General features: G+C 72.2%; 46 protein-coding genes and 1 pseudogene (1 of these 47 running past the window's edge). 27 read left to right on the plus strand and 20 right to left on the minus strand.

Annotation, left to right across the window (positions count from 1 at the left end; genetic code table 11):
* Both AACH11_RS16975 and AACH11_RS16980 read right to left on the minus strand, forming a co-directional pair.
* On the minus strand, positions 1-846 hold an 846-nt coding region (locus AACH11_RS16975; RefSeq protein WP_341375444.1), incomplete at its 3' end, for a TRAP transporter substrate-binding protein.
* 243 nt (positions 847-1,089) lie between these two features.
* The gene (locus tag AACH11_RS16980) at positions 1,090-1,938 is read right to left on the minus strand and encodes an NAD-dependent epimerase/dehydratase family protein (protein WP_341375445.1); all 849 of its coding nucleotides are present in this window, start codon (positions 1,936-1,938) and stop codon (positions 1,090-1,092) included.
* 146 nt (positions 1,939-2,084) lie between these two features.
* On the opposite strand from AACH11_RS16980, the gene AACH11_RS16985 reads away from it, so the two are divergent.
* The gene (locus AACH11_RS16985) at positions 2,085-3,041 is read left to right on the plus strand and encodes a sugar kinase (protein WP_341375446.1); all 957 of its coding nucleotides are present in this window, start codon (positions 2,085-2,087) and stop codon (positions 3,039-3,041) included.
* A 58-nt stretch (positions 3,042-3,099) separates the two neighbouring features.
* Here the strand turns inward: AACH11_RS16985 and AACH11_RS16990 are convergent, their stop codons facing one another.
* Both AACH11_RS16990 and AACH11_RS16995 read right to left on the minus strand, forming a co-directional pair.
* Positions 3,100-4,131 carry a porin gene (locus AACH11_RS16990; protein ID WP_341375447.1) on the minus strand — a complete coding sequence of 344 codons (1,032 nt, stop codon included), beginning with the start codon at positions 4,129-4,131 and terminating at the stop codon, positions 3,100-3,102.
* Between the two features lie 344 nt (positions 4,132-4,475).
* Positions 4,476-4,838 carry a cupin domain-containing protein gene (locus tag AACH11_RS16995; RefSeq protein WP_341375448.1) on the minus strand — a complete coding sequence of 121 codons (363 nt, stop codon included), beginning with the start codon at positions 4,836-4,838 and terminating at the stop codon, positions 4,476-4,478.
* Between the two features lie 264 nt (positions 4,839-5,102).
* Here AACH11_RS16995 and kduI point away from each other — a divergent pair, with 264 nt between their 5' ends.
* The 11 genes from kduI (at position 5,103) to AACH11_RS17050 (ending at position 17,240) form a co-directional block, all read left to right on the plus strand.
* Positions 5,103-5,939 (plus strand): 5-dehydro-4-deoxy-D-glucuronate isomerase, encoded by an 837-nt coding sequence (gene kduI / locus AACH11_RS17000; protein ID WP_341375449.1) that lies wholly within the window; start codon positions 5,103-5,105, stop codon positions 5,937-5,939.
* A gap of 129 nt (positions 5,940-6,068) precedes the next feature.
* Entirely contained in the window at positions 6,069-6,848 is a 780-nt protein-coding gene (kduD, locus tag AACH11_RS17005; RefSeq protein WP_341375450.1) for a 2-dehydro-3-deoxy-D-gluconate 5-dehydrogenase KduD, read from the plus strand.
* A gap of 60 nt (positions 6,849-6,908) precedes the next feature.
* Complete coding sequence (locus AACH11_RS17010) at positions 6,909-7,796, plus strand: carbohydrate ABC transporter permease (RefSeq protein WP_341375451.1); 888 nt, start codon at positions 6,909-6,911, stop codon at positions 7,794-7,796.
* The gene (locus AACH11_RS17015) at positions 7,793-8,713 is read left to right on the plus strand and encodes a carbohydrate ABC transporter permease (protein ID WP_341375452.1); all 921 of its coding nucleotides are present in this window, start codon (positions 7,793-7,795) and stop codon (positions 8,711-8,713) included. The genes AACH11_RS17010 and AACH11_RS17015 overlap by 4 nt, the downstream gene beginning before the upstream one ends.
* An 82-nt stretch (positions 8,714-8,795) precedes the next feature.
* On the plus strand, positions 8,796-9,944 hold the full coding sequence (locus AACH11_RS17020) for an ABC transporter ATP-binding protein (RefSeq protein WP_341375453.1): 1,149 nt from the start codon (positions 8,796-8,798) through the stop codon (positions 9,942-9,944).
* A 62-nt stretch (positions 9,945-10,006) separates the two neighbouring features.
* Positions 10,007-11,317 carry an ABC transporter substrate-binding protein gene (locus tag AACH11_RS17025; RefSeq protein ID WP_341375454.1) on the plus strand — a complete coding sequence of 437 codons (1,311 nt, stop codon included), beginning with the start codon at positions 10,007-10,009 and terminating at the stop codon, positions 11,315-11,317.
* Between the two features lie 22 nt (positions 11,318-11,339).
* Positions 11,340-12,707 carry a pectate lyase family protein gene (locus AACH11_RS17030; protein ID WP_341375455.1) on the plus strand — a complete coding sequence of 456 codons (1,368 nt, stop codon included), beginning with the start codon at positions 11,340-11,342 and terminating at the stop codon, positions 12,705-12,707.
* Between the two features lie 58 nt (positions 12,708-12,765).
* Complete coding sequence (locus AACH11_RS17035; protein ID WP_341375456.1) at positions 12,766-13,911, plus strand: oligogalacturonate lyase family protein; 1,146 nt, start codon at positions 12,766-12,768, stop codon at positions 13,909-13,911.
* A complete protein-coding gene (locus AACH11_RS17040) occupies positions 13,908-15,410 on the plus strand; it encodes an MATE family efflux transporter (RefSeq protein ID WP_341375457.1) in 1,503 nt (500 codons plus the stop codon). The genes AACH11_RS17035 and AACH11_RS17040 overlap by 4 nt, the downstream gene beginning before the upstream one ends.
* Before the next feature lie 118 nt (positions 15,411-15,528).
* Positions 15,529-16,494, plus strand: a complete 966-nt coding sequence (gene kdgR / locus AACH11_RS17045) for a DNA-binding transcriptional regulator KdgR (RefSeq protein ID WP_341375458.1) — start codon at positions 15,529-15,531, stop codon at positions 16,492-16,494.
* Entirely contained in the window at positions 16,491-17,240 is a 750-nt protein-coding gene (locus tag AACH11_RS17050; RefSeq protein WP_341375459.1) for a FadR/GntR family transcriptional regulator, read from the plus strand. The genes kdgR and AACH11_RS17050 overlap by 4 nt, the downstream gene beginning before the upstream one ends.
* A 701-nt stretch (positions 17,241-17,941) precedes the next feature.
* Here the strand turns inward: AACH11_RS17050 and tnpC are convergent.
* Positions 17,942-19,399 (minus strand): IS66 family transposase, encoded by a 1,458-nt coding sequence (gene tnpC / locus AACH11_RS17055; protein ID WP_341375460.1) that lies wholly within the window; start codon positions 19,397-19,399, stop codon positions 17,942-17,944.
* Between the two features lie 175 nt (positions 19,400-19,574).
* Here tnpC and AACH11_RS17060 point away from each other — a divergent pair, with 175 nt between their 5' ends.
* Positions 19,575-20,018 (plus strand): helix-turn-helix domain-containing protein, encoded by a 444-nt coding sequence (locus AACH11_RS17060; RefSeq protein ID WP_341375461.1) that lies wholly within the window; start codon positions 19,575-19,577, stop codon positions 20,016-20,018.
* 132 nt (positions 20,019-20,150) lie between these two features.
* Here AACH11_RS17060 and AACH11_RS17065 read toward each other — a convergent pair whose 3' ends face one another.
* Positions 20,151-21,044: a FadR/GntR family transcriptional regulator gene (locus AACH11_RS17065; protein ID WP_341375462.1), complete on the minus strand. Its 894-nt coding sequence runs from the start codon at positions 21,042-21,044 to the stop codon at positions 20,151-20,153.
* Between the two features lie 244 nt (positions 21,045-21,288).
* Between AACH11_RS17065 and AACH11_RS17070 the strand changes: the two genes are divergently transcribed.
* The 6 genes from AACH11_RS17070 (at position 21,289) to AACH11_RS17095 (ending at position 28,022) form a co-directional block, all read left to right on the plus strand.
* On the plus strand, positions 21,289-22,443 hold the full coding sequence (locus tag AACH11_RS17070) for a mandelate racemase family protein (RefSeq protein WP_341375463.1): 1,155 nt from the start codon (positions 21,289-21,291) through the stop codon (positions 22,441-22,443).
* An 84-nt stretch (positions 22,444-22,527) separates the two neighbouring features.
* Complete coding sequence (locus AACH11_RS17075; RefSeq protein ID WP_341375464.1) at positions 22,528-24,153, plus strand: ABC transporter substrate-binding protein; 1,626 nt, start codon at positions 22,528-22,530, stop codon at positions 24,151-24,153.
* 13 nt (positions 24,154-24,166) lie between these two features.
* Positions 24,167-25,267: an ABC transporter permease gene (locus AACH11_RS17080; protein ID WP_341375465.1), complete on the plus strand. Its 1,101-nt coding sequence runs from the start codon at positions 24,167-24,169 to the stop codon at positions 25,265-25,267.
* Between the two features lie 36 nt (positions 25,268-25,303).
* Positions 25,304-26,257 carry an ABC transporter permease gene (locus AACH11_RS17085; protein WP_341375466.1) on the plus strand — a complete coding sequence of 318 codons (954 nt, stop codon included), beginning with the start codon at positions 25,304-25,306 and terminating at the stop codon, positions 26,255-26,257.
* Between the two features lie 32 nt (positions 26,258-26,289).
* Complete coding sequence (locus tag AACH11_RS17090; protein ID WP_341375467.1) at positions 26,290-27,234, plus strand: ABC transporter ATP-binding protein; 945 nt, start codon at positions 26,290-26,292, stop codon at positions 27,232-27,234.
* A 62-nt stretch (positions 27,235-27,296) separates the two neighbouring features.
* Positions 27,297-28,022 (plus strand): ABC transporter ATP-binding protein, encoded by a 726-nt coding sequence (locus AACH11_RS17095; RefSeq protein ID WP_423228771.1) that lies wholly within the window; start codon positions 27,297-27,299, stop codon positions 28,020-28,022.
* 22 nt (positions 28,023-28,044) lie between these two features.
* Here the strand turns inward: AACH11_RS17095 and AACH11_RS17100 are convergent, their stop codons facing one another.
* From AACH11_RS17100 to AACH11_RS17110, 3 genes are all read right to left on the minus strand, one after another.
* Positions 28,045-28,695, minus strand: coding sequence for a 2-dehydro-3-deoxy-6-phosphogalactonate aldolase (locus tag AACH11_RS17100; protein WP_341375469.1), 651 nt, complete (start codon positions 28,693-28,695; stop codon positions 28,045-28,047).
* 113 nt (positions 28,696-28,808) lie between these two features.
* Entirely contained in the window at positions 28,809-29,831 is a 1,023-nt protein-coding gene (locus AACH11_RS17105; RefSeq protein WP_341375470.1) for a 2-dehydro-3-deoxygalactonokinase, read from the minus strand.
* A complete protein-coding gene (locus AACH11_RS17110; protein WP_341375471.1) occupies positions 29,831-30,694 on the minus strand; it encodes an IclR family transcriptional regulator in 864 nt (287 codons plus the stop codon). Before AACH11_RS17110 ends, AACH11_RS17105 begins: the two co-directional genes overlap by 1 nt.
* A 311-nt stretch (positions 30,695-31,005) precedes the next feature.
* Between AACH11_RS17110 and AACH11_RS17115 the strand changes: the two genes are divergently transcribed.
* Positions 31,006-31,839 carry an SDR family NAD(P)-dependent oxidoreductase gene (locus AACH11_RS17115; RefSeq protein ID WP_341375472.1) on the plus strand — a complete coding sequence of 278 codons (834 nt, stop codon included), beginning with the start codon at positions 31,006-31,008 and terminating at the stop codon, positions 31,837-31,839.
* Positions 31,840-31,912: 73 nt separating this feature from the next.
* Here AACH11_RS17115 and AACH11_RS17120 read toward each other — a convergent pair whose 3' ends face one another.
* Both AACH11_RS17120 and AACH11_RS17125 read right to left on the minus strand, forming a co-directional pair.
* Positions 31,913-32,293, minus strand: coding sequence for a signal peptide prediction (locus AACH11_RS17120; protein WP_341375473.1), 381 nt, complete (start codon positions 32,291-32,293; stop codon positions 31,913-31,915).
* A 149-nt stretch (positions 32,294-32,442) separates the two neighbouring features.
* Positions 32,443-33,378 (minus strand): restriction endonuclease, encoded by a 936-nt coding sequence (locus AACH11_RS17125; protein ID WP_341375474.1) that lies wholly within the window; start codon positions 33,376-33,378, stop codon positions 32,443-32,445.
* Positions 33,379-33,548: 170 nt separating this feature from the next.
* Here AACH11_RS17125 and kdgD point away from each other — a divergent pair, with 170 nt between their 5' ends.
* The gene (gene kdgD, locus AACH11_RS17130; protein ID WP_341375475.1) at positions 33,549-34,460 is read left to right on the plus strand and encodes a 5-dehydro-4-deoxyglucarate dehydratase; all 912 of its coding nucleotides are present in this window, start codon (positions 33,549-33,551) and stop codon (positions 34,458-34,460) included.
* A gap of 8 nt (positions 34,461-34,468) precedes the next feature.
* Here kdgD and AACH11_RS17135 read toward each other — a convergent pair whose 3' ends face one another.
* Together AACH11_RS17135 and AACH11_RS17140 are read right to left on the minus strand one after the other, a co-directional pair.
* Entirely contained in the window at positions 34,469-36,454 is a 1,986-nt protein-coding gene (locus AACH11_RS17135; RefSeq protein WP_341375476.1) for a sensor histidine kinase, read from the minus strand.
* A 247-nt stretch (positions 36,455-36,701) separates the two neighbouring features.
* Positions 36,702-37,397 (minus strand): hemerythrin domain-containing protein, encoded by a 696-nt coding sequence (locus tag AACH11_RS17140; RefSeq protein WP_341375477.1) that lies wholly within the window; start codon positions 37,395-37,397, stop codon positions 36,702-36,704.
* Positions 37,398-37,523: 126 nt separating this feature from the next.
* Between AACH11_RS17140 and AACH11_RS17145 the strand changes: the two genes are divergently transcribed.
* Positions 37,524-38,330 carry a Crp/Fnr family transcriptional regulator gene (locus AACH11_RS17145; RefSeq protein WP_341375478.1) on the plus strand — a complete coding sequence of 269 codons (807 nt, stop codon included), beginning with the start codon at positions 37,524-37,526 and terminating at the stop codon, positions 38,328-38,330.
* 128 nt (positions 38,331-38,458) lie between these two features.
* Here the strand turns inward: AACH11_RS17145 and xdhC are convergent, their stop codons facing one another.
* The 4 genes and pseudogenes from xdhC to AACH11_RS17165 form a co-directional block, all read right to left on the minus strand.
* Entirely contained in the window at positions 38,459-39,487 is a 1,029-nt protein-coding gene (xdhC, locus tag AACH11_RS17150) for a xanthine dehydrogenase accessory protein XdhC (RefSeq protein WP_341375479.1), read from the minus strand.
* Between the two features lie 89 nt (positions 39,488-39,576).
* Entirely contained in the window at positions 39,577-40,992 is a 1,416-nt protein-coding gene (locus AACH11_RS17155) for an NAD(P)/FAD-dependent oxidoreductase (protein ID WP_341375480.1), read from the minus strand.
* A 156-nt stretch (positions 40,993-41,148) separates the two neighbouring features.
* Positions 41,149-43,563: a xanthine dehydrogenase molybdopterin binding subunit gene (xdhB, locus tag AACH11_RS17160; RefSeq protein WP_341375573.1), complete on the minus strand. Its 2,415-nt coding sequence runs from the start codon at positions 43,561-43,563 to the stop codon at positions 41,149-41,151.
* A 234-nt stretch (positions 43,564-43,797) separates the two neighbouring features.
* Positions 43,798-45,777: pseudogene (locus AACH11_RS17165) on the minus strand (xanthine dehydrogenase small subunit); the annotation flags it as partial.
* Between the two features lie 278 nt (positions 45,778-46,055).
* Here AACH11_RS17165 and guaD point away from each other — a divergent pair.
* The 5 genes from guaD to AACH11_RS17190 all read left to right on the plus strand — a co-directional run bounded on the left by guaD (position 46,056) and on the right by AACH11_RS17190 (position 52,762).
* Positions 46,056-47,399, plus strand: coding sequence for a guanine deaminase (gene guaD, locus AACH11_RS17170; RefSeq protein WP_341375481.1), 1,344 nt, complete (start codon positions 46,056-46,058; stop codon positions 47,397-47,399).
* Positions 47,396-49,021 (plus strand): ABC transporter ATP-binding protein, encoded by a 1,626-nt coding sequence (locus AACH11_RS17175; protein WP_341375482.1) that lies wholly within the window; start codon positions 47,396-47,398, stop codon positions 49,019-49,021. The genes guaD and AACH11_RS17175 overlap by 4 nt, the downstream gene beginning before the upstream one ends.
* Before the next feature lie 91 nt (positions 49,022-49,112).
* Positions 49,113-50,177, plus strand: a complete 1,065-nt coding sequence (locus tag AACH11_RS17180) for an ABC transporter permease (RefSeq protein ID WP_341375574.1) — start codon at positions 49,113-49,115, stop codon at positions 50,175-50,177.
* A 418-nt stretch (positions 50,178-50,595) separates the two neighbouring features.
* Positions 50,596-51,516, plus strand: coding sequence for an ABC transporter permease (locus AACH11_RS17185; protein WP_341375483.1), 921 nt, complete (start codon positions 50,596-50,598; stop codon positions 51,514-51,516).
* Between the two features lie 82 nt (positions 51,517-51,598).
* Positions 51,599-52,762 (plus strand): BMP family ABC transporter substrate-binding protein, encoded by a 1,164-nt coding sequence (locus AACH11_RS17190; RefSeq protein ID WP_341375484.1) that lies wholly within the window; start codon positions 51,599-51,601, stop codon positions 52,760-52,762.
* Positions 52,763-52,783: 21 nt separating this feature from the next.
* Here the strand turns inward: AACH11_RS17190 and AACH11_RS17195 are convergent, their stop codons facing one another.
* The 3 genes from AACH11_RS17195 to AACH11_RS17205 all read right to left on the minus strand — a co-directional run.
* A complete protein-coding gene (locus tag AACH11_RS17195) occupies positions 52,784-53,974 on the minus strand; it encodes a glycosyltransferase (protein ID WP_341375485.1) in 1,191 nt (396 codons plus the stop codon).
* Entirely contained in the window at positions 53,974-55,158 is a 1,185-nt protein-coding gene (locus tag AACH11_RS17200; RefSeq protein WP_341375486.1) for a DegT/DnrJ/EryC1/StrS family aminotransferase, read from the minus strand. Before AACH11_RS17200 ends, AACH11_RS17195 begins: the two co-directional genes overlap by 1 nt.
* Positions 55,159-55,294: 136 nt before the next feature.
* On the minus strand, positions 55,295-56,735 hold the 3' portion of the coding sequence (locus tag AACH11_RS17205) for a lipoprotein N-acyltransferase Lnb domain-containing protein (RefSeq protein ID WP_341375487.1). Its footprint extends 353 nt past the window's final position; 1,441 of the gene's 1,794 nt are visible here — the last part of the coding sequence; its start codon lies beyond the right edge, outside the window; its stop codon occupies positions 55,295-55,297.

A 56,735-nucleotide genomic window follows, 5' to 3' on the forward strand; every position in this document is an offset into this window, starting at 1 on the left:
CTTGGCCTCCTGCTCGTCCCACTTCTGGCGCTGCACGGCCACGCTGGCCTTGGCGGCGGTGCGCACCATGTCCTGCTCGGCCTTGGGCAGCTTGTCCCAGACGATCTTGGACATGATCAGCATCTCGGGCGCCATCGAGTGCTCGGTCTTGCTGTAGAACTTGACGGCCTCGGCATGCTTGGCGGTGTCGAAGCTGGGGATGTTGTTCTCGGCGGCGTCGAGCAGGCCGGTCTTCAGGCCGGTGTAGACCTCGCCGAAGGGCATGGGCGTGGGGTTGGCGCCCATGGCGCCGACCAGCGCCACCCACAGATCGCTCTGCTGCACGCGGATCTTCAGGCCCTTGGCATCGGCCACGGTCTTGATCGGCTTCTTGGCGTAGATGCTGCGCGCGCCCGAGTCGTAGAAGGCCAGACCGACGAAGCCGGCGGACTCGCAGCTCCTGAGGATCTCGTCTCCGACCGGGCCGTCGAGCACCTGGCGCATGTGCGCGACGGAGCGGAACAGGAAGGGCATGGTGGGCACCTGCGTCAGCGGGCAGATGTTGTTCATCGGGCTGATGTTGACCCGGCTGAGCTCCAGCGCGCCGATCTTGACCTGGTCGATGGTCTCCTTCTCGGAGCCGAGGGCGCCCTTGTTGAAGACCTTGATGCGGTGCTTGCCGCCGCTGGCCTTCTCGAGGGCTGTACCCATGGCCTTGACGGCGACCACGGTGGGGTAGTCGTCGGCGTTGTGGATGTCGGCCGAGCGCAGGTCGAGGGCCTGGGCGGCGGGGGCGGCCAGCAGGGCCAGGCAGGCGGTGGCGGTGGCCAGCAGGCGGGCGGGGAACAGATGACTAATTGTCGACATGAGGTGTCTCCAGCGGACCGTTGGAAAGCCGGCCTGACGGCCGGCGGGCTTGGCGGATGGCGGTGCGCGCGCGGCGGACACGTCGGGTCCGTCGCGGGCGCGTCAAGGCGTGGGCGATCCTGCGCGGCACGCCCGGCTCGGGGGAGTGACCGCGCGGCGGATGCTCGCGGGAGAGCCAGCAGGACGGACGTCAGGTCCGCGCCGGCGGCAGGAAACGGGGTGGCGCCCGGCAGGCGCCGCGGATCAGGCGTTGTCGGGTTCGCCCAGCGGGCCGATGACGACGAAGCGGCCGCCGATCAGGCGGTGGACCGGGTCGGTGGGGTCGATGACGGGCTGGCGGGCTTCCAGTTCGGCCCGCCAGGGCTCGGAGCTGTCCCGCGGCCGCCAGCCCAGGTGGGCGGCGCCGCGGTTGTCCCAGAAGGTGCCGTGGTTGTCCGAGCGGCCGTAGACGATGCTGTGGCCGACCACCGGCGCGCGCAGGCCGGCGATGATCAGGCGCTCCAGGTCGTCGAAGCTCAGCCAGGTGGCCAGCATGCGGCGGTCGATCGGCGCTGGCGTCACGCTGCCGATGCGGATGCTGACGGTCTCGACGCCGTGGCGGTCGAAGTAGAGCTGGGCGGTGTCCTCGCCGAAGGCCTTGCTGAGGCCGTAATAACCGTCAGGACGCGGTGCGGCGTCCACGTCCAGCACCTGACCCTGGCTGTACATGCCCACCACGTGGTTGGAGCTGGCGAAGACCACGCGCCGGGTGCGGTTCAGGCGCGCGGCTTCGTAGAGGTTCTTCACGCCGACGATGTTGGCCTGCAGGATCGGCTCCCAGGCCGCCTCGACCGAGACACCGCCGAAGTGCACCACGCCGTCCACGCCGTCGAGCAGCGCGCGCACGGCGGCGGCGTCGGCCAGATCGCAGCGCACCACCTCCTCGTGGTCGTCGACCGGGGGCGCCATCTCCGACAGGTCGCTGACGCGCAGGCGGTCGCAGTAGGGGCGCAGGCGTTGGCGCAGTTCGCGGCCGAGCTGTCCGGCCGCGCCGGTCAGCAGCAGACGGCCGAAGCGGGGCAGCGGGCTGGAGGAGGGACGGGACGGGCTCATGGATGCAGCGTTGTAGGACGACTGACGTCATTGTGAACCGCCGTTTCAATCTTGCGAAGCCTGGGGTTCACCCTGAGTCCGGCTCAGTCGACAGTCACTTGTTCGTAGAATATCAAAACATCGTTTCAACGTACCCTGGGGAAGTCATGGTCGAAGATCCGCGCGGTCCGCGCGTCGTGCTGCTGGGCGAATGCATGATCGAGCTGCAGGGTGAGCCCTTCGGCACGCTGCAGCAGAGCTTCGGTGGCGACACGCTGAACACGGCCGTCTATCTCGCGCGCTGTGGCCGTGCCGCCGGCCTGCGCGTGGACTACGCGACCGGCCTCGGCGAGGACCCGTTCAGCGCTGTGCTGCTGCAGCGCTGGGCCGAGGAGGGCCTGGGCCTGGACCTGGTGCGCCGCATCCCGGGCCGCCTGCCCGGCCTCTACCAGATCACCGTCGATGCCCGTGGCGAGCGCAGCTTCCACTACTGGCGCGAGCAGGCCGCGGCCCGGGCCTACTTCGACACCGCGCCGGACGCCGACGGCCGGCCGCAGCCCTCGCCGCTGGAGGCGGCGGCCGAGGCGATCGACGTGCTCTACGTCAGCGGCATCACGCTGGCCATCCTGGGCGAGGCCGGCCGCACCCGGCTGCTGGCCCTGGCCCAGCGCCTGCGCGCGCGCGGCGCCCAGGTGGTGTTCGACAACAACTACCGCCCGCGCCTGTGGCCGGACGCGGCCACCGCCCGCCTCTGGTACGCCCGTCTGTACGCGCTGTGCACGACGGCGCTGCTGACGCTGGACGACGAGCAGGCCTTGCACGGCGGCATCACGGCCGAGGCCGCGCTGGATGCGGCCTGGGCCCTGCCAGTGGCCGAGGTGGTGGTCAAGCGCGGGGCCGAGCCGACGGCCGTGCGCCTGGCCGGCCAGCCCTGGCAGACGGTGGCCACGGTGCCGGTGGCCCGTGTGGTCGACACCACGGCCGCCGGCGACTCCTTCGGCGCCGCCTATCTGGCCGCACGGCTGGCCGGGGCCGAGCCGGCCGCCGCCGCGGCCGCGGGCAACGCGCTGGCCGCGCGCGTCATCCAGCACCGCGGGGCGCTGATGCCGCGCGAGGCGGACTGACATGGCCTGACGTCGCCCGTTGGGTGGACGGCGCGGGAGCCGTCCACCGCGCGTGGCGTCAGAAGTTGTAGCGCACCGCGGCCTCGTACTGCAGCGCGCTGTTGTCGACGGCGGCCTTCTTGTAGTTCTGGTCGGCCAGCGACAGGTTCAGCGTCGTGTTCTTGTCCAGCGGCAGCTGGTAGCCGACGCTGTACTTCTGCTTGCGGGCATCGCCCAGCGCCGCGTTGTCCTTGTACTGCTGCAGGGAGATGCGGATCTGGCCCGGGCCGGCCGGGATCTGGCTGCCCAGCGTGAACACCTGGGTCTGACCGTCATCATTGGCGCCCTGGTCTTCCGAGCGGGCATAGACGGCCATCAGCTTGGCCACACCCAGATCGTAGCTGGCGCCCAGCGAGGTGGTGGTCCAGTCGTCGGTGGTGCTGGCATCCGTCTGCCAGGTCAGCGACACGGCCACCGGGCCCTGCACATACTCGCCCTGCACGCCGGCGACGTTGCTGCGGATGGCGGTGGCCTTCTCCTTGAAGGCCTTGGCCGCGCCGACGGAGAAACCGTTGATCACCGGAGACTGCCAGTAGACCGAGTTGTCCCACTTGGCCACCATCTTCGCGCCGCGGTCGCCGTTGGAGCCCAGCGAGTCGCCGCCGAAGGCCTCGAAGCGGCCGTTGACGCCGCGGTTGTCCATCGGCGAGCTCTGGCGGCCCAGCGTCACCGTGCCCCAGACCGGGTGGGCCACGCCGACGAAGGCCTTGTCCTTCCAGTAGACGGTGCCGTCCTGCGTGCCCTCGTCGGCCTTGAAGCGGTGCTCCAGATTGAACAGGCCGGTCAGGCCGTAGGCCAGCTCACGCGTGCCGCGGATGCCCCAGCGGCCGGTCGAGCTGTCGCGCACCGAGGTCAGCACGTCCTCGTTGACCGTGAGGTCCTTGGCGATGCGGCCGACGCCCAGGTCGACGCGGCCGTACAGGCTCAGCGTGTTCTTCTCGCTGCCGGTCACGCCCGGGCTGGCGTGCTGGGCGGCGGCGGGCAGGGCGGCGCACAGGCCGGCGGCCAGGGCGAGGGCGGACAGGGCGTGGGTGCGGGTGATGCGGTTCATGGTCGTGTCTCCGGAAGGAATGTGGGCGTGGTGGACGGGCGTCGCGTGCTCAGGCACGGGCGTCCGGCGCGCACGGCGTCAGGCCGGGCAGGCGGATCGGGACCGGGGCGGCCGGCGCGCAGGGCCGGGGGCGTCCGGGCCGGCCAGAGGGCCGGCATGCGGTCAGGGTCGATCGCGTCGGCCGGACGGCTCCGGCGCAGGGGGCGCCGGACATCCGGTGACGGGCAGGGACGGGGCCACAGGTCAGCTGCGGGCCGTCCGGTGGTCAGCGGACGTCTGATGACGTCCAAACTGAGGGGTATGGGACGCGACCGGGCCATGAGAGCCCGGCCAGGCCCGCCGGTTCAGAGGAAGTCGTCGCGGCGGGGCGAGAACATGTCGACCAGGCAGCTGTCGGGGTCGAGCGCGATCGCCTCGTGCATCACGTCGCGCGGGGCGACGAAGGCGTCACCGGCGACCAGCACGCGGCGCTCGTCACCGACCCGCACGTCGAAGCGGCCGGCGGTGATCAGCACCACCTGGTCGTGCAGCGCATGGGCATGGGCGCTGCCCACGCCCGCGCCCTGTTCGAAGCGCACGGCCACGCCCATCACGTGCCGGGTGTGGCCCAGGATCTGGCGGCGGATGCCGGGGGCGGCGTCGACCCAGGGCTGCTCGCTGCTGTGGAAGAAGGGCGCGCTGGCCTGGAGGGGAGCGGGTTCGGTCATGGTGGACGGCAGGAAGGGGAGACGGTATGGGGCGCGTGGCCGGCGGGGCCGCTGCGGGCCGGGAGCCGGCCTGGCGCAGCTGCGGACCGGCTGCGGCCCGGACTCAATCAAAACACCGTTCCAAAAATATTGCAATCGATCGGGTGTGCTGGCATGATAGCAGCCAGACTCGAAAATGAAACAGTGGTCCACCTGGGTGAGGCCACTGTTTCCGGGTAAACCACCAGACCGATCCACCGACCGCGCCCCACGCCAGGACCCGCCATGGACATCCGCCACGCCATCCATCCCGACCATGCCAAGACCCTGGACACCGCCGGCCTGCGCCGCCACTTCCTGGTCGACTCGGTGTTCGCGCCGGGCGGCATGACGCTGACCTACAGCCACATCGACCGCATCATCGTCGGCGGCATCATGCCGCTGGACCAGCCGGTGGTGTTCGCGCCCGAACTCGGCCGTCACACCGGCACCGAGTACTTCCTGGCCCGCCGCGAGATCGGCCTGATCAACATCGGCGGCGACGCGCTCGTCACCGTCGATGGCACGCGACATGAGGTGCTGCGCGAGGAGGCGCTCTACATCGGCGCCGGTGCGCGCGAGGTCCGCTTCGAGAGTCTGGATCCGGCCGCGCCGGCCAAGCTCTACTTCAACAGCGCGCCGGCCCACACCACCCATCCCACCCGCAAGATCACGCTGGAGCAGGCCTCGCCCGAGACGCTGGGCGACCCGAAGACCAGCAACCGTCGCACGATCTACAAGTACATCGTGCCCAACGTGCTGCCGACCTGCCAGCTGCTGATGGGCATGACCAAGCTGGAGGAGGGCAGCCTGTGGAACACCATGCCCTGCCACACCCACGAGCGGCGCATGGAGGTCTACTTCTACTTCAACATGAAGGACGACGCCGTCGTCTTCCACATGCTGGGCCAGCCTCAGGAAACGCGCCATCTGGTGGTGCGCAACGAGCAGGCCGTGGTCAGCCCGAGCTGGTCCATCCACTCCGGCGTCGGCACCCAGGCCTACACCTTCATCTGGGGCATGGTGGGCGAGAACCAGGTCTTCCCGGACATGGATCACCTCAAGCCCGCCGACCTGCGCTGAGCCGCCGATCCCGGCCGGCGGCGCCCTGACGACCCGCCCGGCCTTCTCCCCCCTTGCCCTGATTCCCGACCTGTCGCCGGTGGCCTGAAGCCACTGCGAGGGGGCGGTCTTGCCCGAACCTCCCCAATCATGACCCCCTCCGCCCCCTCCACGTCCCCCGCCTTCGACCTCACCGGCAAGGTCGCCCTCGTCACCGGCTGCGACACCGGCCTCGGTCAGGGCATGGCGCTGGCGCTGGCGCGTGCCGGTGCCGACGTCGTCGGCGTCAACCTCAGCGAGCCGCGCGAGACCATCGCCCGCATGGCCGAGACCGGCCGCCGCTTCGTCGACGTGCGGGCCAACCTGTCCGACGTCGCCGTCATCCCCGACGTGATGTCGCGTGCCGTGGCCGCGCTCGGTCGCGTCGACATCCTGGTCAACAACGCCGGCATCATCCGCCGCGAGGACGCGCTGAAGTTCAGCGAGAAGGACTGGGACGACGTGATGAACCTGAACGTGAAGACGGTGTTCTTCATGTCGCAGGCGGCCGCACGCCAGTTCATCGCCCAGGGCTCGGGCGGCAAGATCATCAACATCGCGTCCATGCTGTCCTTCCAGGGCGGCATCCGCGTGCCGTCCTATACGGCCAGCAAGAGCGGCGTGATGGGCATCACCCGGCTGATGGCCAACGAGTGGGCGGCCCAGCGCATCAACGTCAACGCCATCGCACCGGGCTACATGGCCACCAACAACACCGCCCAGCTGCGGGCCGATGAATCGCGCAACCAGGCCATCCTGGAGCGCATTCCGGCCGGCCGCTGGGGCACGCCGGACGATCTGGCCGGCCCGGTGGTGTTCCTGGCCTCGCAGGCCGCCGACTACGTCAACGGCTACACGCTGGCCGTCGACGGCGGCTGGCTGGCGCGCTGAGCGACACCGGCCGCCGGCCGGTCCCCCCGGAAGAAAAACCACCCCAGGAGACGCACCGCCATGTACGAGAACCGCCGCCTCGGCTTTCTCTTCGTGCTGCCCTTCGTCCTCGGCGTGCTGATGTTCAAGCTCTTCCCCTTCGTGATGAGCTTCGCCCTCAGCTTCACCGAGTACGACGTGATGAACCCGCCGGTGTGGATCGGCGCGGACAACTACCGCCAGCTGTTCACCCAGGATCCGCTGTTCAACAAGTCGCTGGGCGTGACGATGTTCTTCGTCGCGATGGCGGTGCCGCTGCGCGTGGGCTTCGCGCTGTTCATCGCCCACGTGCTGAACTTCAAGCTGCGCGGCATCAACTTCTTCCGCTCGGCCTTCTACCTGCCGTCCATCCTCGGCGGCTCGATCGCGGCGGCGGTGCTCTGGCGTTTCCTGTTCGCGCAGCAGGGCCTGGTCAACATCGTGCTGTCCAAGCTCGGCATCGAGCCCATCGCCTGGCTGGCCGACGAGCACTACTCGATCTGGACCGTGATCCTGCTGTTCACCTGGCAGTTCGGCTCGGCGATGGTGATCTTCCTGGCCGCGCTGCAGAACGTGCCGACCTCGCTCTACGAGGCGGCCGAGATCGACGGCGCCAGCAAGACCCAGCAGTTCTTCCGCATCACGGTGCCGCTGATCACGCCGGTCATCTTCTTCAACCTGATCATGCAGATGGTGCACGCCTTCCAGGAGTTCAACGGCCCCTACATGATCACCGAGGGCGGGCCGCTGCACTCGACCTATCTGCTGTCGCTCTACATCTACGACCAGAGCTTCAAGCTGTTCAACCTGGGCTACGGCGCGGCGCTGTCGTGGGTGCTGTTCGCCATCGTCGGGGGGCTGAGCGCGGTGTCGTTCATCAGCTCGAAGTACTGGGTCTTCTACGCCGGCGAGAAGGACAACAAGCGATGAACACCGCCCTGCACACCGCCCCGGTGGCGGCCGACGCCGCCGACCGCGTGGCCTCCGACCGCGAGGCCCTGATCACCCGCCGCCGCGAGCGCATCGCCGCCGTCACCCGCTACGTCGTGCTGTGCGCGGTCGGCCTGGTGATGCTCTATCCGATGATCTGGCTGATCGGTGCCTCGTTCAAGAGCAACTCGGAGATCTTCACCGAGATCGGCTTCCTGCCCTCGCGGCTGGACTTCACCGCCTATGCCAAGGGCTGGAAGACCAGCACCGAGTACACCTTCGCCACCTACTTCCTGAACTCCTTCCTGATCACCATCCCGCGCATCATCGTCACGGTGATCTCCTGCGTGCTGGTGGCCTACGCCTTCGCGCGCTTCGAGTTCTTCGGCAAGAAGTTCCTGTTCTCGGTGATGGTCGGCACCATGATGCTGCCGCTGATCATCCTGCGCCTGCCGCAGTACCTGATGTTCAAGGAGTTCGGCTGGCTGGACACCTACCTGCCGATGATCGTGCCCTCGGCCTTCGCCACCGACACCTTCTTCGTCTTCATGCTGGTGCAGTTCCTGCGCGGCATCCCGCGCGACATGGAGGAGGCCGCGCAGATCGACGGCTGCAACGCGCTGCAGCTGCTCTGGCACATCATCGTGCCGCTGCTCAAGCCGGCCATCATCTCGGTCATCGTGTTCCAGTTCATCTGGACGATGAACGACTTCATGGGCCCGCTGATCTACCTGTCGACGGTCGAGAAGTACCCCGTCTCGCTGGCGCTCAAGATGAGCATCGGCGCCACCGAGGAGGTCGAGTGGGCCTCGGTGCTCGCGATCTCGGTGGTCGCGCTGCTGCCCTCGGTCGCGGTGTTCTTCGCCGCCCAGCGCCACTTCATCGAAGGCGCCGCCTCCAGCGGCATCAAGGGCTGACCGCCCCGGGCCGGCGCCTGCCCGGCCCACACCCCCGACGCACCCGACGCACCCGATTCCCGCAGATTCCGGAAACATCCCCATGGCCCAAGTCCACCTGCAACGCATCGAGAAGGTCTACCCCAACGGCTTCAAGGCCGTGCACGGCGTCGATCTCGACGTCCGCGAGGGCGAGTTCATGGTCTTCGTCGGCCCCTCGGGCTGCGCCAAGAGCACGCTGCTGCGCATGATCGCCGGCCTGGAGTCGATCAGCGGCGGCGAGCTGCGCATCGGCGGCTCGGTCGTCAACAACCTGGCGCCCAAGCAGCGCGGCATCGCGATGGTGTTCCAGAACTACGCGCTGTATCCGCACATGAAGGTCTACGACAACCTGGCCTTCGGTCTGCGCCTGTCGGGCACGCCCAAGGCCGAGGTCGACGCCCGCGTGCGCGACGCGGCCAGGCTGCTGGAGATGGACCATCTGCTGGAGCGTTATCCGAAGCAGCTGTCCGGCGGCCAGGCCCAGCGCGTGGCGGTCGGCCGCGCCATCGTCAAGAAGCCCGGCGTCTTCCTGTTCGACGAGCCGCTGTCGAACCTGGACGCCAAGTTGCGGGCCAGCATGCGCGTGCGCCTGACCGAACTGCACCGCACGCTGCGCGAGCAGGGCCGGGCCTCGACCGCGATCTACGTCACCCACGACCAGGTCGAGGCGATGACGATGGGCGAGCGCATCTGCGTGCTCAAGGACGGCACGATCCAGCAGGTCGACGTGCCCACCGCGCTCTATGAGCGGCCGGCCAATGCCTTCGTCGCCGGCTTCATCGGCTCGCCCGAGATGAACATCCGTCCGGCCCAGGTCGCGGTCTCCGAGCAGGGTGCGGCGATGGCCGTCGGCAACGTGCCGCTGGCGCTGCCGGCCGGCCATGCCCAGCGTCTGGCGGCCTGGGTCGGACGCGGTCTGCGCTTCGGCCTGCGGCCCGAGCACATCGTGGCCGACCTGTCGGCGCCCGGCGTCGACCAGCTGACCGACCTGGTGCGGGTGGACGGCACGATCCGCTTCACCGAGCACATGGGCAGCGAGGTCTTCATCCACTTCGACCTCGGTGACGTGCCCTTCACCTGCCGCGCCAGCGCCGAGCGCCTGGGCGACGTGCTGCACAAGCGCCGCGGCGAGCGCCACCGCTTCGGCTTCCAGATGGGCTTCAGCCACGCCTTCGAGCCCGAGGGCGACGGCCGCAACCTGCTGCTGTGAGCCCGCGGGCCACCGGCACGACCCCGCATCCCATCGACGACAAGACCCTCAGGAGACCGACCATGCAACGACGTCACACCCTGCACACCCTGGCCGCGGCCGCACTGGCGGCCGCCAGCCTGGCCGGCGCGCTGCCCGCCGCGGCCCAGACCCCGGCCACGCTGCGCTTTTCCTGGTGGGGCGGCGGCGAGCGCCACGAGACCACGCTCAAGGCCATCGCCGCCTTCGAGGCGAAGAACCCGGGCGTCAAGATCAAGGGCGAGTACATGGGCTTCGGCGGCTACCAGGAGCGCCTGACGACGCAGATCGCCGGCGGCCAGGAGCCCGACATCATGCAGATCAACTGGGCCTGGATGTCGACCTACTCCAAGCGCGGTGACGGCTTCCTGGACCTGGGGGCGCACAAGCCGCTGCTGTCGCTCAAGGAGTTCTCCGACGAGGAGATCCGCATGGGCACCATCGGCGGCAAGCTCAACGGCCTGCCCACGTCCTACACCGCGCGCCTGTTCGTCTGGAACAAGGCGGCCTTCGACCGCGCGGGGATGAAGCTGCCCGCCACCTGGGACGAGCTGTTCGCCGCCGGCAAGCCCTTCCAGGCCAAGAACGGTGACAAGGCCTATGTCATCGACGGCGAGCTCTACGACATGCTGCTGCTGTCGCAGACCTACATCCAGCAGAAGCACGGCACGCCTTACGTCGATCCACAGGAGGCGCGGGTGGCGATGAGCCCGCAGGCGCTGCTGGAGTGGGTGCAGACCTACAAGCGCCTGGTCGACGGCAAGGTGGCCACGCCGCTGCCCTACCGCGCCAGCCTGGGCGGCGCCGAGAAGCCGACCGAGCAGCAGCCCGACTGGGTCAACGGCCAGTGGGCCGGCAACTACACCTGGGATTCGGTGTTGCGCCTGCGCGCCAGCACGCTGGACAAGCAGCAGAAGCTGGAGATCGGCGACTTCCTGACCCTGCCCGGCGCCAAGGCCAGCGGCATCTTCGGCCGCCCCTCGCTGATGTTCGTCGCCAGCAAGCGGACCAAGCATCCGGAGGTGGCCGCGAAGTTCATCAACTTCCTGCTGACCGACCCCGAGGCCGCGCGCATCCTGGGCCTGACCCGTGGCGTGCCGGCAGCCGACAGCGCGCTGAAGGTGCTGGTCGACGAGAAGCGCATCGATGCGCTGGAGCTCAAGGCCTGGCAGCAGATCAGGACGGCCAAGGAGGCCGGCCGCATCACGCTGCCGTCGCCGCTGTTCGAATCGCCGCGGGTGCAGAAATTCATGCGCGAGGTGTTCGAGCAGGTGGCCTACGGCAAGCTGACCGAGCAGCAGGCCGCCGCCCGCCTGCTCGACGAGGGCAACGCCATGCTGGCGCGCCTGAAGTGACCCGTCATCACCGGAGCCCGCGATGATGATCCGAACCCGTGCCACCCGCCCCGGCCTGCTGGCCGGCTGCCTCGCCGCCGCCGCGCTGCTGGGCGCCTGCGCCCCGCTGTCGCCGAGCGCGACATCCGGCGCGGCATCCGCCACCGCCACCGCCCCGCTGGACGCCGCCCGCCTGGCCCAGGTGCGCCAGGCCCTGGCCGAGAACGACGGCTGGGCCGCCGCCCAGGGCGGCACCTGGGGCGGGGCCGATGCCCGGCCCGAGCATGTCTACACCGTGCGCGACCGCGCCGGCCTGCTGCGTGCGCTGAGCCTGGCCGGTCAGGCCCCGGCCGGCACGCCCAAGATCGTGCAGGTGGCAGCCCTGATCGACCTGATGGTCGGCCCCGACGGCCGGCCGCTGGGCGAGGCCGATTTCCGCGATCCGGCCTTCTCGTGGGACGCCTATCTGCAGGCCTACGACCCCGCCCGCTGGGGCCGCGAGAAGCCCACCGGTGCGTTGGAGGAGGCGCGCCAGCGCTCGGCCGCGCGCCAGGCCGCGGTGACGATGGTGGCCGTGCCGTCCAACACCACGCTGATCGGCGTCACCGCCGATGCCGGCCTGCGCCACGGCGGCCTGCTGCTGGACAAGAGCGAGAACGTCATCATCCGCCACCTGCGCTTCGAGGATGCGCACGACCTGTTCCCGGCCTGGGACCCGAAGGACGGCCCGGACGGCGAGTGGAACAGCGAGTACGACACCGTCTCGCTGCGCGGCGCCCAGCAGGTCTGGGTCGACCACTGCAGCTTCAGCGATGGACAGCGGCCCGATGCCGCCGAGCCGGTCTGGCTGGGCCGCCGCGTGCAACGCCACGACGGCCTGCTCGACATCACGCTGGGGTCGAGCTACGTCACCGTGTCGTGGAACCACTTCCGCGCGCACGACAAGACCAGCCTGGTCGGCGGCAGCGACAGCCTCAAGAGCGACGACGGCAAGCTCAAGGTCAGCTTCCACCACAACTGGTGGGACGGCGTCGGCCAGCGCACGCCGCGCGTGCGCTACGGCGAGGTCCACCACTACAACAACCTGCACACCGTGCCGGCCGATGCCAGGTACGTGTACTCGATCGGCGTCGGCGTGGGCTCGCGCATCGTCAGCCAGGCCAATGTCTTCGAGACGCCGGCCAGCGTGCCGACGACGCAGCTGGTGCGGCTGTGGAAGGGCGAGACCTTCACCGATGCCGACAGCCTGCACAACGGTGCGCCGGTCGATCTGCATGCCGCGCTGCAGGCGGCCAACCCGCAGGCCCGGCTGTCGCGCGAGGTCGGCTGGCAGCCCTGGCTGAACGCCGGCCTGCAGCCCGCCGCCGGCGTGGCCGCCGCGGTGCGCGCCGGCGCCGGCGCCGGGCGCTGAACCTGCCTCTTCTCCTCACTCCGGACCCCAGGGGCCGCCCGCGGCCCCGCCCGACACCATGCCCAAGGCCACTGTCCGTGCCCTCGATTTCCAGGTCAGCCTGGATCCCGACACCGGCGCCCGCGTCACCCGCCTCACGCCCGAGGACGTGACCTGCCACCGCAACTACTTCTACCAGAAGTGCTTCACGAACGACGGCCGCAAGCTGATCTTCGGCGGCGAGTTCGAGCCCGGCGGCGCCTGGAACTACCACCTGCTGGACCTGGACGCGCGCACCGCCACCCAGCTCACCGACCAGCCCGGCGAGAACACCTTCGGCGGCTTCCTCAGCCCCGATGACCGCCACCTGTACTTCGTGCGCGCGCAGCGCCAGCTGGTCCGGCTGGCGCTCGACACGCTGCAGGAGGAGGTGGTCTACGTCGTGCCCGAGGGCTGGGTCGGCTACGGCACCTGGGTGGCCAATTCCGACTGCACCAAGATGGTCGGCATCGAGATCGCCGCCGCCGACTGGTTCCCGCTCAGCACCTGGGCGAAGTTCACCGAGATGTACGAGCGCCGGCCGCACTGCCAGCTGATCAGCATCGATCTGCGCAGCGGCGAGCGCCGCCTGATCCTGGACCAGCGCGGCTGGCTCGGCCATCCGCAGTACCGGCCCTTCGACGACCGCACCGTGGCCTACTGCCACGAGGGCCCGCACGACCGCATCGACGCCCGCATGTGGTTCATCGACGAGGACGGCACCAACCGCCGCTGCGCCAAGCCCCACGCCGAGGGCGAGAGCTGCACCCACGAGTTCTGGGTGCCCGATGGCTCGGCCATGGTCTACGTGAGTTATCTGAAGGACAGCCCCGAGCGCTGGATCCGCTCGCTCGATCCGGTGACGCTGGCCGACCGGCCGCTGACCGCCATGCCGCCGTGCTCGCACCTGATGAGCAACCACGACGGCTCGCTGCTGATCGGCGACGGCTGCGGCCAGGCCGCCAGCGGCGACAACGTGATGCTGACCGGCGACCCCTATCTGCACCTGTTCGACCTGAAGGCCGGCACCACGCGGCCGCTGGCCCGTCACGACAGCTCCTGGGGCGTCTACAAGAACGACCGCCAGGTCACGCATCCGCATCCCAGCTTCACGCCCGACGGGCGCCAGGTGCTGTTCAGCTGCGACAAGCGCGGCGAGCCGGGCTTGTTCCTGGTCGATCTGTGAGGCCGCGCGCGGCCGGTCCGTCCGTCCGCCGCACCGGCTGGCGCCGCCTGCGCCTCGGCCTGCGGCGGACCTTCGGCCGGCCGCGCGGGGCCTGGACGCTGGCCGCGCCGCTGCTGCTGCAGGAGCTGGCGCTGGTGGGCGCCGGTGCGGCGATGACGCTGCTGGCCGCCCGACTGGGGCCGGCCGCGGTGGCGGCCATCGGCTGGGTCGAGGTGCTGGCGCAGATGCTGCACGCGCTGATCGGCGCGGTGGCCATCGGCGCCACCGTGGCCGCCGCCCAGGCCGTGGGCGCCGCCCGCCGCATCGATGACGCGCGGCTGACGCGGCGCCTGCAGCGCCGGCTCTCGCCGCTGGCCGCCGATGCGCTGGCGCTCGTCGGCGTCGGCAGCCTGGGGCTGTCGCTGGCGCTGTGGCTGCTGCGCGAGCCGCTGGTCGACACCCTGCTGCCCGGCGTCGAGCCCGCGGTGCGCGCCCATGCGCTGGCCTATCTGGCCGGCCACATCGTGGCCGACGTGCCGGCCGGCCTGGTGATGGTGGCCGCCGGCCTGCTGCGCGGCATGGGCCGCACGGCCGCCGCCACCCGCATCCAGCTGGTGATGACGGCCAGCCAGCTGCTGCTGGCCGCCGTCTGCATGCACGGGTTGGGCTGGGGCGTGGACGGGGCGGCGCTGGCGCTGGTGCTCTCGCGCCTGCTGGCGCTGGCGGTGGCGCTGCGGGCGCTGGCCTGGTTGTGGCCGCAGCCGGTGGCGGCCGCCACGACCCGGCCCGCGCGGCCGGCCACCGGCCGCCTGCGCCACGTCGGCCGGGCGCTGCTGGCGCGCTGGCGGCGCCGCGGCTGGCGCTCGCTGGCCTCGCGCCAGGCCCGTGCGGTGGTGCGCGTGGGCTGGCCCACGGCGGTGGAAAGCGGCTTCTTCCACGTCGGCAAGCTGCTGACGCAGGCGCTGGTGGCGGGCTCGGGCACCGCGGCGCTGGCCGCCAACTTCATCGCCTTCTCGATCTGCGGCTTCATCAACATCCCCGGCAATGCGCTGGGCCATGCGGGCACCACGCTGATCGGCCAGTCGCTGGGCGCCGGCCGGCCGCGGCGCGCGCAGGCCCAGTTGCAGCGCCTGCACCGCAGCGCGCGGCGCGCGCTGATCGCGCTGGCGCTGCCGGTGGCCGCCGCCGCACCGGCGCTGGCCGCGCTCTACAGCGCCGACGCCGCCGTGCAGCGCCTGGCCGCCCAGCTGGTGTGGCTGAACGCGCTGTTCATCCCGGTGTGGGCCGCCTCCTTCGTGCTGCCGGCCGCGCTGCGCGGCGCGGCCGACACCCGCCACGCGCTGGCCGTGGCCACCGTCGGCATGTGGAGCTGCCGCGTGCTGGCCGGCTGGCTGCTGGGCGTGCAGGCCGGCTGGGGCGTGATCGGCGTCTGGCTGGGCATGTTCGCCGACTGGTCGCTGCGCGGCTGGTTGTTCCACCGCCGGGCCGAGAGCGGGCGCTGGCTGCCGCCGGCGGCCTGAGCGCGGTCCGGCCGCGTGCATCCGCGCCGGCCCGGCCTGTCAGGAAAGTCCCTGCGGTTGAGGCGACAATCGCGTTTCCAGCTGCGTTGAAACACGCATCCACACCGAGCAAAACAAGATGGACGACGATCTGAACGACGCCCGCCAGCCCGAATCCGTGGCCGCGGTGCTCAAGGTGTTCGCGATCCTGCAGTCGCTGGCCGACCGCAGCGAGACCGGCATCTCCGAGCTGTCGGTGCGGCTGGCCATGCCCAAGGCCACCGTCTACCGCTTCCTGCAGACGATGAAGAGCCTGGGCTACGTCCGGCGCGAGGCCGATTCCGAGCGCTACGGCCTGACGATGAAGCTGTTCGAGCTGGGCACCCGGGCCATGCAGTACCCGGATCTGGTCGAGCTGTGCAAGCCCCACATGGAGCGCCTGTCCGAGCTCACCGGCGAGACCATCCACCTGGCCACGCTGCTCGACAGCGAGATCATCTACGTCCACAAGGTCGATTCGCGCCACATGCTGGGCATGTACTCGCGCATCGGCCGCCGGGCGCCGCTGCACTGCACGGCCATCGGCAAGACGCTGATGGCCTGGGAGCATGCGGCCACCCGCGAGGCCATCCTCGACGGCGCCGAGTTCAAGCGCTTCCTGCCCGCCACCCTCTGCGACCGCGGCGCCTACCAGGCCGAGCTGGAGCGCACCCGCGCCAACGGCTTCGCCGAGGACCGCGAGGAGTTCAACGAGCACATCCGCTGCGTGGCCGTGCCGATCTTCGGCCACACCGGCACGCCGGCGGCCGGCATCAGCGTGTCCTTCCCCACCTTCCGCTACACCGACGCGCTGGCGGCCGAGGCCGTCGGCCTGCTGCGCGAGGCCAGCGACGAGGTCTCGCGCGCGCTCGGCTGCTCGCAGTGGCCGCTGGCCCAGGCGCCGGATCCGGCCACGGTGCTGGCCGCCGGCGCCGGGCTGGGCCCGGCCGCGGTGGCGGCCGTCGCGGCCGTCACTGCCGTCACCCCGGCCGCGGCCCTGCCGGATCCGGCGCCCGCCGCCACCCCGGCCCGCAGCCGCGGCCGCACCTCGGGGAACGCCCAGTGAACGCCGCCGCACCCGCCCCCACGCCCGAGAGCCTGCTGCCCGGCCGCCGGCCGCGCACGCTCGCCCAGGTGCTGGTCACCGCGCTGGAAGAGCGCATCCGCGACGGCCGCCTGGTCCCCGGCGTCAAGCTGCCGACCGAGGCCGAGATCATGGGCGAGTTCGGCGTCAGCCGCACCGTCGTGCGCGAGGCCATCTCGCGCCTGCAGGCCGCCGGCCTGGTCAACACCCGCCACGGCGTGGGCACCTTCGTCGCCGAGAAGATCGACGAGCCCGCCTTCCGCATCCTGCCGCAGCAGCTGGCCACGCTGCACGACGTGATCGCGCTGCTGGAACTGCGCATCGGCATCGAGACCGAGGCCGCCGCACTCGCCGCCCAGCGCCGCGGCGACGAGCAGATCGCCACCCTGCGCGGCCTGGTGGCCCAGATCGCCCAGGCCATCGAGGCCGACCAGGACACCGTGGCCGCCGACTACCAGTTCCACCTGGAGATCGCCCGTGCCACGCAGAACGGGCATTACGTGCAGCTGATCGGCGCGCTCGGCTCCGGCATCATCCCGCGCGCCCGGCTGGCCGAGGACGACGCCGAGGCCCGCCAGCGCCAGCGCGTGTTCCTGCGCCGCGTCAACGCCGAACATGAGGCGATCGTCGAGGCCATCGCCGCCGGTGACGCCGAGGGCGCGCGGGCGGCGATGCGCATGCACCTGAGCAACAGCCGGGAGCGGCGGCGGCGGTCGTTGGTGACGTGATGGGAGTGGGTGGCGGGCGTTACTGTGTCTTGCGCGCCATCGGTCAGAGGCGTGACTGTTCGGTCCGTCCTGTTATGGGCGCGTCAATCGACATTGCGCAGTGGATTTGAAAACTTAATCTATTTAGTGGTTCCAAATATTTTTGGCATCTGCAATTAAAATATCAGCATTCTTAACTGTGAAATAAAATCATGAACATATTTCAAGTCTTGTGGGGAGTGGCTTGGATCGTTATTGGCGGAATAGCGGGAGTCTCCTGGATTGCATTTTGCTTCGGCTCTGTTCTGGGTGTAATACTGATATTGTTGATAAATCCGTCCCTACTATTTTTGCCGTTTGGCTTGTGTGTTTATGGCTTGGCGATTCTGAGTCAGGGACTTGGCGCCACAAGTGGTTCTCAAAAGATTAAATCATATGATTACCGAGTGGTAGATGAAGCGCGGAGCCCTCCAGTCGTCCTTCAAGAATCTGCTCAAGATAATTGTCCGGAATGTGGTGGCTCAAATGTGAAGCCCGCCTCTACCAGCGGCGGATCATCGCAAAAGTCGGGTTATATCCCCTATTGTCTAGACTGTCGAAAGTTTCTGATGCCACTCAATCAAAAATGAAAAGGCCCATCGCGTAGGTAGGCCTAACGGTACGTATTCACCCCCCACCCGTAGCGCAGCCTTCACTGCAGGCCCACCCATCCAACCTCAGCCTCAGACCAGCACGGGCTTGAGCAACTGTGGCGGCTCCGTCTTGTCGATCCAGGCGCACACCGAGCGCTGGAGGTAGTCCAGCAGGTCGCGGCCCTGGCGCCGGCAGGTCTCGGCCACGCTGAAGCCTCGGGCGATGAAGTTCGCGCCGCGGCGGCTGCGGGTCGGGCCGCTGATCTTGCGCTTGAGCACCACCGGGCGCAGGGCCTGCTCGGCACTGTTGTTGGTGGGCGGCACTTCGGCGTGGGTCGTGAAGGTCCACAGCGCAGGCTCGATCTTCAGCAGGTTCGCGCAGGTGGTGGCGGTGCGCGGGCAGCCGAGCAGCGCTGCGCCGCGCTCCAGCGCTTGGCGCACCCTCACGCGCACGCCTGCCAGGTCGGTGCGGCACGACGGGGCATCGGCTTCGGACAGGCGATGGCGCCGTCGGAACATCACGTAGCCCAAGCCCAGCAGTCGCCGACCCACCTCACCGGCTGCGCCGCTGCGTTCGGCGATGCGCCTGAAGTCGCGCAACAGGTGCGCCCAGCACACTTGCCGACGCTCGCTGGGCAGATGGGCGTAGGCGCTGTAGCGGTCGGTGATCACCACGCCTGCCGGTCGATCGCCCAGCAGGCTGGTGAACACATAACGTGCTCGTGAAGGCAACACGGTGTAGAGCGCGGCCTGGGGCAGCACCACCGACCACGCCCAGTTGCCCTTGCTGCTCTCGCCCGGGTAAGGCGTCTCGTCCACATGCACCGCGCCCGCCTTTCGGGCCTCGGCCATCGCCGCATGCACCGGTGCATCCAGCGCTTGCGCCAGCTTGCCCTGGGCCTGCGAGATCGCCCCGACGCTGAAGTCGATGCCCAGCAGTTGGGCCATCAGGTCGCGGATCTTCATCTGCGGCATCTGGAAGCGCGTGCCCAGCATCCCCACCAGACCCAGCGCCCGCGGCCCGATCTGGCCACTGGGCACGCTGGCCGGCAGCTGCGCTGCATGCGCACGCCGGCAGCCGCGACATACCCCGGTGTAGAGCCGGTACTCGCTGACCACTGGCTTGATCATCGGCGGCAGGTCGAACACCTGGTGGCGCCGTGGCTGACCGGTGACCTCGACGGTACAGCCGCACGCACATCGCTCGGGCGGTTTGCAGTCCTGGACGCGGTCGACCTGAGACTCGGGCAGCAAAGCCCGAAAGCTACCCGTGTGGCCCTTCTGCGCCCCGCGCTTGCGGCCCGTGCCGCTGCTGCGGGCACTGCGACCGCCTCGGCCAGGACCGTCCGATGACGGCGGCTTCGACGAGTTGCGCGAGTTCAACGACACCCGCTCGGTGAGCGCCTCGATCGCCAGGCGCATGGCCTTCAACTCGTCCGTCAGCTGACCGATCACCACATGGCATTGCTCCACGGTGGCCGGCATCGGCGGGGCCTCGTCGGCGGCCTGCGATGCTTCGCTCACCTGGGGCTGGGGTTGGTCTGCCATGTGGCCAGTTTCATCGTCGCATCAGCCGCTGACAACCGCTTGTTCGTCAGGCTTGGCAGCCTGCTGGGGTTGTGCTGGGGGGTCGCTGGGGGGAGGGGTGAATACGTACGGCCTAACGATAGGGCGCACTCTAAACTGAAGCGCAACACCCGAACTGAATCAAAGACCTGAGGTGATGGGCCAAGCATATTCAAGCCTGAGCATCGAGGAGCGCACGCAGATCAGCCTGCTGCGCAGCCAGGACGTGAAGCCGGCGGAGATCGCCCGGCAGCTGGGCCGCTCGAAGTCGACGATCAGTCGGGAGCTCGGGCGCAACCGCAGCGCGGGCAAACCGTATCTGGCGGCGGCTGCGCAGCAGCTGGCCACCCGTCGCCGCACTGCGGCCAAGAATGGTCGGCGCAAGCAGGGCCCGATGCTGGACTCGCCACTGGGCCGCTTCGTGCGCGGCGAACTGCGCCGGGCGTTGTCGCCCGAGCAGATCGCTGGGAGACTCAAGCGCATGCACGGTGATGACCTGTCCCAGCGCGTCTCGCACGAGACCATCTACCAAGCGATCTATCTCGTGCCCCGCGGCGACCTGCGCACGGAACTGATCGATGCCCGGCGGTCTCAAGTCTGAAATGCAACACGTCGCCATCCGGTAAGGTGTGGAGATGACGAGAAGATTCCAGCAGATGCAGGCCGAAGAGCGCGTGACGTTGGCGGCGCTGCGGCAACAGGTGCCCTGCTGTGACGGGCAGCGCGTTCGCGCTCAGCCCAACCCCGCCAGCGCCCGCAGCCGCTGCCGGCTCTGGTCCAGATGCAGGAACATCGCCGCGCGGGCGGCCTGGGGGTCGCCGCGGCGGATGGCGTCGTAGATCGCGCGGTGCTCGGCCAGGGCGTGGCTCTTGTCGCGCAGCAGCGCGTCGGTGGCCGGCGTGGCGGGGTCGCCGCGTGAGGCGGTGGCGGCCGGCAGCGGATGCTGGGCCGTCACCTGCAGCGCCGGGCGTGGCGTGGCGCCGGCTGCACCCGTGGCACCCACGGCACCCGCCGCACCCCCCATCGCATCCGCCGCGCCGCGCTCGATCGTCGCCCGGCTGACGTGGCGCAGCACGTCCTCGAAGTGGCGGTTGCCGGTGGCCTGGGCCACCAGCAGGTGGAACAGCGCGTCGGCCGAGGCGGTGGGCTGGCCGGTGGACACGGCGCCGGCATAAGCCTCCAGTTGCGCGGCCAGCTGGGCCAGCTGGGTCTCGCTGCGGCGCTGGGCGGCCAGCGCCGCCGCATCCGATTCCAGGCCCATGCGCAGCTCCAGCAGGGCCAGCTTGTCCTCCAGCGTGGCGGGCTGGGCCGCGGCGGCCCGGTCGACGGGCGAGGGCAGGCCGGTCGCGTCGGCCGGGTCGCAGACGAAGGTGCCCACGCCATGCCGTGTCAGCACCCAGCCGGCGGCCTGCAGCCGCGACATCGCCTCGCGCACCACGGTGCGGCTGACCTGGAAGCGGGCCATCAGCACTGGCTCGGTCGGCAGCCGGGTGCCGGGCGGCAGCACGCCGTCGCGCATCTCGGCGCACAGCGTCTCGACCAGGCGCTGGGCCAGCGAGCGGGGGCGCGGTGCGGCCGTCTCGGCCGCGGTCGTCAGGGCCGTCGGCAGGGTGAGGGTCTCGCTCATCGGATGTCGGTGTGGGTTTGTCGTCGTATGTCTTGGGTGGTCATCATAGGATGACTTTCGGGTGATCGGGAGTCTGTGTCGGCGGATTGGGCGCTGGAATGCGGGTTTTCTCCGATGATGTCTGACATCGTCGGGCCTAGCATCGCTGCATTCATCCGATGACTGCCGCCTGACGCGTGCTGATTCGGTCTCCTGTACCGCCTTGTCATCGTATGACTTGGCGACTGTCGATGGACACCCGACCATGAAGATCGAGACCGTGCGCGTCACGGAATTCAGCTACCCCAGCCGCCGCGCGACCGATGCCGCTGGCCACAGCCACCCGGGCCCGCTGACGCAGGCCAGGCTGGCGATGATGACCATCACCACCGACGACGGCCACCAGGGCCATGCCTTCGGCCCCTGCGAGGTGATCCGCCCGCATGTGCTCGATGCCTTCGTGCGCAAGGTGCTGATCGGCCGCCACCCCTACATGCGCGAGGCGCTGTGGGATGAGCTGGAGCACTGGCAGCGCGGCAGCGCCGGCCAGCTGACGGACCGCGCGCTGGCCGTCGTCGACCAGGCGCTGTGGGATCTGGCCGGCCGGGCGCTGGGCGTGCCGGTGTGGCAGCTGATCGGGGGCTGGCGCGACAAGGTGCCGGCCTACGGCAGCACCATGTGCGGTGACGAGCTCAAGGGTGGCCTGTCCACCCCGGACGAGTACGCCGAGTTCGCGTGCAAGCTGGTGGCCCGCGGCTACAAGGCGATCAAGCTGCACACCTGGATGCCGCCGGTGGCCTTCGCCCCCAGCGTGGCGATGGACATCAAGGCCTGCGCCGCCGTGCGTGAGGCGGTGGGCCCGGACATCGCGCTGATGCTCGACGGCTATCACAACTACAGCCGCATGGACGCGCTGACCATCGGCCGCGCGCTCGAGAAGCTGCAGTTCACCTGGTTCGAGGAGATGATGAACGAGCAGAGCATGGCGTCCTACGTCTGGCTCGCCGGGCAGCTGGACATCCCCATCCTCGGCCCCGAGAGCCTGTCGGGCAAGCATTACGCGCGGGCCGAGTGGGTCAAGGCCGGCGCCAGCGACATCCTGCGCGCCGGTGTGCCGGGCGTGGGCGGCATCACGCCGACGCTGAAGGTGGCGCACCTGGCCGAGTCCTTCGGCATGGACTGCGAGGTGCACGGCAACGGCGCGGCCAATCTGGCGGTGTGCGCGGCCATCCGCAACGGCCGCTGGTACGAGCGCGGCCTGCTGCACCCCTTCCTCGACTACGACGAGGTACCCGCCTATCTGAGGCGTCTGGCCGATCCGATGGATGCCGACGGCTTCGTCCACCTGTCGCAGGCCCCGGGCCTGGGCGAGGACATCGACTTCGACCACATCGCCGCGCACACGCTGCGCGAGTTCTGACGGCGGCGGCCGCGCCCCGCGGCCCGCTGCGGACGCTGCCGCCCCGCGGCCGGCGCCTGACCGATCGATGAAGGAGACAGACCCATGACGTTCGACCTCACCCGCCGCGGCCTGCTGGGCGCGGCCGCCGCCGGCGCGGCGTTCGGCCTGCCGGCCACGATGGCCCGCGCCGAGACCCCGGCCGACCAGCTGGTCATCGGCTTCAGCATGAACAACCTGCTGTCGCTGGACCCGGCCAATGCCACCGGCCTGGACGTGGCCGAGATCATCGCCAACCTCTACGACCCGCTGGTGGTGCTGGACGCGACCGATCCGCACAAGGTGCTGCCCGGCCTGGCCGAGCGCTGGGCGCTGACGCCCGACGGCAAGGCCTGGCGCTTCACGCTGCGCAAGGGCGCGAAGTTCCAGAGCGGCCAGCCGGTGACGGCCGAGGACATCGCCTGGTCGCTGCACCGGGTGCTGAAGCTGAACCTGGCGCTGGCCACGGTGTGGAAGAGCTATGGCTACACCAAGGACAACGTCGAGCAGCTGATCCGCGCCGACGACGCGCAGACGCTGACGCTGACCTTCGCCGAGCCGGGCGATCCGCAGCTGATCCTCTACACGCTGGCCACCTCGGTCAGCGCGGTGGCGCTGGACCGCAAGGCGGTGCTGACGCGCGAGAAGGACGGCGACCTGGGGGCGGGCTGGCTGGTCAACAACGCGGCCGGCTCGGGCGCGTTCAGGCTCGATGCCTGGCGCGCCAAGGAGGTGCTGATGGCCAGCCGCTTCGACGATCACTGGCGCGGCCCGGCCAAGCTGCGCCGCGTGATCTGGCGCCATCTGGCCGAATCGCAGAGCCTGCGCCTGATGCTCGAACGCGGTGATCTGGACGTGGCCACCGGCATGGCGCCGCCCGACATCGAGGCGCTCAAGGCCAAACCCGGCATCGCACTGCAGGCGGTGCAGCGCGGCACGATCTACTACGTGGCGGCCAATGCCAAGGAAGGCCCGTTCGCCGACAAGCGCGTGCGCCTGGCGCTGCGCCAGCTGATCGACCACGAGGGCATCAACAAGACCGTCATGCCGCACTACGGCGTGCTGCACCAGCGCCCGGTGCAGCGCGGCCTGCCGGCGGTCCTGCCCAATCCCGGCTACCGGCTGGACGTGGCCGCGGCGAAGAAGCTGCTGGCCGAGGCCGGCCTGGCCAGCGGCTTCAAGACCACCATCCGCGCGGTGGCCGAGCCGCCGTTCACCCACATCGCCACCGCGCTGCAGGCCACGCTGGCCCAGGCCGGCATCGAGGCCCAGATCATCACCGGCACCGGCAACCTGATCTACGGCGCGATGCGCGAGCGCAAGTTCGACCTCGTCGTCGGCCGTGGTGGCGGTGGCGCCGAGCCGCACCCGTATTCCAGCCTGCGCTCGCTGGCCTACAACCCGGACAACAGCGACGCGGCGCGGCTGACCAACTTCCAGGGCTGGCGCACCGGCTTCCAGAGCAAGCCGCTCAACGAGCTGATCGATGCCGCGCTCATCGAGCGCAACGAGGGCAAGCAGCTGAAGATGTACCAGGACGCCCAGCGCCTGTACGAGCAGGAGGCCGGCGCCATCGTGCCGATCTCGCAGATGGTCGAGACGGTGCTGCTGCGCGCGGACGTCAAGGGCTACCAGAGCCATCCGTCGGCCACGACGCGGCTGCACGGTGTGTCCAAGCAACGCGCGGCCTGAGGAGGAGACGGACATGGCCTCCTCGATCGCCGACGCGGACGTCGGCAGGGCGGCGGCGGGCTCCCACGGGCCGGCCGCCTGGACCCGGGCGCTGCCCGTGCTGGCCGCCTGGGCCCGTCGCCTGGGTGGCGTCGCCGCCACGCTGGCCGGCCTGCTGGCGCTGACCTTCTTCATCGGCCGCGTGATGCCGGTCGATCCGGTGCTGTCCATCGTCGGGCCGGACGCCGACCGCTCCACCTACGAGCAGGTGCGCGCCACGCTCGGCCTGGACCAGCCGCTGCCGGTGCAGTTCGGTCGTTATCTGGCCAGCCTGGCCGAGGGCGATCTGGGCCGCTCGGTGCTCAGCGGCAACCCGGTGCGCGAGGACATCGCCCGCGTCTTCCCGGCCACCGTCGAGCTGGCCACGCTGGCCATCGTGCTGGGCACGGCCCTCGGCGTGCCGATGGGCGTGTGGGCGGCGGCCCGGCGTGGCCGCGCGGTCGACCATGCGGTGCGCCTGATCAGCCTGATCGGCCATTCGACGCCGGTGTTCTGGTTCGCGATGATGGGCCTGCTGCTGTTCTATGCCGTGCTCGGCTGGGCCGGCGGCAGCGGCCGCGTGGCGCTGGAGTTCGACGGCCTGGTCGCGCCGCGCACCGGCCTGCTGCTGGTCGATGCGGCCTGGGCCGGTGAGTGGGATGTCTGGCGCAGTGCGCTGCGCCACATCCTGCTGCCGGCGGCCATCCTGGCCCTGCACGCGATGGCCTGCATCGCCCGCATGACGCGCAGCTTCATGCTGGCCCAGCTCGGTCAGGAGTACATCCTGGCCGCCCGCGTCAAGGGCCTGGGCGAGCGCGCCGTGCTGTGGCGCCACGCCTTCCGCAACTGCCGGGTGCAGCTGCTGACCATCGTCGCGCTGACCTACGGCGGCCTGCTGGAGGGCGCGGTGCTGGTCGAGACGGTGTTCGGCTGGCCCGGCTTCGGCCAGTACCTGACCAGCAGCCTGATGCTCGGCGACATGAACGCGGTGATGGGCTCGGTGCTGCTCGTCGGCCTGCTGTTCATCGGCCTGAACCTGCTGTCGGACCTGCTCTACCAGGTGTTCGACCCCCGTACCCGCAGCGGCCGCGACTGAGCGTCCGCCACAGCCATCCTTGACCGGAGATTCCTGATGACTGCCCTGTCCCGATCCGTGGGGCCGGCCCCGGCGGCCGCTGCCCGCACGGGCGGCCCGGTACCCGCTGCCGAGGCCCGCGAGCAGGCGGCCCGCGCCGCCCTGGCCGAGCGCCGCGACGAGCGCCGCCGCCAGTGGCGCCGCCTGATGGCCAACCCCCTGACCCGTGCCGGCGTGCTGGTGCTGGCGCTGCTGCTGGCCGCGGCCGCCGCCGCGCCGCTGCTGGCCACCCACGATCCGCTGGCCCAGGACCTGTCGCGCGCGCTGCAGCCACCGGGCGCCGCCCACTGGTTCGGCACCGACGAGTTCGGCCGCGACCTCTACAGCCGCGTGCTGCACGGTGCGCGCATCACGCTCTACATCGTGGCCCTGGTCACGCTGATCGTCGGCCCGGTGGGGCTGGCGGTGGGCGTGGTCGCCGGCTGGTACGGCGGGCGCGTCGATGCGCTGCTGATGCGCGTGACCGACATCTTCCTGTCCTTTCCCAGCCTGGTGCTGGCGCTGGCCTTCGTCGCCGCCCTCGGCCCTGGCCTCGATCATGCGGTGATCGCCATCGCGCTGACGGCCTGGCCGCCGATCGCCCGCCTGGCCCGGGCCGAGACGCTGACGCTGCGCCGCGCCGACTTCATCGTCGCCGTGCGGCTGCAGGGTGCGGGGGCCGCGCGCATCCTGTGGCGCCACCTGGTGCCGCTGTGCCTGCCCTCGGTGGTGGTGCGCCTGACGATGAACATGGCCGGCATCATCCTGACGGCCGCCGGCCTGGGCTTCCTCGGCCTGGGCGCACAGGCGCCGACGCCGGAATGGGGCGCCATGGTCTCCGAAGGCCGGCGCACGATGATGGAAGCCTGGTGGACGGTGGCCGCGCCCGGCGGCGCCATCCTGCTGGTGAGCCTGGCCTTCAACCTGCTGGGTGACGGCCTCTATGACCTGATGGACGCGCGTGCCGCATGACCGCCCCGAACCTGTCCCCGGTGTCCGGCGCCATGCGCGCTGACGATCATCCTCAGGCGTCGTCCGCCGGCCTGCACGTGCGTGACCTGCACGTGCGCTTCCGCCAGGACGGCCGCGAGACCCATGCCGTGCGCGGCGTGTCCTTCGACCTGCGGCGCGGCAAGCTGGCCATCGTCGGCGAGAGCGGCTCGGGCAAGTCCACCATCGGCCGTGCGCTGCTGGGCCTGCTGCCGGCCAGTGCCCACGTCGAGGCGGCCGCCCTGTCGCTCGACGGCGAGGACCTGCGCGGCGCCGACGCGGCGCAGCTGCAGCGCCTGCGCGGGCGCCGCATCTCGATGATCATGCAGGACCCGAAGTACTCGCTGAACCCGGTGATGCGCGTCGGCGAGCAGATCGTCGAGGCCTGCCGCACCCACCACCGCATCGGCCGCGCCGAGGCGCAGGCCCGCATGCTGGCCATGCTGGATGCGGTGCACATCCGCGAGCCGCAGCGCGTGGCACGGCTGTACCCGCACGAGGTCTCGGGCGGCATGGGCCAGCGCGTGATGATCGCGATGATGCTGATCACCGAGCCCGAGCTGCTGATCGCCGACGAGCCGACCTCGGCGCTCGATGTCTCGGTGCGGGCCCAGGTGCTGGACGTGCTGCAGGAGCAGGTCGAGGCCCGCGGCCTGGGCCTGCTGTTCATCTCGCACGATCTGCCGCTGGTGCGCCGCTTCTGCGACCACGTGCTGGTGATGTATGCCGGCCGGGTGCTGGAGTCGCTGCCCGCTGCCGAGCTGGACGCCGCCCGCCATCCCTACACCCAGGGCCTGATGGCCGCACTGCCGCGCCTGGGCGAGCGCCGCGCCCGCCTGCCGGTGCTGCAGCGCGAGGCCGCCTGGCTGACGGCACCGACGGACGAGGCCATGTGGCCGCGACCCGCCGCAGCCGTGCCGGCCACCGCCGCCAGCCACCGCGCTCAACCGTCGATCTGAGGAGTCCGTCCATCATGGATCCCGTGTTTCCCCGTGCGCCGGCGTCCGCCGCCGAGGCGCCGATGATCGACATCGCCGGACTCGGCCTGGCCTTCGGCCGTGTCGACGTGCTGCAGGGCGTGGACCTGCAGGTGCGCCGCGGCGAGGCCTACGGCCTGCTCGGCGAATCCGGCTCCGGCAAGACGACGGTACTGCGCTGCCTGGCCGGCCAGTACGCGCACTGGCGCGGCCGCATCACGGTCGACGGCCAGCCGCTCGGCCACACGCTGACGCCGCAGCGCTGCCGCCTGATGCAGATGGTCTTCCAGGACCCCTACGGCAGCCTGCACCCGCGCCACAGCGTGGCCCAGGCCCTGGCCGAGCCACTGCACATCCACCGCCTGGGCGACGTGGACGACCGCATCGACACCGTGCTGGCCCAGGTCGGCCTGGGCCCGGCCTTCCGCGCGCGGCTGCCGCACCAGCTCTCGGGCGGCCAGCGCCAGCGCGTGGCCATCGCCCGCGCGCTGATCCTGGAGCCGCAGGTGCTGCTGCTGGACGAGCCGACCTCGGCGCTCGATGTCTCGGTCCAGGCCGAGATCCTCAACCTGCTGGCCGATCTGCGCGCCCAGCGCGGCCTGACCTGGGTGCTGGTCACGCACGACCTGGGCGTGCTGGTCCACCTGTGCGACCGCACCTCGGTGATGAGCGCCGGCCGCGTCGTCGAGACGCTGGACACCGCTGACCTGCGCGAAGGCCGGGTGCGGGCCGACGCCACGCGGCGGCTGTGGGAGGCCTGCCTGGCCTGAGCTGACGGGCCGTGGCCCGCGCTCAGCCCGCGTCCGCCCAGGCCTGGCGGTAGGCGGCGGCGCGCCGGGCCAGCTCGTCGAGCGCGATGCCCGGCGTATACAGCTGCGAGCCGAGGCCGGCACCGGCCGCACCGGCGGTGCGGTAGGGCGCCAGCAGCGCCGGCGTCACGCCGCCGACCGGCAGCATCGGCGTGCCCGGCGGCAGCACCGCGCGCAGCGCCTTGCACACGGCCGGGCTGGCCAGCTCGGCCGGAAACAGCTTGAGCGCCGGGGCCCCGGCGGCCAGCGCGCTGAAGGCCTCGGTCGGCGACAGCACGCCGGGCAGGGCGATGCGCCCGGCCTGCACCGCGCGCCGCACCAGCGCGGCATCGGTGTGCGGCATCACCACCAGTTCGGCGTCGAGGGCCAGCAGCGCGTCGAGCTGGGCCATCGTCGTCACGGTGCCGGCGCCCACCAGCACCTCGCGCGGCAGGGCCGCCCGCAGCGCGGCGATGCTGGCCAGCGGATCGGGCGAGTTCAGCGGCACCTCGATCAGCGTGAAGCCGGCATCGACCAGCGTGCGGCCGACGTCCAGCGCGTCGGCGGTCGGCAGGCCCCTCAGGATGGCCACCAGCGGGCAGCGGGCGAAGGCGGCCTGCCAGCGGGGCAGGGTGTCGGTCAGCGGGGGGGGCATCGGGGCTCCAGGGGCACGGCGGGCGGCGGTCGGAAAGGGCGCTGTTGGCGAGGTCGGCGAAGTGGGCGCAGCGGGCGGGGCCGGTCGCGGCCCGGGCGGCGTGCCGGTGTCGGTCAGCCGTCCAGCCAGCCGGCGCGCCGCGCGCAGTGCCACAGGCCGTGCGGCGCGGTGTTGCCCAGCTGCAGCGGGGCGGGCTGCTGCGGCGCCAGCTGCCGCAGCGCGTCGGCATAGCGGGCGCACAGCGCGGCCTCGCCGATCAGCACCAGCGGCGCCGGGTCGGCGGTCAGCGCCTGCAGGCCGCAGCGCAGCTCCTGGCCGATCAGCAGGCCCGAGAGATAACCGGGCAGTTCAGCCGACGGCAGCCGGCTGCTGAGGCCCAGCGTGCGGGCGCCGAACAGCGCATGGCCCAGATCACCGGGCTGCGCGCGGGCGGCCTGCGCCAGGCCGGCGCGCCAGCCGGCGCCGTGGGGATCGGCGGCATCGGCGGCGGCGTCCTCGGCCGGCATCAGCCGCGCCAGCAGCGACTGCCGGCGCAGCAGCGCATACAGCTCGCCCGTCATGTGGGTGCTGAAGTGCAGCACCCGGCCGTCGCGCACACGGGCCCACTTGGCATGGGTGCCGGGCAGCAGCAGCCAGCTGTCGGCCTCCAGCGCGGGCTGCAGCGCCAGCGCGCCGGCGATCTGCACCTCCTCGCCACGCATGACGTCGGGCAGCTCCGGGGCCGGCGGCAGCCAGCGCAGGCCGGGCAGCAGCGTCAGCCGGCCGCCGCGCACGCGGGCGCAGTCGACCTGCACGGCCAGCGCCGGATCGGCCAGCGTGGCGAGCGCGGCCGGGCAGTCGCGGTAGGGCGCCTCGCGCCAGCCGCCGACCGCGCCCACCATGCCGCCGGCGATCGCCGGCAGGCCGTCCAGCGGCCAGTCGGCGCACAGCGTCTGCAGCGCGGCCTCGAAGGCGGCCGCGCCCTGGCCGGCCAGCGCGCCCAGGCCCTGCGGGCTCTCGCGCGTGGCCAGGATGCGGCCGTCGGCGGCCATCAGGAAGGCGCGCAGGCGGGTCGTGCCCCAGTCCAGCGCCAGCAGGGCGGCGTCGTGCGGTATCGGGTCCGGGGTCGGGGCGCTGACGTCGATCCTGAGGCTCATCACGCATCTCCTGCATCGGTGGTCCGGGTGCCGTCCTGCCAGCCCAGCAGGCGCGAGATGGCACGGGCCCGGGCGCGCACCTGCGGCCCCAGGGCCTGCATGCGCACCGGGTCCATGCAGGGCACGGCGCTGGCCACGCTGATGGCGGCCACCACGCGGCCGCCCAGCTCCCGCACCGGAGCGGCCACGCAGCGGATGCCGCGTTCGTTCTCCTCCAGGTCCATCACCCAGTCCTGGTCGGCATAACGTTCCATCGTGGCGCACCAGTCCGCCCAGGCCGGCGGCGGCGGCTTGTCGGGCAGGGCGTCGTGGCGGCCGGCGGCGCGCTGGTACAGCGCTTCCCAGCGTTCGGGCGCCAGGCCCAGCATCAGCGCGCGGCCGATGCCGGTGGTCGCCAGCGGCATGCGCTGGCCGATGCGTGAGCGCATCTCCAGCCCCTGGCCGGCGCCCACCTTGTCGAGGTAGAGCACCTGGGCGTCGTCGATCACGCCCAGATGCACCGTGTCGCCGGTCTGGCGGGCCAGCGCCTGCAGCTCGGGCCGGGCCAGGGCCAGCAGCGGGCGCTGCTCCTGCGCGCGCTGGCCCAGCCACAGCAGGCGTGGGCCCAGCACATAGCCCTGGGCCGGCAGGTGGTGCAGATAGCGCTGCTGCACCAGGCTGGCCAGCAGGCGGTGGGTGGTGCTGCGCGCGGTGCCCAGGCGCTGGCTGATGCCGCGCAGATCGCCGATGCCCTGGGCCACGCATTCCAGCACCGCCAGGCCGCGCCACAGCGTCTGGGTGCCGGAGGCCGGCGGCACCGCCAGCACCGGGGGCGGCGCTGGGGCAGCGGGTGGGTCGACCGGAACGGCTGCGGGATCGGGCATGGCCGCCGATGCTAGGAGCGCCCGGAGCCCGCGGTCAAATTCCGGACCATCTGTCCATATATCGGGACTTGATCCCCGGGTTGGTCCGTCTGGTCCGGCGCTCCCGTCGTGGTGGACGGACGTGGCCACCACGGCCGCTCGGCCCAGGCGGATCTTCCTCCCGAAAGAATCCCACATGGCGGGCCGATTGACGGCATCGAAACACGGTTTCAGACTGTGCGGCCCGGCCGACCGATGCGGCCGTGAACTCCCTCGTGCAGTCCCGACATCCGGGATCTGACGGCGTCCACTGACCTGATCTCCGCGTGCCCATGACCGACCTCGCCCACCCCGTCAACGCCCACGCCCCTGCCACCGGCCCGCGGCCGGCCTTTCCCGACCTGCGTGGCCAGCGCGTGCTGATCACCGGCGCCACCGAGGGCATCGGCTGGGCGGCGGTGCAGGCCTTCGCCGCCCAGGGCGCGCGCGTGGTCTTCAACGGCCGCCGCACGCCCGAGGATCTGGCGCCGCGGCTGCAGGCCCTGCGTGCCGACGGCGGCGACGCCCACTTCATCGCCGCCGACATCCGCCACACCGCCGAGACCGAGCGCCTGGTGGCCGAGGCCGTGGCCTGGGCCGGCGGCCTGGACACGCTGGTGCACAACGCCGGTGGCCTGGTCGCGCGCCGGCCGCTGGCGCAGATCGACGACGCCTTCTTCGATGCGGTGACCGATCTCAACGCCCGCTCGGCCCTGCACGCCACCCGCTGCGCGCTGCCGCATCTGGCCGCCTCGGCCCGCGCACGCGGCTGCAGCAGTGCGGTGATCCTGGTCGGCTCGGTGGCCGGCCACACCGGCGGCGGTCCGGGCGCCGGCCTCTACGGCGCGGCCAAGGCCTGGCTGCACAACCTGGTCAAGCACTGCGTGGCCTTCCACACCGCCGACGGGCTGCGCTTCAACCTGGTCTCGCCCGGCACCTTCGACACCGCCTTCCATGCCGACAAGGATGCCGCCGCGCGCCAGCGGGTGTCGGCCGGCATCCCGCTGGGCCGCTTCGGCCAGCCCGCCGAATGCGCGCCGGCCTTCCTGTTCCTGGCCTCGCCGGCGGCCTCGGGCTACATCACCGGCCAGTGCATCGAGGTCAACGGCGGGCAGTTCATGCCCTGAGGCGCCGGATCGCGGTGCGGCCGGTGATGGTCGTGTTGGGGGTCGTGTGGCTTTGGGTGGCGCGGTGCGCCGCTCAGCCCCGGCCCTCGCCGCGCACGGCCTCGCGTTCGAAGACGTTGTCGCGGTACGGGTCGCCGCCGTGCAGCCCGGCCCACAGGCTGGCCAGTGGATAGGCGAGCAGGAACAGCGCGCCCCAGCGCTCGTACTGGCGCACGTGCACCTGCTCGTGCGCGCGCAGCCGCGCCAGCATCTCGTGGCTCTGGCCGACGATCACGTGGCCCAGCGTGATGGCGCCGAACGGGCAGGCCCGCGCCCAGCGCGGCACCTCGTGCTGCCGCGCCCGCAGGCCGATCTCCAGCGTGCCGTCGACACGCCGCGCCCGCGCCCCGGCCAGCGCCAGCAGCGCGCCGGCCGCCAGCCCGAGCGCGCTGCAGGGCAGGGCCCAGGCGCGCACGGCCCACGGTCCGGCGGCGTGAGCGGACAGCCTCCGCTGGGCGGGGCTCCGTCTGGCGGCATCACCTGCCTTCGCTTCCTTGCTGCTTATGCGCCGCCATGCGAAAGGAAGCGTTGCCGAAACGGTTCCATGTCGCTGCCTTCGGGGCATCAGGAAGCGTCCTCGTCGAAATAGTCGCTGTCCAGCCGCGGCAGCTTCAGCACCCGTGTCGAGATGCCGACCTCGTGCTCGATCATCAGGTCCGCCAGCCGGCGCCCATCGACCAGCACGATGCCGTCGACCGAGCGTGCGAAATCGATGGCCTGGGCTGTGTAGCCCGACGTGGTGATGAACACGCCTTTGCGTGCGCGCTGACCGGCCAGCGCGCCGTAGAACGCCTGGATATCGGGGCGCCCGACCGTGCCCTGCCAGCGCTTGGCCTGCACGTACACCTTTTCCAGGCCCAGCCGATCGAGCGCGATCACGCCATCGATGCCAGCGTCTCCGGAGCCCCCCACCCGTTGAAGATCGCCCCGGTTGGCACCGTAGCCCATGCGGTGCAGTACATCCAGCACGATGGACTCAAAGTACCCTGGCGAGACACCCGACAAGATCTCCAGCAAGTCGGCGACGACCTTCTGACGCAGCTCAGCCAAGGCCTGTTCCAGTCGATCGTCAGGGCTCAATGTGGTGATGCCTTCGCCCGTCAGCTCAGGTGCCTGTGTCGCGACGTGGCTGTCGACCGTCACGGGTGCACTGCTGAGCGGGACGTCGAGCTGAACGGATGCCAACTGCTCGATGTGCGCTTCCGTCAGCGGCGCCGGATGCCGGGCGAGATAGTCCTGGCCGGCTGCCGTGATCTGCCAGTGCCCGCGCCGGGGGCTGGCCGACAGTCCCGCGCGCTTGAGTCGGTCATGCGCCCAGCCTGCGCGGTTCTTGTAGATCGCCTGTGCACCGCTGGGCAACTGCTCCTGTCGCTGCTCCAGCGTCAAACCCAGGGCGTTCGCGGCCGCTTCATGGGCATTGCGGGCCGGCGCCCCGTCGGGGCAGGTCGCGAGAAAACGCAGCAGAGGCTCAATGAATCGATCGTAGGTCGGGACGCTCATCGTCTGGGGCGGGCAGCGGACGGGGTCGCGATCTTGCCATCCATCGGCGGCCCGCTGCGCCGCGCGCCGTGGAAGGTCTGGCCGTGGACCACGGGTGATCCCTGATCTTGGCAAGATGTGATTTGAGTTGTACGATGACGTACCTCAACGCCACCCCCCGGAGACGCTCCATGCATCCGCAAGAGATCAAGCAGGCCATGTCGCACGGTCTGCTGTCCTTCCCGCTGACCGACTTCAACGCCGACCTGTCGTTCAACGCCAAGGGCTATGCCGACCGCCTGGAGTGGCTGATGCCCTACGGCGCGACGGTGCTGTTCGCCGCCGGTGGCACGGGCGAGTTCTTCTCGCTGGAGCCGGGCGAGTTCGCCCAGGTGGTCAAGGTCGCGGTCGACACCTGCAAGGGCCGCGTGCCCATCATCGCCGGTGCCGGTGGCGGCACGCCGCTGGCCATCCAGTACGCCAAGGCCGCGCAGGCGCAGGGCGCCCAGGGCCTGCTGCTGCTGCCGCACTACCTGACCGAAGCCAGCCAGGAAGGCCTCTACCACCATGTCGTCGCCATCTGCAAGAGCGTGGACATCGGCGTGGTGCTCTACAACCGCGGCGGCGCCCGCTACGCGCCGGAGACGGTCGAGCGCATCGCCGAGGCCTGCCCGAACCTGATCGGCTACAAGGACGGCGTGGGCGACATCGAGCACTTCGTGCAGGTGCGCCGCCGTCTGGGCGACCGCGTCAGCTATCTGGGCGGCCTGCCGACCGCCGAGGTCTATGCCGCGCCCTACCACGCGATGGGCTGCCCGGTGTACTCGTCGGCCGTCTTCAACTTCATGCCCAAGACGGCGATGGACTTCTACAACGCGCTGGCCGCCGGTGACCGCGCGACCTGCGAGAAGCTGATCGACGACTTCTTCCTGCCCTACATCGCGCTGCGCAACAAGGGCCACGGCTATGCGGTCAGCATCGTCAAGGCCGGTGCGGATCTGGTCGGCCACGGTGCCGGCCCGGTGCGCCCGCCGCTGTCGGACCTGAAGCCGGCCGAGCGTGAAGAGCTGGCCGCGCTGATCGCCAAGCTGGGCCCGCAGTAAGGTCCGGCTCAGGCCGCGCCACCGTCCGGCCGCCGCAGCGGCAGCCAGACGGCGAAGCGGCTGCCGGCCCCGGGCGCGCTGCTGACCTGGATGCGCCCGCCCATGGCCTGCACCAGGCGCCGCGTGATGGCCAGGCCCAGGCCGGTGCCGGTCTGGCGCGTCATGCGTTCGCGCTCGCCCTGCTCGAAGGGCTCGAACAGGCGGTCGATCTGGTCGTGGGCGATGCCGATGCCGGTGTCGCGCACCTCCAGCCACAGGCCGTCGGTGGCGGCCGGGTCCGCCGCGGCGGCGGCCGCGCCCGCGCCCGATGGCGCCGTGCCATCGTCCCGTGCGGCGCCGAGCGCCGCGCGCAGCACCACCTCGCCCTGCGGCGTGAACTTGGCCGCGTTGGACATCAGGTTCAGCAGCACCTGTTCGAGCCGCAGCGGGTCGGTGCTCAGGGCCAGCGGCGTGTCCGGCGGCGTCTCCAGCCGCAGCTGCACGCCGGGTGCCAGCTGCGGCTGCACCGTGTCGCGCACCCGCTGCAGCAGGGGCATCAGGTCGACCGTCTGCGTCTGCAGCGACAGCTTGCCGGCCTCGATGCGTGAGAAGTCCAGCACGTCGTTGATCAGCTGCAGCAGCGTCTGGCCTGAATCGAGGATGCGCTGGAACAGCTGCTGCGCGCGCGGGCCGCAGGCCGGGTCCCGCCGCCCGACATGGGCGAAGCCCATCACGCCGTTCAGCGGCGTGCGCATCTCGTGGCTCATCACGGCCAGAAAGACCGACTTGGCGCGGCTGGCCCGTTCGGCCGACTGCCGTGCGGCCTCGGCCTCCTGACGCACCTGCTGCAGCCGGCGATGGGCCAGCACCAGCTCGACATGGGTGTGCTCGCGCCGCAACCAGGCCCGCCACAGCAGCTGGCCCATGCACAGCGCGGTGATGCCCAGCAGCGCCAGCAGCACCAGCCCGGGCAGCGCGTCGCGCGCGACCTGGTGGCGGAAGCGCTCGCGCGGCACGGCACTGGCCACCCACAGCGGATAACGCCCGACCTGACGCGTGGCCACATGGCGCGCCGGCGCGGCGTCCGTGTGCAGCAGCTGCAGCGTGCCGGCGCCACCGCGGGCCATCCAGGCCCGCAGGGCGGCGGCATCGATCCAGTCGGCCGGGGCCCGCATCGTGGCGGCCAGGCCGGTGTCGCTGCCCGCGCCGTCCACCGGGCTGGCCAGGTCGCCGGCCATGCCGCGGTGCGGTGGCGCGCTGCTGGTCGTGGCTGCGGTCGCGGTCGTGGTCGCCGTCGTGGGCATGACCGGCGGCGGGGCCGGCATCGCCCCCGGGGCCTGCAGCGGCTGCGGTCCGTCGTCGCTGCGCAGCGGGGTCGGGCGCTGCAGCAGCGGCCAGCCCTCGGCGTCGTAGACCAGCAGCTCGGCCTCGTGGCCGATCGAGGCCGACAGTGCGCTGGCCAGCGGCTCGACCGCGATGAACGCGTAGACCATGCCGGCGAAGCGGCCCTCCGCGTCGCGCAGCGCGCGCGCCAGCGGCAGCACCGTGCGGCCGCTGATGACCGAGCGCAGCGGCCGGCCGATCACCAGCGTGCTGCCGGGCTGGTCGCGCAGCTGGCGGAAATAGGGGCGGTCGTCCACGCGCAGGCCCTGCACCTGCTCGGCACCGGCGCCCCAGCGCACCAGGCCCGTCTCGTCGGTGGCCCGCAGCGCCTCCAGCCGCAGGCGGCCGCGCCAGCTGTCGAGCCATTCGACCCAGTCGGCGGCGCGGAAGCTGCCGTCGCGCCGGGCGCCCTGGAACTCGTCGCTGGCCGCCTGCAGCGCGACGTCGACGGCCAGCACCTGCGACAGCAGCGTGTTCTCCAGGCCCAGCGCGGCGCGCTGGGCGGCCTGCCGGCCCTCCTCGTCGGCCTGCTCCAGCCGCAGCCACAGGTGCAGCGCGACGAACAGGCAGACCAGGGCCAGGCCGGCGCCCACGCCCAGCACCAGCATGCGCAGCGCGTGGCGGGGCGGCACGGGAGGCTCGGGTGGCGGGGCGCAGGGCCCTGATCGGGGACGTGCCGGCCGGGGCGCGACGGGGGAATCGGCGTCCGGCCGGGTACTGCTGGGTGCGGACATGGGCCCACTGTGGCACGTTCGGCCGGTCTTGCGCGACGGGCGGCACGGGCCGGCGTGTCGGTGAATTCCCGCAGCGCGCCCGCCGGGTGCGGCGGACCGGTGCGGACATGGGCGCCGCCCGGCGGACCGGGCCCGCGGGCGGGCCTCAGCCGTCCGCGGCGCGGGCCGGATCCCCGGGCGCGGCTGGACCGGCCGGCCGCGGGGCGCCACGCCGGGCCGCCATCTCGTCGCCCATCGCCTGCAGCGCCGCTGCCGGCTGCTGCCGGAAGGCCTGCGCGGCGGCCGGCAGCAGCAGGCCGTCCTCCAGCGCCAGGTGGTCCTGGTGGCTGTCGATGAAGTGGCGGGCGGCCGCGCACAGGGCGGCCAGATCCGGGGGCGGGATGGCGTCGTGCGCGCCGTCCGGGTCGCCGTGCACGGGGTGTGCGCCGTGCGTGCCGTGCGCGCCTGCAGGCGAGGTCACGGCGCTGCCCGGGATGGGCCGGCCGTGCAGGGCCAGCAGCAGGGGGCCCAGCGTGTGCCACTGGCGGTCGAAGTCCCGGTGCTCGATCTGCAGCCGGCCGGCGGCCGCGGCCAGATCGGCCCGCCCGCTGCGGGCGGCCCAGGCGAAGACATGACGCTCCTCATCCTGGTGGTGCTGTGGCGCGGCGATCGTGAAATAGCGCCAGACATCATGGGCCGCATCACGGGCGGCCGCGTCGATGCCCTGCCGCTCCAGATGCGTGATCAGCCGCGCCAGCAGATCCAGGCTGCGGCGCACCCGTTCATGGCAGGCGTCGAGCATCTCGAACGGGCTCTCGAAGCCGACGGCGGGGGACGATCCGGGTTGCAGCAGCGGGCTCATGGCCCGGATTGTCAAAGCAGGGCCGACCTCGGGGGGGCGTCTGGCAGTGGGGGTTGATCCATCGCAAGCGGGCACTCCCGTGGCTGGCTGACATTTGGCCCACCCCTGGAGAACCCCGACAAGACGATGGATCCGATCACTGCCGTACCGCCCGTCCACGGGCTGCCGTCCGACCGGCCTGCCGCCCGTCGGACCGCCGGCGAGCGTGTGACCACCGTGTATGCCGGTCGTCTGCGCCAGTTGTCCGGCGCGACGACCGACGACGCCTCGCTGTGGCGCACCCTGTTCGGTGACGCGCTCGGCGGCGCCGAGGCGCTGGCCCTCGACGGGCTGGCCCGCGTGCGCGCCGTCGGCCCCGGCCAGACGCTGGCCGAGCGGCGCGAGCCGGCGCGTGCGCTGCTCGCCCTGCGCAGCGGTGAGGTCGCGCTCGGCCTGCGCACGGCCGATGGCGTCTTCCGCACCGAGCGCGTGGTGCGCGGCCCGGCCTGGATCGACCAGGCGTCGGCCTGGATCGGCGCCACCCACGCGATGGATGCGGTCGCCCAGTCGGCCGCCACCGTGGTCGAGCTGCCGGTCGATGCGCTGCGGGCGGCGCTGGAGGCGCTGCCGCAGCTGGCCACCGCCATCACCCAGGCGCTGGCCGGCGAGGTCCATCGCCTGGCCGACCAGACCCACGAGCTGATGCACAAGGATGCGCCGGCCCGTCTCGCGCAGTGGCTGCACCAGCGCTGCGAGCCGGTGAGCGGTCAGCCCTGCCAGGCGATGGTGCGGCTGCACGAGCGCAAGCGCGACGTGGCCTCGCAGCTGGCGATCACGCCGGAGACGCTGTCGCGGCTGATGCGCAGCTTCACCCGCCAGGGCGTGATCGAGGTCAGCGGCTACACGCTGCGCGTGCTCGACGTCGAGGCGCTGGGCCGGCTGGCGCTGGCCTGAGCGCGTCGCGGTCGTGATGGCGGCGGCGGCCGTCACCGTCACCGCGGCAGTGGCCGTGGCCGCGAGGAGGCGCCGGGTGGTATGCCGGGTGGTGCGCCGCCCCGGGCTTGGCGCCGCCGGCCGGGCGCTCAATCCGGCGCCAGCGCCAGCAGCTGGGCGGCGATGGCCACCGCGATGACGGCCGGCTCCTTGCCGTCGATGCCGGGCAGCCCGACCGGGCAGACCAGGGGGCGCGTGTCCAGGCCGCGGCCCTGCAGCCGGTGCTCGAAGCGGGCGCGCTTGCTGGCCGAGCCGATCAGGCCCAGCCAGCGCGCATCGCCGCGGCGCAGCACGGCCTCGACCAGGCGCTCGTCGAGCGCGTGGTCGTGCGTCATCACCAGATAGACGCAGCCCGGCGGGGCGGCGGCCACCTCGGCGACCGCGTCGTCGCTGGCCAGGGGCTGCAGGGCGCAGGGATCGTCCGGGCCAGCGGCCGACCGTGCCGCAGCCAGCGCCTGCAGCAGCGTGCCGGCCGGGCTCTCGTCGAAGGCGCCGGGGCGCTCGTCCACCCACTGCACGGCCAGCGGCAGGGCCTGCAGCAGCCGGACCAGCGCGGTGCCGACATGGCCGGCGCCGTGCAGCTGCAGCCGCAGGCGGGGCGCCTCGGTGGCTGGCCAGGCGGCCAGCGTGGCGGCGTCCAGGGGGCGCAGGCCCAGCGTCACGGCGCCGCCGCAGCACTGGCCCAGGCTGGGGCCGAGGGCCAGCGGCAGCCGCTGCCAGCCGTCGGCGTCGGTGCTGGTGCTGGTGCTGGTGCTGGTGGCTGAGGCTGAGGCTGAGGCTGCGGCTCCGGCTCCGGCTCCGGCTCCGGCTCCGGCCGGCCCGGGCCCCGGCATCGGGTCCTGGTCCTGGTCCGGGTCCGGGTCCGCACGCCGCGCCAGCAGGGCCCGCGCCGCGGCGGTCGCCCGCCATTCGAGGTGGCCGCCGCCGATGGTGCCGGCCAGCGCGTCGGCGGCCACCAGCATGCGCGTGCCGGCGCCGCGCGGCACCGAGCCGCGTGCCTGCAGCACCTGCACCAGCACCGCCGCGCGCCCGGCGGCCAGCCACTGCCGGGCCTGCGCGTGCAGCGGATCCTGCGGGGCCGGGAAGCCGGCGTCGGCGTCGGCGCCTGCAACGGGCACGTCGGTCGGCTCGGGGTGGTCCGTGCCGGGGGGGGCTGCGGGGTGTCCGGGGCGCATCAGTCGGGCATCGAGCGGGAATCCGGCCCGCCTCAGTGCAGCTTCAGCCGCCCCGAGACGCGGCGCTGCAGCAGGCGCGCCAGCGCCAGCAGCACGGTGTTGCCCAGGCCGACGATGGCGCGGTGGTGGTTGAGGTGCAGCGACATGTACATCCACTTCGCCACCAGGCCCTCGACGAAGAAGTTGCGCCCGGCCAGGCCGCCCATCAGGTTGCCGACGCCGCGGTTGTCCCCGAGCGAGACCAGCGAGCCGAAGTCGCGGTAGACGAAGTCGCCCTGCGGCTCGCGCTCGTGCATCAGCGCCAGCAGATGGCCGGCCAGCCAGCTGGCCTGCTGGTGGGCGGCCTGGGCGCGGGCGGGCACCAGCCGGGCGGGGGGTGCGCCGGCGGGTGGGGCCGGTGGTGTGGTCGGGGGTGTGGCCGCCGGTGAGCTGCCGGGCGGCAGAGCCGCTCGCGTGGCGGATGGGCTGTCGGATCGGCCGTCGGACCCGGTCCCGGCCGGCGCATCGCTGGGCCAGGCACAGGCCGCGCAGTCGCCGAGCGCATGGACGCCGTCGGCCGTGGTGCGCAGCCGGGCGTCGACGATGAACTGGTGGGCGCGGTTGGTCGCCAGGCCGAAGCGGGTGTTGGCCTCGGCGGCCTTGATGCCGGCGGCCCAGACGATGAGGTCGGCCGGCAGCTCGCCGGCGCTGGTCACCAGGCGGTCGGGCCGGATCTCCAGCACCTTGGTGCCGGTCATCACCTGGACCTGCTTGCGCTGCAGCGCGACGGTGGCCTGCTGCGAGATCTTCTCCGGCAGGCCGCCGAGGATGCGCGGCCCGGCCTCGACCACGCGGATGTCGAGCCGGAAGCGCTGCTCGCTGCCGAGGCCGGCCAGCAGTTCCTGGTGGGCCTCGATCAGCTCGGCCGCGAGCTCGACGCCGGTGGCGCCGGCGCCGACGATGGCCACGCCCAGGCGCTTGTCGGGTGCGAAGGCGGCGCGGGTGAAGGCGGCCAGCAGCTGGTGGTGGAAGCGCTCGGCATCCTGCGCCTGCTCCAGCACGTAGGCGTGTTCGGCGCCCGGCGTGCCGAAGAAGTTGGAGCCGCTGCCGATGGCCAGCACCAGCCAGCGGAAGCTCAGCGTGCGCTGCGGGATCAGCGTGCGGCCGTCGGCGTCGCGCACCTCGCGCAGCGTCAGCGTGCGGCCGGGGGCGTCGAGCGACTCGATGTCGCCGAGGGTGAAGCTGAAGTGGTTGCGGCGCGCCAGGATGGTGTAGCTCAGGCCCTCCTGATGGGCGTTGAGCGTGCCGGCGGCCACCTCGTGCAGCGTGGGCTTCCAGATGTGGAAGGCGCCGCGGTCGACCAGCAGCACACGCTCCGGGCCGCTGCGCCGGCCCAGGGCGCGGCCGAGGCGGGAGGCCAGGATGAGGCCGCCGGCGCCGCCGCCGACGATGACGAGATCAACGTGCATGGGTGTGTCCTTCCGTGCCGAGGCGGCACTGCGTGGCGTCCGTCCGGCCCCGGCGCTGCGGACCGGACGGGCGCGATGGCGCCCGTGGTCCCCCGGCGGGTCCGCGGCGCACCGGCATTGACGCATGGCCGCGGCGGCCTGCGCGCCCCCGGAGCATCACCGATCCCCGTGACGCAGCGGTGTGCCAACGCGGAGCGCCGCCAGCGCGTCCAGCACCGCCTCCGGCGTGGCCGGGGCGCGCAGCGGCGGCACCGCGCCCGGTCCAGCCGCCGCCGCGATCGCGTCGCGGATGGCGAAGAAGGCCGAGAAGCCCAGCAGCAGCGGCGGCTCGCCGACCGCCTTGCTGCGGTGGACGGTGTCGACGCCGCAGCGGCCGTCCCACAGCGCGACATGGAACTGCGGCGGGCAGTCGAGCGCGGTCGGGATCTTGTAGGTGCTGGGCGCGTGGGTCATCAGCCGGCCGGCGTGGCGCTGGCCGGCCGGGCTGCCGTCGTCGGGCTGCCACCACAGCTCCTCCATCGTCAGCCAGCCCATGCCCTGGATGTAGGCGCCCTCGACCTGGCCGATGTCGAGCGCCGGGTTCAGCGAGGCGCCGACGTCGTGCAGCAGGTCGGCGCGCAGCAGGCGGTGCTCGCCGGTCAGGGTGTCGACCAGCACCTCGCTGACGGCGGCGCCCCAGGCGTAGTAGTAGAAGGGGTGGCCGGTCAGCGTCGTGCGGTCCCAGTGCAGGCCGGGCGTGGCGTAGAAGCCGTCGCTCCACAGCTGCACCCGCTGCAGATACGCGGCGTTGACCAGATCGGCGAAGTCGCGCGCGTGGGTGCCGCAGGCGCTCGTCACCCGGCCGTCGGCGAAACGCACGGCCTCAGGGGCCACGCCCCAGCCGGCGGCGGCCACCGCGGCCAGCCGCCCGCGCAGCGTGAGCGCCGCCGCCTGGGCCGCCTTGCCGTTCAGGTCGGCGCCGGTGGAGGCGGCGGTGGCCGAGGTGTTGGCCACCTTCTGCGTGTCGGTGGCGGTGCAGCGCACCTGCTGCGGCGGCAGGCCGAGCGCCTCGGCCACCACCATCGCCACCTTGGTGTTCAGGCCCTGGCCCATCTCGGTGCCGCCGTGGTTCACCAGCACCGAGCCGTCGGTGTAGATGTGGACCTGGGCGCCGGCCTGGTTCAGGTGGGCGACGTTGAACGAGATGCCGAACTTCACCGGCGTCAGCGCCAGGCCGCGCTTGAGCACCGGGCTGCCGGCGTTGAAGGCGTCGATCTCGGCGCGCCGCGCGCGGTAGGCGCTGCGCGCCTCCAGGTCGCTGACCAGCGCGTCGATGATGTTGTCCTCGACCCGCTGGCCGTAGGGCGTCACGCAGCGCTCGCGGCCCTGGGCATCGACCTCGCCGGGCTGGCCGTAGAAGTTGGCGCGTCGCACGTCCAGCGGATCGCGGCCCAGGCGCCGGGCGATGCCGTCGAGCAGGTATTCGATGGCGAGCGCGCCCTGCGGCCCACCGAAGCCGCGGAAGGCGGTGTTGCTCTGCGTGTGGGTGCGCGCCATGTGGCCGGCCATGGCCACGTCGCCCAGCCAGTAGGCGTTGTCGAAGTGGCACAGCGCGCGCGAGACCACGGCCGCCGACAGGTCGGCGCTGTGGCCGGCGTTGGCGATCATCTCGACGCTGACGCCCTGCAGCCGGCCCTCGTCGTCGAAGCCGGCGTCGACGTCGAACTCGAAGCCGTGGCGGCGGCCGGTGATGGCGAAGTCGTCGTCGCGGTCGGGCCGCAGCTTGACCGGGCACTGCAGATCGGCCGCGGCGAGTGCGGCCAGGCCGGCGAACAGTGCGCTCTGGCTCTCCTTGCCGCCGAAGCCGCCGCCCATGCGCCGGCACTGCACCTGCACGCGGTGCGCGGCCAGGCCCAGCACATGGGCGACCACGTGCTGCATCTCGCTCGGGTGCTGGGTGCTGCAGTGCACCAGCATGCCGCCGTCCTCCTGCGGCAGCGCGTAGCTGATCTGGCCCTCCAGGTAGAACTGCTCCTGGCCGCCGAGCGAGAAGGTGCCCTGCAGCCGCTGCGGCGCGGCGGCGCGCGCGGCCGCCGCATCCCCGCGCGCCAGGCGCAGCGAGGGCAGCACATGGACGCCCGCGGCATGCGCGCTGCGGGCGTCGAGCAGCGGCGCGCCGACGCGCTCGACCCGCAGTGCGGCCGCGCCGGCCTGGGCGCAGGCGGCGCGCGCCTGGTCGCGCGTGCGGGCGACGACGAGGGCCACCGGCTGGCCGACGTGGCGCAGCGCGCCGTCGGCCAGCAGCGGGTCGTCGTGCACCACCGGGCCGCAGTCGTTGGTGCCGGGGATGTCGGCCGCCACGTAGACGGCGACCACGCCGGGCCGCGCCAGCAGCGCGGCCTTGTCCACGCCCAGCAGCCGGCCGTGGGCGATCGGGCTCAGCAGCAGCGCGCCGTGCAGCGTGCCGGCCAGCTCGGGCAGGTCGTCGATGTAGGGCGCGCGGCCGGCGACGTGCAGCGCCGCGGATTCGTGCGGGAGGGGGCGGCCGATGACGGAGGTGGCGGCCGTGGCGGTGGTCGCCGTGGCGGTCATGGCGGTGGGTGCGGCCGGCGCGTCGGGTGCGTCCGCCGTGGTGCGATTGGCCAGGGCCTGGGCCTGGGCCTGGTCCGACGGGGCCGTGGATGCGGCGGCGGGCGTGCCGGGCGGGTGCTCGGTGAGGGCGCTGGCGCTGCCCGGATCGGCGTCTCGGGGCCCGTCCAGCGGCCAGGCCCAGACGGTGGTGCCGGCGGCCGGCAGCGGGTCGACGGCGCGGGTCTCCAGCCACAGCCGGCGCAGCAGCGCGCGGGAGCCCTGCAGGCGGTAGGCGTCGGTGGCGCGCAGGTCGGACAGCGGCTGGAAGTCCTCGGCCAGCGCGGCCTGGGCGGCGGCCAGCGCGGCCTCGTCCCAGATCCGGCCGAGCAGCGCGGCCTCGGTCCGCGCGGCACGGCGCACGGTGGCGGCCAGGCCGCCCCAGGCCAGCCGGGCCTCGACCACGCGGTGGTCGGTATCGAGCGCCAGCCACAGGCCGCAGGCCACGGCCGAGATGTCGCTGTCGTGGCGCTTGGCCAGCTTCCAGGCGCGCAGGTGGGGGCGTGTGGCCAGCGGGGGGCGGGGGGTGGTCGCCGTGGCTGTGGCTGCGGCCGTTGTCGTCGCCGTCGCCGTGGCCGTGGCCGTCGCTGTGGTCGTGGTCGTGGTCGTGGTCGTGGCCGCACCGGGCAGCGGCAGCTCGATGGCGGCGATGAACTCGCCCTCGGCCAGCGCGTTGCGTTGGTAGCCGAGGTAGAAGTCGGCCAGGGCCAGGCGGCGCTCGGCCGCGCCGTGGCGCAGCCGCAGCGTCGCGTCGAGGGCCATCAGCACCGGCGCGCCGTCGCCGATCGGCGAGCCGTTGGCCAGGTTGCCGGCCAGCGTGCCGGCCTCGCGGATCGGCCGCGAGGCGAAGCGCTCGCCCATGTCGCGCAGCGTCGGCCAGTGCGCGGCCAGCGCCTGCCAGGCCTCGTGCAGGCGCACGCCGGCGCCGATGACCAGGCGGGCCGGCGCGTTGTCGCAGGTTGCCGTTGCCGTTGCCGCTGCCGCGGTCGTGGTCGTGGTCGTGGTCGTTCCGGTCGTGCCTGTCGCACCCGCCGTGCTCGTCGAGCCTGTCGTTTCTGGCGTAGCGGTTGCACCCGCCGTGCCGGTCGTCCGGGTCGCCCCGTCGGTCCGGGCCGCTGCCGGCTCGACCGCGACGCGCTGCAGATCGGCCACCTCGGTGGTGCTGATCAGCGGCCCGCCCAGCGGCCGGTGCAGCTTGTTGACCCACAGCACGAGGTCGGTGCCGCCGCCGATCAGCCGCGCCTGCGGCGCCTGCGCGCGCCAGGCGCCGAGCGTGGCCGCGTCGCGCGGCGCCAGCCAGGTGTCGGCTGCGTCGCCGGCCGGGCCGACGTAGTGCAGCGGCGCGTCGTCGCGCAGTGCGGCCAGCGCACTGCGGCGGGCCGGCGTGTCCAGCGCCTGCGCCGGCCAGTCGGCCATGCGCTGCCCGGCCTCCAGGATCGGCCGGTAGCCGGTGCAGCGGCACAGATTGCCCGACAGGACCTCGCGCAGCGCGGCCAGCGGGCCGTCCGTCGGGCGGGTGAGGGGGGCACCCGCCGAGGCCGTCACCGCCGACGCGGCCGGAGCCGGGGGTGCTGCGAGGGCCGCCGCAGCCGCCGCCTCGCCCTGGCCGCCTGCACCCGGCCCGCAGGCCGTGGCGCAGCCACCTGCCGCGCAGCCGCCACGCTCGCGCGCATCGTGCGCGGCCAGCGACATCACGAAGCCCGGCGTGCAGAAGCCGCACTGCGCGCCGTGGCAGGCCACCAGTGCCTGCTGGGCCGGGTGGCTGCCGCCCAGGTCCTCGACCGTCAGCAGGATCTTGCCGTCGAGCGCCGGCAGCAGCATCAGGCAGGCGTTGACCGCGCGCCAGCGCAGCGGGGTCGTGGCCTGCGGGTCGGCCGGGTCTGGGCCGGGTACCGCGGCCCCCAGGGCGCCGGCATCCGCACCGCCGCCCGCCGCCGCATCCGGCGCCCGCTCGCCGACCAGCACCGTGCAGGCGCCGCAATCGCCCTCGTTGCAGCCTTCCTTGGTGCCGGTGGCGCGCCGGTGCTCGCGCAGCCAGGCCAGCACGGTGGTGGTCGGCGGCAGGCCCTGCACCGTCTGCACGCGGTCACGGAAGACGAAGCGCAGCGGGCGCGGGGCGGGCCAGCTCGGGTCGGCGGGCAGCGGCGGGCGGGCGGAGGGCAGGGCGGCGTCGGTCATGCGGTCGGGGCGTGGCGGTCCGGGGGCGGTGGTCCGGGCGGGGCGTCGGTCACGGGCGGGTGGGGACGCTGCGGTCCCAGCACAGTCTAGGCCTGCGCCCTGCACGGCCCGCGCCGGCCTGCGGCACCACCCTGGTGCGTGTGGTGGTGGCTGGCGATCCGGTCGGATGCGGACGATGCGGCCGGCCGTCGGCGCACCGTGGCGGTGCGATCATCGTGCCTGTCGCCGGCCGGCGGGCGTGTCCCGGGCCGGGCCCGTCCCTTGCAACCGTCCGTCCCATGACCCCCCAGGCCATCTGCGCCGACCTGCTGGACTTCACCGCCGATCCCGGCCTGGCCGACCGCGACAGCGCCGCCGTGCGCCTGCGTCCGGCGCACTGGCTGCTGATCGGGGCCGACGGCCGCATCGTCGACATCACGCCGCACGCGCCCGGCGACGACTGGCACAAGCACGATCACCGCGGCCGCCTGCTGATGCCCGGCTTCATCGACAGCCACGTGCACTGCCCGCAGGTCGACGTGATCGCCAGCTGGGGCACCGAGCTGCTGGACTGGCTGACCACCTACACCTTCCCGGCCGAGGCCGCCCATGCCGACCCGGTGCTGGCCCGCGCCGCGGCCGCGCTGTTCGTCGATGCGCTGCTGGCCCACGGCAGCACCAGCGCCGTGGTGATGCCCACCGTGCATGCCGTCAGCGCCGACGCGCTGCTGGACGCGGCCCAGGCCCGCGGCATGCGGCTGATCGCCGGCAAGGTGCTGATGGACCGCCACGCGCCCGACGCGCTGCGCGACGATGTCGAGCAGGCCGAGCGCGACTGCGAGCGGCTGATCGCCCGCCACCACGGCCAGGGCCGGCTGAGCTATGCGGTGACGCCGCGCTTCGCCGCCACCAGCACGCCCGCGCAGCTGGCGATGGCCGGCCGGCTGCTGGCGCGCCACCCCGGCCTCTACATGCACACCCACGTCGCCGAGAACCGCGACGAGGTGGCCTGGACGGCGCAGCTGTTCCCGCAGTCGCGCAGTTATCTGTCGATCTACGAGGACTTCGGCCTGCTCGGCGAGCGCTCGGTGCTGGCCCACGGCATCTGGCTCGACGACGCGGACCGGCGGCTGATGGTCGCGCGCGGCGCGCAGATCGCGCACTGCCCCTCGTCCAACCTGTTTCTCGGCAGCGGCCTGTTCGGCTGGGGCCAGGCGCAGGCCGAGGGCATGGCGGTGACGGTGGGCTCGGACGTCGGCGGCGGCACCTCGCTGTCGATGTTGCGCACGCTGGCCGACGGCTACAAGGTGCAGGCGCTGGCCGGCCAGCGCATCACCGCCTGGGCGCTGCTGCATGCGGCCACCGCCGGGGCGGCCCGCCATCTGCGGCTGGACGCCGAGATCGGCCGTCTGGAGCCGGGCCTGGTGGCCGACGTCTGCCTGTGGGACTGGGCCAGCGGCCCGGTGGCCGCCCGGCGCGACGCGATGGCGCTGCAGCGTCTGGGCGGGGCGCCGTCGGCGACCCACGTGCCCGATGCGGCGGCGCTGCATGAACGGGTGTTCGCCTGGCTCACGCTGGGCGATGAACGCAATCTGGTGCAGACCTGGGTCGCCGGGCGCTGCCGTTACATTCGCACCGCATGAGCGAGGATCTCCGACACCCACCGGCCGGCGCGGCCGCCCCGCGCCTGCAGCTGCGCGGCATCACCAAGCGCTACCCGTCGGTGGTGGCCAACGACGGCATCGACCTGACGGTGATGCCCGGCCAGATCCACGCCGTGCTGGGCGAGAACGGCGCCGGCAAGTCCACGCTGATGAAGATCATCTACGGCGCGGTGCGGCCCGATGCCGGCACGCTGTCGTGGAACGGCCGCGTAGTCAACGTGGCCGATCCGCAGCAGGCGCGTGCGCTCGGCATCGCGATGGTGTTCCAGCACTTCTCGCTGTTCGACACGCTGACGGTGGCCGAGAACGTCTGGCTGGGCCTGGACAAGGCGCAGCCGCTGGCCGAGGTGGCGCGGCGCATCGGCGAGGTCTCGGCCAGCTACGGCCTGGAGATCGAGGCCCGGCGCCCGGTCCACACGCTGAGCGTCGGCGAGCGCCAGCGCGTCGAGATCGTGCGCGCGCTGCTGGCCCGGCCGCAGCTGCTGATCCTCGACGAACCGACCTCGGTGCTGACGCCGCAGGCCGTCGACAAGCTCTTCGTCACGCTGCGCCAGCTGGCGGCCGAGGGCTGCGCCATCCTCTACATCAGCCACAAGCTCGACGAGATCCGCGCGCTGTGCCACCACTGCACGGTGATGCGCGGCGGCAAGGTCACCGGTGAGGTCGAGCCCGCGCGCGAGTCCAATGCCAGCCTGTCGCGCCTGATGATCGGCGCCGAGCCGCCGGCCCTGCCGCCGCGGCGCGGCCAGGCCGGGGCCGAGCGGCTGCAGGTGCGCGGCCTGAGCCTGACCCAGACCGATCCCTTCGGCACCACGCTGAAGGACATCGGCTTCAGCCTGCGGGCCGGCGAGATCCTGGGCGTGGCCGGCGTCTCCGGCAACGGCCAGCAGGAGCTGCTGGCCGCGCTCAGCGGCGAGGACGTGCGCAGCCCCGCCGGCGCGCTGACGCTGCAGGCCGCGGGCCGCCGCCACGACATCAGCGGCCGTGGCCCGCGCGCGCGCCGGGCGCTGGGCCTGCACGTGGTGCCCGAGGAGCGCCTGGGCCGTGGCGCCGTGCCCACGCTGAGCCTGGCGCAGAACACGCTGCTGACGCGCACCGACACGCTCGGCGCCGGTGGCTGGGTGCGGCCGGCGAGGCTGCAGGCGCTGGCCGCGGCGCTGATCCAGCGCTTCGGCGTCAAGGCCGGCGGGCCCGGGGCGGCCGCGCGCAGCCTGTCGGGCGGCAATCTGCAGAAGTTCATCGTCGGCCGCGAGATCGACGCCAAGCCGCAGGTGCTGGTCGTCGCCCAGCCGACCTGGGGCGTGGACGTCGGCGCGGCGGCGCAGATCCGCGCCGAGCTGCTGGCGCTGCGCGACGCCGGCTGCGCGATCCTGGTCATCAGCGAGGAGCTCGACGAGCTGTTCCAGCTGGCCGACCGGCTGGTGGTGATCGCCCAGGGCCGGCTGTCGCCGCCGGTGCCGGTGGCCGAGGCCACGGTCGAGCAGATCGGCGCGTGGATGTCGGGCCTGTGGCCGGCGGCCTGGCCGGCGACCCCGGCGGCGATCTCGCCGCTCGGCGCACCGGCATCGCCGCCGGTGGCCGCTGCACCGCCTGCCCGATGAACCCGCCGCGGCCTGCTGCTGCGGCGCGGCGGCCGGCCCCGGTGTGTCCGCTGTCACGACAACAACAACGAACCCCAACCCGACCATGAGCCTGTTGCGCCTCGAACCCCGGCCGCAGCCCTCCCAGGCGATGAGCCTGGCCTCGCCGCTGCTGGCGCTCGCCCTGACGGTGCTGGTGGGCATCGGCCTGTTCGCCGCCCTCGGCAAGAACCCGCTGCAGGGCCTGGCCGTGTTCTTTGTCGAGCCGGTGAAGAACGCCTATGCCTGGGGCGAGATCGCCGTCAAGGCGACGCCGCTGGCGCTGATCGCGCTCGGGCTGGCGCTGTGCTATCGCAGCAATGTCTGGAACATCGGTGCCGAGGGCCAGTTCATCGCCGGTGCGCTGGCCGCCGGCTGGGTGGCGATGCAGGCCACGCCCGAGACCTCGCGCTGGATCGTGCTGCCCATCCTGCTGGCCGGCATGGCCGGCGGCATGCTGTGGGCGTCGATCGTGGCGGCGCTGCGCGACCGTTTCAATGCCAACGAGATCCTGGTCAGCCTGATGCTGGTCTACGTGGCCGATCTGCTGCTGCAGTACCTGGTCTACGGGCCGTGGAAGGATCCGAAGGGCTTCAACTTCCCGCAGACGGTCACCTTCGACATCGTGACGCGGATTCCGAAGCTGTTCGAGACGGGGCGGGCGCACATCGGCGTGTGGGTGGCGCTCGGGGCGGCGGTGGCGGTGTGGCTGGTGCTGGCGCGTACCTATGCCGGTTTCCAGCTGCAGGTCGGTGGCTTGGCGCCGCATGCAGCGCGTTATGCGGGTTTCTCGTCGCGTACGGCGCTGTGGGGGGCCTTGCTGGCCTCGGGTGCGTTGGCGGGGCTGGCCGGTGCGCTGGAGGCGGCGGGTCCGCTGGCGCAGCTGACGCCGCATGTGCCGGCGGGCTACGGTTTCGCGGCCATCATCGTGGCCTTCGTCGGTCGTCTGCATCCCTTGGGGGTGCTGCTGGCCAGCATCCTGATGAGCATGTTCTACATCGGCGGCGAACTGGCCCAGTCCCGTCTGGGGCTGCCGAAGTCGCTGACCGGCGTGTTCCAGGGCCTGCTGCTGTTCGCGCTGCTGGCCTGTGACACGCTGGTGCACTACCGGGTGCGGATCGGTGGGGGGCGGGTGTGATGCGGCCGGGTCTGGACCTGGGCGTGGCTGCTGCTGACGGGGGCGCGGTTGCTGGCTTGCGGGTGTCGGCGCGCGGTGACGGAGGCCGGGTGAGCGGATCGCTCCGTGTCCCCCGGGCCTTCGGCCCTCCTCCTTTACCTGCGCGATCCGCTCACCCGGCCTCCGCCACCTCCCCATCACCGGCCCCCTGCGCCGGATCTGATCGCCGCAGGGCACCGATGGTGGTGGAGCGGCGGGGTGGCACAAGGCCTTCCACGCAGGTCAAGGAGGAGCCGGCCTCCAGGCCGGCGGGGGACACGGAGTGGAAGGCCTTGTGCCGCCCCGCCGCGACCGCACGGACAACCACACGGACCGTCCACGACCTGAACCAGCGCCCGGCCCCTCGCTGACCGACGATCCACACACCACAACAACACCCATGGATGCCTTCGCGCTGCTGATCGCCGCCACGCTCAATGCCGGCACCGTGCTCGCCATCGCCGGCCTCGGCCTGCTGATCAACGAGCGGGCCGGCGTCGTCAACCTCGGGGCCGAAGGCCTGATGCTGGTGGCCGCCATCGCCGGCTTCGCCACCGCCGTCCACACCGGCAGTGACCTGGCCGCCTTCGCTGCCGGCATCACCGCCGGCGCTCTGCTGGCCGCTGCCTTCGGCTGGCTGGTCATCTGGCTCAACACCAACCAGTACGCCACCGGCCTGGCCCTGAGCCTCTTCGGCGCCGGCTTCTCCGCCTTCGTCGGCCAGCGCTTCACCCAGGAACGCCTGGGCGAACGGCTGAAGTTCGAGATCCCCGTCCTCGCCGACATCCCCTTCATCGGCCCAGCCCTGTTCCGCCAGCACCCGATGGTCTACCTGGCCATCGCCGGCACCGCCGCGCTCGCCTGGTTCCTCTGCCGATCGCGCGCCGGCCTCGTGCTGCGCGCCGTCGGCGAATCGCCCGAGAGCGCGCATGCCCTCGGTTATCCGGTGCGCCGCATCCGACTGGCCGCGGTGATCGCCGGCGGCGCGCTGTGCGGCCTGGCCGGCGCCTACATCTCCGTCGTCTACACCCCGCTGTGGGTCGAGGGCATGGTCGCCGGCAAGGGCTGGATCGCGCTCGCGCTGACCACCTTCGCCACCTGGCGCCCGGCCCGCATCCTGCTGGGCGCCTACCTGTTCGGCGGCGTCACCATGCTGCAGTTCCACCTGCAGGGCGAGGGCGTCGAGATCCCGACCCAGGCGCTGGCCATGCTGCCCTACCTGGCCACCATCGTCGTGCTGGTGCTGATCTCACGCAATCCGACCTGGATCCGCATCAACATGCCGGCCTCGCTCGGCAAGCCTTTCCATCCGGGAAGCTAGCCACAATGACGGGTGGTGGCGATGACGCCACCGTCCGACCCTTCTTCCCCACGACCGTCTCCGCCCGCGGAGCACACACACCATGCAACAGCCCTCGAAGCGCACCCTGCTGAAGCTGGCCAGCCTGGCCGCCGCCGCCTCCGCCGCCCTGCTGGCCGGATGCGGCAAGAAGGAGGAGGCCGCGCCCGCCGCCCCGGCCGCCGAACCCGCCAGCGCCGCCTCGGTCGCCGCCGCACCGGCCAAGCTCAAGGTCGCCTTCGCCTACGTCGGCCCGGTCGGCGACGGGGGCTGGACCTTCGCCCACGACAACGCCCGCAAGGCGCTGGAAAAGGAGCTGGGCGACAAGATCGAGACGAGCTTCGTCGAGAACGTGCCCGAGGCCGCCGACGCCGAGCGCGTGTTCCGCGACATGATCGGCCAGGGCAACAAGCTGATCTTCGGCACCACCTTCGGCTACATGGAGCCGATGCTCAAGATCGCGCCCGAGTTCAAGGACGTCAAGTTCGAGCATGCGACCGGCTACAAGACCGCCGAGAACATGCGCACCTACGACAGCCGTACCTACGAGGGCGCCTACATGGCCGGTGTCATCGCCGGTGCGATGACCAAGTCCAACGTGCTGGGCGTGGTCGGCTCGGTGCCCATCCCCGAGGTGATCCGCAACATCAACAGCTTCACCCTCGGCGCGCAGAGCGTGAACCCGAAGATCAAGACCAAGGTGGTCTGGGTCAACAAGTGGTTCGATCCGCCCAAGGAGACCGAGGCCGCCACCGCGCTGATCAGCGGCGGTGCCGACATCCTGATGCAGAACACCGACTCCGCCGCCGTGCTCAAGACGGCCGAGGAAAAGGGCAAGCGCGCCTTCGGCTGGGATTCGGACATGACCGCCTACGGCCCGAAGGCGCACCTCGGTTCGGCCGTCATCAACTGGGCGCCGTACTACATCCAGGCAACCAAGGACGCGCTGGAAGGCAAGTGGGCCACCGGCCAGAGCTGGTGGGGCGTCAAGGAAGGCGCGATCGACTTCGTCGCCGTCGCCGAGGACGTGCCGGCCGACGTCAAGAAGAAGGTCGACGACATCAAGGCCGGCCTGAAGGACGGCAGCTTCTCGATCTGGAAGGGCCCGATCACCGACAACGCCGGCAAGGTCGTGCTGGAGAAGGACAAGGTCGCCGACGACGCCTTCCTGGGTGGCATCAAGTTCTACGTCAAGGGCGTGGAAGGCAAGGTGCCGGGCGACAAGTGATCGCCCCGGCTGGCGGCTGGTTCAGGCCGGCCGCTCGCCGCGGTAGATCGCCGCCAGCCGCCGGCCCTGCACGCGGGCGTCGTACTCGCGCGTCATGTGGGCGCGGGCGGCGTCCAGCATCGCGCGCCAGGCCTCGGGGCCGGCGTCCAGCCAGCGCCGCACGGCGGCCACGATGCCGTCGACGTCGCGCTCGTCGGCCAGCCAGCCGGTCTGGCCGTCGCGCACGATCTCGGGGATGTCGCAGTGGCGGCTGCTGACGATGCCGATGCCGAGTGCCGAGGCGTCGATCAGCGCCACCGGGGCGCCGCCCTCGCTGTCGCCATCGGCCGCGGTCACGCTGGTCGACAGGAACAGGTGGTGGCTGCGCATCGCCTCGACCATCACCGCATGCGGCTGGAAGCCGGCCAGCGTGGTGCAGTCCTGCAGGCCGTGGCGCTGCAGGCGTTCCAGGATGCGGGCCTTCTCCTGGTCGTCGCCGGCGTCGCCGATGATCGTGATCTCCAGCGGCACGTCGGCGCGGATGCGCGCCAGCGCGTCGAGCGCGTACGGAATGCCCTTCTTCTCGCGGAAGGCGGCGGCGATCAGCACCTTCAGCGGCTGGCCGGCCGTCCACACATGGGGCGCGTAGGCGATGCGCTCCAGATCGACGCCCAGGTGGTGGGTGATGATCTTCTCGGGCGGGCAGCCGAGCGTGGCCGCCAGGCTGCGGCCCATCGCGCTGCCCTCGCACAGGAAGACGGTGTCGGGCTGGGCGAACAGCTCGGCATAGCGCTGGCGCCAGACCGGCTCGCTGACCGGCAGGCGCGACATGTCGTGGCCGTAGAAGGTCACCACGTGACGGCAGCCGGCGGCACGCACCGCCTGGTGCGCCTTCCAGCCGTTGTTGCCGAAGTGCGAGTGCACGACCTGCGGCCGCAGGGCCCGCAACTGCTGCCCCAGATAGGGAAAGCCGCGACGGCCGATCAGCACGCCGAGCTGGTAGCGCAGCTGGTGCGCGAGGTAGCGGACGCGGCCCTCGCGCTTCAGGCAGTGCAGGTGCGGCACCGGGAACTGGTCCAGGTTCTGCGCCCGGCGGCACACCACATGGCTGTCCACCTCAGGGGGCAGCTGGCGCTGCTGGTGCCACATCCAGTTCTGCGTCAGCGGCAGCCAGACCGGGGCGAACTGCACCACCCGCAGCGCGGTGCCGGCCGCCGGCAGCGGCGCGCCCATCAGCGCGCGGCCCCGTGCAGCAGCACCTCGCGCACGGCGGCGATCACGTAGTCGACGTCGGCATCGCTCAGCTTGGGCGAGATCGGCAGGCTGACGGTGCGCTGGCCGATCTCGCGCGCGTGCGGCCAGTCCTCCGGCCGCCAGCCCAGCTGCTGCTGGTAGTACGGATGCTCGGCCAGGCTCAGGTAGTGCACGCCGACGCCGACGCGGCGCGCCGTCATCGCGTCGAGGAAGGCGTCACGGCTCACCGGGCTGCGGGCCTCGTCGATCAGCAGCGTGTAGAGGTGGCAGGCGTGGCGGGTGTCGGCCTCGAAGGCGGCCGGGCGCTCGGCCGGCAGATCGGCGAAGGCGTCCTGGTAGCGGGCCCAGATCTCGGCGCGGCGCTGCCAGCTGGCCTCGATGCGGGCGAGCTGGTGGATGCCGATGGCCGCCTGCAGGTCCATCATGTTGTACTTGAAGCCGGCCTCGACCACCTGGTAGTGCTTGAAGCCGCTGTCGCTGAAGCGCTTCCAGGCATCCTTGCTCATGCCGTGCAGGGCCAGCATGCGCACGCGGGCCATGCGTTCGGCCTCGCGCGCCAGCACCATGCCGCCTTCGCCGGTGATGATGTTCTTGGTGACGTAGAAGCTGAAGCAGCCGAAGTCGCCGAAGGTGCCGGCCTGGCGGCCGTGGTAGGTCGTCTCGATCGCGTGCGCGCAGTCCTCGATCACGTGCAGGCCGTGGCGCTCGGCGATCGCCATCAGCGCGTCCATGTCGCAGGGCCGGCCGGCGAAGTGCACCGGCACGATGGCCTTGGTGCGCGGCGTGATCGCCGCCTCGACCGCGGCCGGATCCAGGTTGAAGCTGCGGCGGTCGACATCGGCCAGCACCGGCGTCAGACCGGCGTGCACGATGGTGTTGGCCGTCGCGCAGAAGGTCATCGGCGTGGTGATGACCTCGCTGCCGGCGGGCAGTTCGAGCGCCATCAGCGCCAGGTGCAGCGCGGCGGTGCAGGAGTTGACGCCGGCCACCTGCTCGGGCGTGGCGCCCTTGTAGGCCGCGAACTCACGCTCGAAGCGCGCCGCCTTCGGGCCCGTGCCCAGCCAGCCGGTCTTCATCGAGTCGACGACCTCGTCGATCTCGGCCTGTCCGATCTCGGGCGCACCGAAGACCAGGAAATCATCACGCAGCGCAAGGCGGTTCATCGGTGGCGGGGGCATGGGTGCAAGAGAGCCCGAAATTATCCAGCAACACACGCTGCCGGCTGCGTGGGTCGCAGGGCGGGGGTGCCGTGCAGCGGGTGGCGCGGTCTCGCCACCCGTCGCGACGGGCCCGTGGCCCTCAGAGCAGATGCGTGAGCTGCAGGCCGATGCGCCGCTGGCGCTGCGCGCCCTGCGCGATGCGTCCGGCTTCCAGTCCGAGTTGCCAGCCGGACGAGAGCCGCAGCATCTGCGTCCATTGCCAGTGCGTGGCGCTGCGGGGCCCGCCGTCCGGGCGGCTTTCGTGGCGCCACCGCAGCAGCGTCTTCAGGCCACCGACCTCGCGCACGATCAGGCCCGCCTCCTGCTGCCAGGACAGCCAGAGGCCGCGGTGCAGGCCGAGGCCACCGCCGGCCAGCGCGTAGAGGTCGATGTCCGGATGCACGCGCAGCGTCTGGCCGAGCGCGCCTTCGACCGAGGCGGCCACGGCCGTGGTGCGGTCGGCCCGTGCCTGCGGCAGCGCACCGAGCGCGAAACGGCCGGACCAGCCGCCCGCCAGCGCGTCGTGCGGCAACAGCGAGGTGACGCCATAGACCACCAGATGCTGCAGCCGCAGCCGGTCGTTCTCCAGGCGCAGGCCGAGGTCGAACAACTGCAGCGCGCTTTCGCCCAGGCGGTGGCGGTGATCGTCCTCCAGGGCGTGGGACACCGGCATCAGCCGCAAGGACCAGCCGTCGCGCGGGCCGCGGCGCTCGCGCCCGAGGCTCCAGCGGGCTTCCGGTGGCGTGAGCGACGGATCCATCTGCGCATCGACGGCCAGGCTCTCGCCGGCCGGCCGGGCGGCACGGCGCGTGTCGATGGCCGTGCTCAGGCGCTGCCACTGTGCGGGGCCGAGGCGGCCACGTGCGAGTTCGAGGCCGGCCCAGGCGCGGGTGAATTCCAGCGCCTGCAGGCCGCTCAGGTCTGTGGGCAGGAGGTCCGTGTCGGTGGCCGGCACCCTCGCTTCGTGCGCGGTGTCGCCCTGGGGCTGCCCTGCGCGACGGACCGTCTCCAGGGCCTGCTCGATCTCCGCGTGGTCCAGCCCGTCGCGCAGCGTGCGCACGCGCCAGGCCGCCGGGGTGTAGACACGGTCGGCCCGCGGGGTGCCGCGGGCCGTCTGTTCCCGCAGCACGCGGCGTGGCGTGATCCAGGGGCTGGCCGGCGCGCTGGCTGCGGCGACCGGTTGCACGATGCGCAGCAGATCGCGCACCAGGGTCGCGCAGTTGTGGTCCTGGAACAGGTAGCGGATGCGCGCAGACCGCAGCTCCAGCAGATGCGCCTGCAGCAGGGTGGCCTGATCCGGGGTCAGCGCCAGATCGTATTCCCACAGGGTGCGGCCCTCGCCGACCACGTAGTGGCGCACGGTCTCGTCATGGGGGCCGAGCGCGAACCAGCCCGGCTTGCCGGTCACCAGGCTTTCGTAGAGCAGCAGCGGCAGGTTCCAGGTGCCCGCATCGGTGTAGAAACTCAGCGCATGGGCGACCTCCTCGCCGTCGGCGCGCCGTCCTTCCAGCTTGAAGAACAGGTGGCCCATCATGCTGGAG

It is taken from the genome of Pseudaquabacterium rugosum, from assembly GCF_038066575.1.
GTDB classification, from domain to species: domain Bacteria; phylum Pseudomonadota; class Gammaproteobacteria; order Burkholderiales; family Burkholderiaceae_C; genus Pseudaquabacterium; species Pseudaquabacterium rugosum.

What these genes read in the sequence shown, in the direction of transcription:
- kdgD (WP_341375475.1), top strand. Translation starts at nt 33,549, where the DNA reads ATGCATCCGCAAGAGATCAAGCAGGCCATGTCGCACGGTCTGCTGTCC.
- AACH11_RS17010 (WP_341375451.1), top strand. Translation starts at nt 6,909, where the DNA reads ATGTACGAGAACCGCCGCCTCGGCTTTCTCTTCGTGCTGCCCTTCGTC.
- AACH11_RS17090 (WP_341375467.1), top strand. Translation starts at nt 26,290, where the DNA reads ATGCGCGCTGACGATCATCCTCAGGCGTCGTCCGCCGGCCTGCACGTG.
- AACH11_RS17110 (WP_341375471.1), bottom strand. Translation starts at nt 30,694, where the DNA reads ATGCCCGATCCCGCAGCCGTTCCGGTCGACCCACCCGCTGCCCCAGCG.
- AACH11_RS17065 (WP_341375462.1), bottom strand. Translation starts at nt 21,044, where the DNA reads ATGAGCGAGACCCTCACCCTGCCGACGGCCCTGACGACCGCGGCCGAG.
- AACH11_RS17105 (WP_341375470.1), bottom strand. Translation starts at nt 29,831, where the DNA reads ATGAGCCTCAGGATCGACGTCAGCGCCCCGACCCCGGACCCGATACCG.
- AACH11_RS17025 (WP_341375454.1), top strand. Translation starts at nt 10,007, where the DNA reads ATGCAACGACGTCACACCCTGCACACCCTGGCCGCGGCCGCACTGGCG.
- AACH11_RS17175 (WP_341375482.1), top strand. Translation starts at nt 47,396, where the DNA reads ATGAGCGAGGATCTCCGACACCCACCGGCCGGCGCGGCCGCCCCGCGC.
- kduI (WP_341375449.1), top strand. Translation starts at nt 5,103, where the DNA reads ATGGACATCCGCCACGCCATCCATCCCGACCATGCCAAGACCCTGGAC.
- AACH11_RS17155 (WP_341375480.1), bottom strand. Translation starts at nt 40,992, where the DNA reads ATGCACGTTGATCTCGTCATCGTCGGCGGCGGCGCCGGCGGCCTCATC.
- AACH11_RS17095 (WP_423228771.1), top strand. Translation starts at nt 27,297, where the DNA reads ATGATCGACATCGCCGGACTCGGCCTGGCCTTCGGCCGTGTCGACGTG.
- AACH11_RS16990 (WP_341375447.1), bottom strand. Translation starts at nt 4,131, where the DNA reads ATGAACCGCATCACCCGCACCCACGCCCTGTCCGCCCTCGCCCTGGCC.
- xdhB (WP_341375573.1), bottom strand. Translation starts at nt 43,563, where the DNA reads ATGACCGCCACGGCGACCACCGCCACGGCCGCCACCTCCGTCATCGGC.
- AACH11_RS17070 (WP_341375463.1), top strand. Translation starts at nt 21,289, where the DNA reads ATGAAGATCGAGACCGTGCGCGTCACGGAATTCAGCTACCCCAGCCGC.
- AACH11_RS17060 (WP_341375461.1), top strand. Translation starts at nt 19,575, where the DNA reads ATGGGCCAAGCATATTCAAGCCTGAGCATCGAGGAGCGCACGCAGATC.
- AACH11_RS17190 (WP_341375484.1), top strand. Translation starts at nt 51,599, where the DNA reads ATGCAACAGCCCTCGAAGCGCACCCTGCTGAAGCTGGCCAGCCTGGCC.
- AACH11_RS17085 (WP_341375466.1), top strand. Translation starts at nt 25,304, where the DNA reads ATGACTGCCCTGTCCCGATCCGTGGGGCCGGCCCCGGCGGCCGCTGCC.
- kdgR (WP_341375458.1), top strand. Translation starts at nt 15,529, where the DNA reads ATGGACGACGATCTGAACGACGCCCGCCAGCCCGAATCCGTGGCCGCG.
- AACH11_RS17030 (WP_341375455.1), top strand. Translation starts at nt 11,340, where the DNA reads ATGATGATCCGAACCCGTGCCACCCGCCCCGGCCTGCTGGCCGGCTGC.
- AACH11_RS17020 (WP_341375453.1), top strand. Translation starts at nt 8,796, where the DNA reads ATGGCCCAAGTCCACCTGCAACGCATCGAGAAGGTCTACCCCAACGGC.
- AACH11_RS17015 (WP_341375452.1), top strand. Translation starts at nt 7,793, where the DNA reads ATGAACACCGCCCTGCACACCGCCCCGGTGGCGGCCGACGCCGCCGAC.
- AACH11_RS17080 (WP_341375465.1), top strand. Translation starts at nt 24,167, where the DNA reads ATGGCCTCCTCGATCGCCGACGCGGACGTCGGCAGGGCGGCGGCGGGC.
- guaD (WP_341375481.1), top strand. Translation starts at nt 46,056, where the DNA reads ATGACCCCCCAGGCCATCTGCGCCGACCTGCTGGACTTCACCGCCGAT.
- kduD (WP_341375450.1), top strand. Translation starts at nt 6,069, where the DNA reads ATGACCCCCTCCGCCCCCTCCACGTCCCCCGCCTTCGACCTCACCGGC.
- AACH11_RS16985 (WP_341375446.1), top strand. Translation starts at nt 2,085, where the DNA reads ATGGTCGAAGATCCGCGCGGTCCGCGCGTCGTGCTGCTGGGCGAATGC.
- AACH11_RS17140 (WP_341375477.1), bottom strand. Translation starts at nt 37,397, where the DNA reads ATGAGCCCGCTGCTGCAACCCGGATCGTCCCCCGCCGTCGGCTTCGAG.
- AACH11_RS17115 (WP_341375472.1), top strand. Translation starts at nt 31,006, where the DNA reads ATGACCGACCTCGCCCACCCCGTCAACGCCCACGCCCCTGCCACCGGC.
- AACH11_RS16980 (WP_341375445.1), bottom strand. Translation starts at nt 1,938, where the DNA reads ATGAGCCCGTCCCGTCCCTCCTCCAGCCCGCTGCCCCGCTTCGGCCGT.
- AACH11_RS17125 (WP_341375474.1), bottom strand. Translation starts at nt 33,378, where the DNA reads ATGAGCGTCCCGACCTACGATCGATTCATTGAGCCTCTGCTGCGTTTT.
- AACH11_RS17145 (WP_341375478.1), top strand. Translation starts at nt 37,524, where the DNA reads ATGGATCCGATCACTGCCGTACCGCCCGTCCACGGGCTGCCGTCCGAC.
- AACH11_RS16995 (WP_341375448.1), bottom strand. Translation starts at nt 4,838, where the DNA reads ATGACCGAACCCGCTCCCCTCCAGGCCAGCGCGCCCTTCTTCCACAGC.
- AACH11_RS17185 (WP_341375483.1), top strand. Translation starts at nt 50,596, where the DNA reads ATGGATGCCTTCGCGCTGCTGATCGCCGCCACGCTCAATGCCGGCACC.
- tnpC (WP_341375460.1), bottom strand. Translation starts at nt 19,399, where the DNA reads ATGGCAGACCAACCCCAGCCCCAGGTGAGCGAAGCATCGCAGGCCGCC.
- AACH11_RS17195 (WP_341375485.1), bottom strand. Translation starts at nt 53,974, where the DNA reads ATGGGCGCGCCGCTGCCGGCGGCCGGCACCGCGCTGCGGGTGGTGCAG.
- AACH11_RS17200 (WP_341375486.1), bottom strand. Translation starts at nt 55,158, where the DNA reads ATGAACCGCCTTGCGCTGCGTGATGATTTCCTGGTCTTCGGTGCGCCC.
- AACH11_RS17075 (WP_341375464.1), top strand. Translation starts at nt 22,528, where the DNA reads ATGACGTTCGACCTCACCCGCCGCGGCCTGCTGGGCGCGGCCGCCGCC.
- AACH11_RS17100 (WP_341375469.1), bottom strand. Translation starts at nt 28,695, where the DNA reads ATGCCCCCCCCGCTGACCGACACCCTGCCCCGCTGGCAGGCCGCCTTC.
- AACH11_RS17035 (WP_341375456.1), top strand. Translation starts at nt 12,766, where the DNA reads ATGCCCAAGGCCACTGTCCGTGCCCTCGATTTCCAGGTCAGCCTGGAT.